The sequence below is a fragment of the Gelidibacter pelagius genome, assembly GCF_017581925.1.
GTDB classification, from domain to species: Bacteria; Bacteroidota; Bacteroidia; order Flavobacteriales; family Flavobacteriaceae; genus Gelidibacter; species Gelidibacter pelagius.
In genome coordinates this window covers 1-57671 of the sequence record NZ_JAGEVG010000013.1, presented here as the reverse complement: position 1 = coordinate 57671, position 57671 = coordinate 1, and the positions used below count along the sequence as shown (strand labels likewise).

Sequence of the window (57671 nt, the reverse complement as noted above, 5' to 3'; positions counted from 1 at the left end):
GTGAAGATAAAGACAACAACATTTCATTAATGAATATGGCAGCCATAAAAACCTTCTTAAAAGGTGGTAACGTTTATTTGTTGGAAAAGGATGAAATGCCCAATCCAAACTCAAGGGTAAATGCCTTGTATAGGTATTAATACCGAAAATCATCATTTATAGAAATCACGTTTTTTCGATTGAAGAAGGCAGATTGACGAAATCATTGGATCTGAAAATTCATAAAGCAAAAGGGCTAATTTTTAAAGTTAGCCCTTTTTTTTCGGTGATTCAGGATACTAAAACCTAATAGGAGCAACTAAGTTTTTAAGTAAACCAATCACACTATAAGCCGCCAGTGAACTCGATTTAGGATTATCCTCAGACGGCGTCGTCTCAATAATAACCTTAACGTTTACAGTCTCTCCTTTTAGTTTGATCTTATGCTTATTGCTTTTAAATCCAGGAATACTTCTAATGGATACTTTAGTGTTTTCAACTCCTGTTGTTGCCAAAGCAGTAGCTACAGCCACATTTACATTTTTAGGAAAATGCTCAATGGCTTCCATTGCAGAGCCACTGAAAATTTCTTCTGTTTTTTCTTCAGAAAGCTTTCTACCTTTTAAAAATGGTGCTCCATTTATTGATTGTGGTGATTTCTCTGTAGTAATATTGACTTTGACATCCTCCATCGCCATTGATGCTCGTAAAACATCAAAACCGCCTACAGCTCCTGATGGGATATGCACGCGACTTTTATTATTGCGTGCTGTTTCTTTAACCTTATTATAAAACTCGTTGTCAGCAAGAGCACCAACGGATAAAGGAATGAGATGAATACCATTTGCTAAGATTTTAACGCCAATTTCTTTAAACACATCAGGAGAAGCAGCCTCTATAATATAATCTGGTTGATCGTCAATTATTTCATCTAAGGTTTTATAGGCCTTCCCACCTATCTCATCTGCCAACTTTATTGCATTTTCCAACTTACCACTAAATACACCTAAGATTTCAAAGTCCTCACGTAATTCCTGTGAAACAACTTTTCCAATAATACTACCTAATGATCCACTGCCGATGATGGCCAATTTAAATTTTCTCACTTTATCATGTTTTCTTTAATTATAACGAAAATCTTAAACACTAAAATAATTGCATACCCTGCTAAAATTAATGTTCATTACAAAGGTTTTTTAGTTTCATAAACACGAATCAAAAACTCATATTACAGTGTTTTTTCATCTCAATTTTCAATCCCCATAGCCGCATAATAGGCAGCTCCCATCATTGGTGTCTTATCATTCAAAACAATTTTGACCGGAATGGATTTCAATAAAGTCTCCATACGACCGACCTCAATAAACGTTTCATAAAACGCTTTTTTATCGATCAGACTGAGAATTTTTGGAACGATTCCACCACCTATATAAATACCGCCAGTAGATTTGTTCTTTAGAGCGAGTTGTGCCGATTCAATACTAAGATATTTCACGAAAAGCTGAAGTGATTTAACACAAATAGGGTCGCTTTCTTCTTTGGCAGCAGTAGAAATCACAACAGCAGGATCCCCTTCAAGAAATTGTTTACTAAGCCAATCCGGTTCTTTTTTACCTTCAAATTTTCGCAAAAATTGATAGATATTATAAATGCCCTGTCCCGAAACAACCCTTTCCCAACTGACATGACCAAATTTTGCATTCAAAAATTTCCAAAGTTCGATATCGACAAGATCTCTGGGACTAAAACTACAATGCCCGCCTTCACTGGCATAAGGGTGATAATGTGAACCGTCCCAATACATTCCAGCTTCACCAAGCCCTGTGCCGGGTGAGATAATTGAAGCATTGCCTTTGTTTATCTTACCTTCGGTAACAATTTCAAAATCCGTCTCTTCAAGTCCCGCGAGTCCGTAAGCATTGGCATGAAGATCGTTTATAAGCATGATGCGCTTGATATTCAATTCGGATTCCAACTTTTTTGCATCAATCTCCCAAGCAAAGTTGACGCCTCTAACTCTATCGCCATCTACTACCCCGGCCACACCTAAACAGGCACAATCAATGATATAGGTTTCATCACCTCGAAATTTAAGAATAGACTCTACAAAAGAAGCATGATCTTTGGTTGCATAGCGCTCTTTTTTGATTGAAATCAATTTTCCTTTTTCAATTTTGAAAAGTGCAAGATCCGTTTTTGATCCACCGACGTCAGCCGCCAAGACAATCCCCGAGCTTGGTAAGCTTTTCTTCTTGGAAGGATACGCCATAGGTAGCAAGGCGTCTGAAATATCGGGTAAGGAAATTGATTTGAATTTTTCCATAGGAGATCAAAATTTGAAATGAGACTGTAAATTACTCTTATTATTAGAATCCACAAATTCACCCAGTAATTACTTGGGGTTTTTAGAGTTATTAAAATCAGAACATGCTCACTACCAAACAATTAATTTAACTATTCTATAAAAATTATTAACAAACTTCTAAAATATCATATAATAATTATTTATATTTATGATGTATTTTTTGAACCCCTATAATAAAACATATAGGTCTCTCCTATTTCGGACACTGATGAACACTCTACTGTTAGAATATACACTGTTCTGATTTCATCCCCATAAAGCGAGCCGAGGGAATTATAATAGCAATTTTTAATCTTTATTGAATTTTAAGACTGAGCATTGAACAATGCTACATTCTATTCCTATTTGTCCTTTTTAAGCATGGGAAATAGATGAGTTGAACCAAATATAAAAGTTATAATATTTTGTCTATGTAATTTAAAAGTAAGAGAAATGGAGTCTCCAAATAGTATATCCAAAATAGAAAGATGCAGTGGTCTTTCAGAAAAAGAATTTTATAATAAATTTGTGAAAAACTCAGTCCCAGTAGTGGTAACCGACAAGGCGAAATGGGCATCTTCAGAAAAATTCACACCAGAATTCTTTAAAGCAAATTATAATCACTTAAAAAGAACCATAAACGGAAAAACCTATACCTTATCAGAAATAATTGATTTATGTATGGCCTCAACTCCAGAAAACAAAGCGCCCTATCCCAATATATTCGACCTCAATAACGATTTCCCAGAATATGTAGATGTCATACCAAAAATAGTTTACGGAAAATCCAACCGCTTATTCAGTCCTTTGTTATTGAATGTTTTCGCTAAACGAACAAATCAACGACAACTCTTTTTTGGCGGAAAAGGATGTTCCTTCCCAACCTTGCATATTGATTATCTTGGGGTACATACCCAATTGACTCAAATAATAGGAGAAAAAGACTTTATCTTATACTCACCTGACCAGACGCCTTGCTTTTATCCTGATAAAGTACTCCGCAACCAAAGCCCCGTTAATATCTTGGATCCTGATTATAGCAAATACCCGTTATTTAAAAATGCTAAGGCTATAAAAACCACTCTGAAACCAGGAGAAACGCTTTTCATCCCCTCTGGTTGGTGGCATACAACCTATATCCATAATTTCAATCTCACCTATGCCATTGACCATGTCAACTCATATAATTGGAATACTTTTATGGACGAAATATATTTATCTGCACGACAAAATCATCCGAAGCTCGCTTGGATGATTAAAGGCTATAAGGTGGTTTTAGGAAAAACATTTGATGTCAAAGAGACTTTATTAAACTAAGAATAAAATTAACCTCATTCTTTCTTGAAATTTCAGAAACCATCCTATAAATCCCTTTCGCTTTAATAGCACTCTAATTCATCTCATTTCGATTGTTGTAAAATTTGTATAGTCAATTTCCTTAATTACTTGAAAAAATTATCATGGCTATCATTTTTTAGGAGCTGCGTTTATTGCGTCATAAAGAATCTGCTGGATCTGCGTACGTGTATTCAAGTTGTACAAACGATAATTATCACGCGAGGGCGTCACACGGTTGGAAAGGAAAATGTACAATAAATCCGCCTCCGGATCCATCCAAACCATTGTCCCTGTAAATCCAGTGTGGCCAAAACTCAGATCACTTGCATCTGGTGCGGTATTGTGCACAATTCCATTCTTATCGGGACGACGTTTGTCAAAACCTAAGGCCCGCTTATTGTCTGAATCTGGAAATTGGGTTTTGGAAAAGTTTCTCAGAGTTTCCTCTTCAATATATCTTTTCCCACCATAAGTCCCCATATTGAGGTACATCTGCATCAATTTTGCAAGATCATTGGCATTTGCAAATAATCCTGCATGGCCTGAAACCCCGCCAAGCATGATCGCCGTTTCATCATGAACAGTCCCATGAATTGGAATATGACGGAAATAATAATCATTTTCGGTCGGTACAATTTCTTTTAATGGAAACTTATTCAATGGCTTGTAAGTAATCGTATTCGCGCCCAAAGGCCGGTAAAAATTGTTTTGCAAATAGGTATCAAAATCCTCATCTACCATGCTTTCAACAACACGAGGTGCTAAAATGAAAAAGAAGTCGGAATAGACATAAGCCTTCTTTTCCAACAAAGGAGACTTTCTTATTGCCTTGGCGATTTTATCTGAATAGTTACGATGCAAATACATGTCATCAGTAACTTTTGTGGGATATCGCGCTGAAGAATCCTTTTTTACGGTCCACCATTTATAACTACCGTTTTTTCGGTACATGTCTTTATAAAATGGAATCCAAGCTCGGAAACGTGCCTGGTGGGTTAAAATATCACGAAAAGAAATGTCTGCCTTATTGCTGCTTTTGAATTTTGGCAGATAATCGGCCAATGTACCGTCCAAATCAAACTTTCCTTCATCATATAACTTCATTAAGGCCGCCATGGCAGAGGAAATTTTAGTCACCGACGCCAAATCATATAAGTCGTCCTTTTTCACTTTTATGGTGTCGTTATAACTTTGAAGTCCGTAAGCCTTATAAAATACCACCTTCTGATTTTTAGCCACCAAAACCTGGCCACCAGGGATGGCTTTCATTTGCATGGCCTGCTGCATCAGCGAATCAATGCCATTGACTAAAACTTTAGAATCCATCCCAACCGCTTCGGGAAGCGTGTAACTAAACCGTAGGCCACCCTCAATTTCCAAGCCATCACCGGAATGGAATTTTTCGCCAATGCTCACAGGTAACTTTCCGTTGGCGCCAATGCCGCCAAAAATAAGCTGTGCTGTCAGTTCCTGTGTGTTTTTATTATCTTGATAGGCAACTATCAGTCCGGCAGCCTGTTCAATATGTTCTATTTTATTCAGGACATAAGGATTTTTGAAAAAGGTAATAACAGTATTTTCCTTCTCGGATAATTCACTGATAAATTTTTGCACCGAAGTCGAAAGTTCCAAACTATTACGTGGAAACCTGCTTGTATCGTGGATTGCTGTAATGACATAATCAAAATCTTCGAGATTTTTCTTCAATTCCATAACTTGTGCTTGGGTGGCCTTTAACGGTAATTGAAAATCGTCCACCTTGGTGTATAGTTTCAGACTTTTCTGAAACGGGGTTTCATGTTCAGAGCCAATGGAAACGGATGCAAACTTCACCAAATCCAACTCCCGAAAAGGAAGGATATCTTTATCGTTTTTAAGTACTGTAAGAGAAGCCGCAGCCAATTTTCGATTGAGTAGGTTGGCTTCTGGCGTATTTAGCTCGGTCAAAATATGTTCCGGTGCCATCGGTTGATAATTATCCAATCCAACCCATTGCTTTACGGCAAGTACTTTTCTGACCCGACGGTCTATTTCTTCTTGGGTTATCAATCCGCGTTCAATAGCTTTTTTGATTTCTGAAATGGCCTTTGGAACATTTTCGGTAAATTCCAAAAGATCATTTCCAGCAAGAATGGCGTCCTTATCCACAATTCCTGGCGAATAGGTTTTCGTAAGGGCTTTCATATTCATGGCATCGGTCACTATCAAGCCTTCAAAACCCATTTTATTCTTGAGCAAATCGGTAATAATAGGTTTGGATAATGTGGAAGGAATACCGGTGGAATCGAGTGCGGGAATATTCAAATGTGCAACCATTATACCGCCAATGCCTGCTTCAATTACTTTTCTAAATGGAAATAATTCGAGGGTATCCAACCGTTTTAAGGAATGATTGATTTGTGGTAAGTCAAAATGCGAATCGGTATCCGTATCGCCGTGCCCTGGGAAATGTTTGGCCGTAGTCATGACATAATTATCCTGCATTCCCCTCATATAAGCCACTGATTTGTCAGCCACATTGTATTTATCTTCTCCAAAAGATCGGAAATTGATCACTGGATTATTCGGATTATTGTTGACATCCACCACGGGAGCAAAATTGACATGTAAACCGGTACGTTTTATCTGCCGAGCAACCTCTGCGCCCATATCATAAATAAGCGTATTGTCCGAAATGGCACCCAAAGCCATCTGGAACGGGTAATTTATGGTGCTGTCTAAGCGCATTCCTAAACCCCATTCGGCATCAATGGCACCCAACAACGGAACTTTTGAAGCAGCTTGATAATCATTCATCAGCTTGACCTGAGATTCCGGATCACCCTGGAAGAAAATAAGTCCGCCAATCTTCTGTTCATTTATCAGCTTTAAAATTTCCTGCTTATGCTCTTCGCCCCTATTGGAATAAGCGGCCACCATGATGAGTTGTGCAATGCGTTCATCGGGAGACAGACGCTTCATGATGGAATCTACCCATCGGCTGTTTTCATATTTTAAAAATGGCGGTTTTTCAATTGAATTTTGCTGGGCCATAAGTGCTTCTACAGAAAACAGAAGTACCAACATAAGGATTATGGAAGCTGTTCTTTTTGACATTTTGGATAATTTTTTTGATTCTTGGTTAGAATATCAAAGTTAAATGGTTATACGTAATATCCAGTCAATCTGAAATAAATTTCAATACAAACTTTTCTTTTGACAAGATCCAAGTACATCTCATCCACGAAATGCCCTGTCCAATTTCCATCAAAATTTTTGCAATATGATCAAGAATTAGAGGTATTGAGATTATCAGACTTGTATTTTTGATTTATTTTTAAAAAAAAATCCCGACCATGTATTACAGAAAAAAACGCGGTAAAGGTTTTACCTATCAGGATAAAAATGGTAAAACCATTAAAGATGATGATATCCGTAACTGGATAAAATCGCTCGTCATTCCACCTGCGTGGACCGATGTTGAAATTAACGAAAATAGAAAAGCAGACCTCTTGGTGACAGGGCGGGATGATAAGGATCGGAAACAATATATCTATCATCCCAAGTATATTGAAAAACAAAACTCAAAAAAATTTGATCGCATTATTGAATTTGCGGATCAGTTGGAACATATGCGACGCGTCACTGGTCAGCATTTACGAAAACGAAAACTGAATCGCGATAAAGTCATGGCCACCATGCTCAGGTTATTGGAATCTGCATTTTTCAGACCTGGGAGCGATACTTACTCTAAGGAAAATGCGACCTACGGACTCACGACATTACGACATAAACATCTTACGATCAATGGGGACGAAATCATTTTTGAATATACAGGGAAGTCGGGTCAAGAGCAAGAAAAACATATCGTTGATAAAAAATTGGCCAAAATAGTTCAAGAGATTGATGATATGCAAGGTTATGAAATTTTTAAATATCTCGATGAAGACGATAATATTATCGATGTTAAAAGCGACGATCTGAATGCCTATATCCACGAAGTCATGGGTGAAGAATTCTCAGCCAAGGATTTTAGAACTTGGGCAGGAACCATGATTGCTGCCATCGCTTTGGATGAACTGGGTGTGGTGGACAAAAAAGATCAAAAGTCATTGGATAAAAATATTAAAGAAGCGGTTAACCGTGTCTCAGAACGATTGGGCAACACGCCTTCGGTTGCCAGAACCTCTTATATAGACCCAAGAATTATTGACGACTACACTCAAGGACGCACCTTGAAATATTTTGAAAAAGAAATCAATACATTACTCAAAAAAGCCGAAAATTTATCCAAAGAGGAAATTGGGGTCTTGTGTATGCTTCGTAGTCGTTTAAAACAGAAATAAAAGCATATAATACAGCCTCTTTTGGTTTAACCCACCCGTATTTATAGATTGGACATTACTATTGACCATCAATAAGTACATCTTAATATAACGACCGACAAACCACTCGCATAACCAAATATGGAGGTTAATCAATTGAGAAAATTTCAATATGAATTTTCAAGAAAATCATCTTTATATTTCGTAATTTACACTCAGTATTAAAAGAATTATTAAAAATTCACCTAAGCGCTCTATAGATGCTTAAAATAGGGCGGTGAGACTAAAAAATTCTGTTATGCGCACCAACTTTTGTATCCTATCAAGTGCCTCGCTCTTGATCACTCTCGCCCTAGCCATTTTTTTAAGTCCAAACTGGTATGTGCTTTTTGCCATTGTTTTAGGCCTAACCATTTTGGGATATTATGATATGTTTCAAACCCGACATACCATTATGCGAAATTATCCCGTCGTAGGGAGGCTACGCTATTTGCTGGAAGATTTACGACCAAAAATGTATCAGTATTTTATTGAATCCGATATTGATGGCCGTCCTTTTAATCGCGTTGACCGCTCCACGGTTTATCAAAGGGCAAAAGGCGTTCGGGATACGATTCCGTTTGGCACCCAGCTGGATCTCTATGCAGAAGGCTATGAATGGATTTGCCACTCTATCGCGCCAAAACCTTTTGAGACCTTAGATCATGATCCCCGGTTTCTGATCGGAAACAAGGATTGTAAACACCCTTACTCCGCCAGTATTTTAAATATTTCAGCCATGAGTTTCGGTGCCATTAGTGGAAATGCCGTTGAGGCCTTGAATGCCGGTGCTAAAATTGGGAACTTTGCCCATAATACTGGCGAGGGTGGTTTGAGTGATTATCATTTAAAGCATGGCGGCGATTTGATTTGGCAAATCGGTACCGCTTATTTTGGATGTCGGGATGAAGAAGGAAAATTCAATCCGGAACTATTTGCTGAAAAAGCAAAACATCCCCACGTCAAAATGATTGAACTCAAAATTTCACAAGGTGCCAAACCTGGCCATGGCGGCATTTTACCGGCCGAGAAAAACTCAGAGGAAATTGCACGAATCCGACACATTAAACCACATACCAGAGTCAACTCCCCGCCCTACCATTCCGCTTTTAACTCACCAATTGAAATGGTGGAGTTCATTCAAAAACTAAGAGATTTATCTGGCGGAAAACCCGTTGGATTTAAGTTGTGTATTGGTTATAAAAGCGAATTTATATCCATTTGTCAAGCCATGTTGGACCTGGATATCTATCCTGACTATATTGCTGTAGATGGTGGCGAAGGAGGCACGGGCGCCGCACCACCGGAGTTCAGTAACTATGTCGGTGCCCCGTTGATTGACGGTCTTGATTTTGTCCATAATATTCTCAATGGATTGGATATACGGAAACACATCAAACTTATTGCCTCTGGTAAAATCACCTCTGCCTTTCATGTGGCACGTGCCATTGCCTTGGGAGCCGACGGATGTTATCAGGCTCGTGGTATGAAAATGGCCTTGGGCTGTATTCAAGCGCTGTTGTGCAACACCAATAAGTGTCCCACAGGAATCACCACACAGGACCCAAGGTTGACGATAGGTTTGGTTCCTGAAGACAAAAAGGTCCGTGTGGCAAATTATCATGAAAAGACAATAAAAAACTTTGTTGAACTCTTGGGCGCAACCGGTTTGGATGAAGCAAAAAACCTAACCCGATCCCATATTTATCGACGGGTCTCACTGAATGCCATGATTACTTATGAAGAACTTTTTCCATCCATAAAAGCAGGAACAATGCTCAATGAAGAAGCCATTCCGGCGAAATATAAATCCGATTTTGCCCAAGCAAATAAAAATCGTTGGGGCATCCATCCGATAGCCGTTTAAATTAGATTAGTGTGGGTCGATCCATAGGTCACAAGCTGATTATATCGAATTCAACCTCAGCAGATATCCTGAAATTTATTTGAAGTCGTTAATCGAGTTCTTCAGGGCATTAAAATCCATAAGCAAGAGGAAACCTACTCATTCTTCTTGGCTTCCTTCCGTTCTTGGCGTGCTTTTTTCTTAAAATAACCACGAAAAAAGAAGTTATGCTGCAAGGCCTCCATGTTTTCATTTAGTTTTTCTGATGCTTCCTTTATCTGAATCATTGTAGAATCTATTTCCTTTACGAAAGCTTCATCTTGCGTAAGATGATTGAGAGCGCCCTTTCCTGATTTTATTTCCGATATATAAGCATCCAAGTTTTTGGTGATAACATTGACATCTTCGCTAGAGGTTTCTAAGTTGGCAAACACCTTTCTGATTTGATTGGCGGCGGCGGTATCGCTTAAAATAACCGCAGCAGCACTGTCATCAAAATTGATTTTGGAGATGATCTGATTGATCTTAGCCATGGCCAAACCAGTGCCTTCGGAAGTTTTTCTGAGCTCCACAAGCGTTTGTTGTATGTTCTGTGCCATGATCGTGTCGTTAATCAACACCCCTAAGGCGCCTTCACCCAGTAGGATTTGATTGGTTATTCTTGATAGGTTCTCACTGGTAGCGCCCAAGGTTACCAGCATATCGTCCATGCCCACTTTACTGGATGCCTGAATATAATCTCCAGCCACCACATTTACTTCTTGCTGTTGATCTCCAGGAGTGATATTCACTACCATGCTCCCAACCAAACCATCTGAACTGATGGATGCAACAGCATCCTTTTTAATGAAATATGCCGCTTTTTCCTCCACCGTCATCTCGATAGTGATCTTACCGACTTCGGTCATCTCGATTTTGGTCACCGTCCCAACATTAATGCCAGAGTAGCGCACATTATTCCCTAATATGAGGCCGTTTACATTATCAAAAACGGAATATAATTGAATGTTCTTGGTAAATATATGCTGTCGCGATCCTATAAAATATAGGGCACCCACGAGAATTATTGTGCCCACGACCACAAAAATTCCGACTCTTATTTTTTGTGAATTTGATTTTGCCATAAAATTTAATTTTTAAAAAATGCTCTGGTCTGTGGATCGTTCGAATTTGAAAGCTCCTCAAAGGTGCCCTCGGCATAATTGATGCCATCGACCAATAAGATCATCCGGTTTGAAATAACACGTGCGCAATCCACATCGTGTGTAATGATTAATGATGAGGTGTTATATTCTTTTTGAATGCTTCGCATGAGCTGAATGATTTCATTTGCCGTAATTGGGTCCAATCCCGTTGTGGGTTCATCGTACATAATGATTTTAGGCTTCAGAATCAGTGCTCTTGCCAAGGCCACCCTGCGTTGCATTCCGCCCGACAATTCTGCAGGCATCCTGTCTATGGCGTCCAAAAGCCCGACACTTTTAAGCGCTTCGTGAACCGATGCTTCAGTCCCCTTAAAGTCTTTGATCTTATCCTTATGCCGCCGAAGTGGAAACTCCAGATTTTCTCGAACCGTCATTGAATCGTATAAGGCACTTCCTTGGAAAAGATAGCCGATTTCAGTCCGTAAAAAATCCAATTCCTTTTGACCCATGGTGATAATATCCTGATCCTTGATCCTAATACTGCCGCTATCAGGCTGGATCAAACCCACAATACATTTTACCATCACCGATTTTCCAGAACCCGATTTCCCCATGATGACGAGGTTTTCCCCTTCATGGAGTGTCAGACTGAATCCCTTGAGCACATGGTTGTCACCAAAGCTCTTTTTAATGTCTTTCAGTTCTAATACGGGTTTTTTATTTTCTTCGGAATTCATTTATAGTGTGTAAAATATATCGGTTACAAAAACGGCGATAAAGTCAATAATAAACAGCAACATGGAGGTGTAAACCACTGCTGAGTTTGATGCCTCTCCCACGCCAACGGTTCCTTTGGCGCAATTATAGCCTTTATAGGTACCCATAAGACCAATCGCAAATCCAAAGAAAAAAGTTTTGACCGTTGCGGGGAAAACATCACTAAATTTCAAGGCGTCAAAAACCTGATTGAAATAAAGCGTGTAGGACACCCCTCCCTTTAAGTTTTCCACAATGGCAGAACCTACAAGCGCGACGGCATCACCCAAAATCACTAATAAAGGCAACATGAGCGTGACGGCAAGAATCCGGGTGACTACCAAATATTTAAACGGATTGGTACCTGAAACTTCCATGGCATCAATCTGCTCGGTCACCCGCATCGATCCAATCTCTGCGCCTATCCCTGATCCGATCCTTCCGGCACAGATCAACGCAATAATCACCGGGCCAATCTCTCTAACAATGGACAAACTGATCATGGACGGCATCCAAGACTCCGCTCCAAATTGCATCAAAGTAGGTCGCGATTGAAGTGTAAAAACCAGACCTAAAATAAATCCGGTGACGATCACCAAAAACAAGGACCGGTTGCCCATATTGTAACATTGCCGGAGCAGTTCCCTAAACTCAAAAGGCTTACTGAACAATTCCCTAAAAAACCTACCGACAAAAAAAGTCATATCACCTATTTCAGCGAAAAACGATTTTGTGCGATCTAAAAAGGAGTTTGGCTTGGACATTTAATTATAGGTGATTGATTCAAATATAAGTAGGAGTTTTTTCTAAATACATGATATGGGTCAGTATTGACAAAACAACTCATAAGCTACAGGATTATAAGATCGACACTCCGAGTCTCAAAAGAGCTAATTAGTGCATGTTTCGACTTCTATTTCCTATATCAATAATAAAAAACCAACCTCTAAAAAGAGGTCGGTTTTAAAAAATTAAGTAAATTAAAATATTAACGATGATATTTACATCTTCTATTTAGATAGATTGATTATTATTCCGACGCCTATTCCGACTCCTTTCAAGTCATAATCATTAGATCGCTCCACTTGCCTGCCTCCGTTGACTTGTCCAAAAGTATAGGTGCCGTCATCACGTGCTGGATCCCCTGGATTTAACTGCGTCTGGTTCGCCTTGATTTTGCCCATGATATAATTTCCTTCTGCCCATATTCCGATTTTGGAAGATATCGCATAAGTCATTCTCAACCTTGGGATCCAGAAAAAACTGCTGCTCTTTGTTTCCTTTTGATTGAATAGTTGCACAGGAATTTTAGAATCTCCTTCCTGAAATTGTTGGATAAAGGAAAATTCATCTTGTTTGAATGAAGCCAATCCTCCTTGAAGAATTGCGCTTACTGCTGCCTTACTTCCAAAACCAAAGTTAATTTGGGGTCCAACACCAAACATCATTAAAGATTGTTTTATGGAACTTTCGTTATTGCGTTTTACTGAAGAAGGCATCCCAGCAACTTCATAGCCTTTGGGCTTTTCCCTGAATCCATCTTTATTTGACGCCATATAATCACCCGATATATAGACTCCATAAGAAATCGAGCGCTCCCTGGTTACTGGAATATAAGCGCCTAATTCCGCCCCATACATTTGGTTGACATAGCCATCATTCTTCACATCATCTCCCATTGGATTATAAACGCCGCCTGTAACCAAAGAAATATTTTCATAAAGTACAGCATTGTCAATCTTACCATTTGGATTGCCCACTCCGCCATCCTGACCTTCTTCGTCATCAAACCAATCATGTTCCACTCCAGAGGCATCTACCCATGTAGTAGGCGTCCCGTCTGGTTCACTTGGTCCAACCCCACCGCCACCTCCGTTATAGCAACCACTGAGGCATTTTTGTGGGACTCTTTCTGATCCAACAAAAAATCTTTTGTCATTATAGGTCTTTACCAATAACCAAATGCTTGCACTATCGAGATGGCTCCCGCTCGTAATAGTTACAGTCCCTGACCATTCAGAATGATTACTTCCCATAAAAACTCTATAGATAGTACCATTTGCCGGAATAAGTCGATTCCCATTTCTATCACAATAGTTTTTTAGTGGATCAATAGTTGCTACATTCTCCACAGATAAGTAACCGTTGGCACCATTATATGTCACAGCATCGCCAGAAGGGTGAGGAAGACCTGAGAAATTAGGAAGCACTGCTATTTGTGCTGCTGTTGCGTAAAATTGTTTTCTGACACCAACGACATCAATATAACGTTTTTCACTAACACCTGTATTCGTGGCCTTATCACTATAGAGGGTTAAATTATAGCCTTCTACTGGACACCTTTCTTGTCGAACAACATCTCTTGTGGGTTCTTGGGCCAATTTTTCTTTAATCTCTGTCTCTGTTGAACCTTGGTTTTTTGGGTTCATTTTTTGTTGTCCATAACTCTGAAAAGTAAATAGGCAAACTAAAATAAATAATGACTTTTTCATTTGTATTCGTGTTTAAGTTAAAAAATCACACCAATCACACATCTGATTGGTGCTTTCATGATGATATACACGAAAAGACAAATTTGTTACCCCATTATTTTGAATTAATTTAGCATTAAATTCCTGATTTATTATAAAAAACAGGTTGCTTCCTGATTGAAACTAATGTAACTATCAGATAATCAATAGATTTAAGTTCGTTGATTTATATGATATAATTATAGAAATTTTCGATGCGAATGATAAAATGCCTCTCCAGATACTATCTAAAGAGGCATTGATTGTAATAAAATTCAAAAAATCAACTTACCGTATCACCAATAGCGGCATTTTTCGATTTCTAATCAATAAATCGTTGGTGACACTTCCCACAAATAATGAGGTGATATTATTTCCACCTCGAGCCGAGACCACGACAATATCAAAATCGCCTTTTTCTGCGTGAAGTTCAATTGCTTCAACTACTGAAAGGCCTTCCCTATCCGTATATCGAAACGGAAGTTCTTCACGAAGTTTAAATTTCTTTCGGAAGTGTTTCACTTTCTCCTTAAGATGGAGCTTGGTTTTATCAATCGCCTTTTCTGTGTTGATATATGGGAAGAAAAAGGAAGGAATATTATAAACATGCAATCCTTCTATATTTCCACCAGAGCGTTCGACCAAACTGTCGGCAACTTTAAAGCATTTTGCCGAAGCAGAACTAAAATCGGTCGGAACCAATACATTTTCCATTCTATGCTTGGCCTCCTCGGGAACCAGTAGTACATGGGCATCGAGCATCCGCACCAATTTTTGACTCAAAGCGCCAGTGCCCTGCAGTTCATCTTTATTACCGGTGACCATAATATCAATCTTATACTCTTTGGCGAGATGGGTCAGAATGCTCTCCGTATAGTCATCAGAAGTAATTAATATCGTATGCGGGACAGAAGCTGTATAATGCCTTTGAATGGATCTTTCCAAGCCTCTATCTACAATGTCTTCTACCGTAATCCCTTCTTCGAGGAACTCATCGTAGAGATCGTATAATTTATATTGTTTGATATTATGGGTGAAATATAAATGCTCAATATTCCACACTTCACAAAGAAAACTAACGTAACCTAACAAAATGGGATCCATTTCAGTAAGGTCTAAAGCTACCATCAGTTTTAAATTGTTTTCTAATTTTATTTTCTTTGTCATTTGATTTTTTTAAGGATTACTTTAGTTTTTTAAATCGTATTCATAGAGTTGATCTCAAACGCTTAAATATCAGTTATATTTGGTTTCTTTTTAGGCTGGGTTTCAGGGTCAATTTTTTTCAAATTTTTCTCTTCCCGCTCCTTATTTACCAAATCAAGTATATTTTTTCTATAGGATTCCCTTTCCAGGAGTTTTTCCTGTCGTTCTGATTTATCATAATCTTCATTAATCCCACGATAGAGTGAAAAGCACATCATCACCAGCAGAATGGCAAAGGGCAAGCCGGAAATGGTCACTACGGTTTGTAATGCGTTCAATCCACCACCATACATCAACACTGCCGCAATCAATCCTGTTGCCACTGCCCATATCACTCTTTGGTATCTTGGAGTCTTTAATTTTCCACCCGAAGTAATACTATCGACAACCAAAGCTCCAGAATCTGCCGAGGTAATAATAAAACTACAAATCAGGATCACGCCCAATACTTTCAGCAACATTGCCAATGGGAACTTGTCAAAAAATACATAAAGTGCTGTAGAGATATTATCATTAACAGCAGCAATCATGGCGGTATCTCCAAGAAGAATATCGCGCATGGTCGTCCCACCAAAGGCACTAAACCATAAGAACGTCACCAATGCAGGTAAAATTAGAACACAAAGAACAAACTCTTTTATGGTTCGTCCCCGAGAAATCCGAGCGATGAAAGTTCCAACGAATGGCGACCAGGAAATCCACCATCCCCAATACATAATGGTCCGTGTCTTTTGCCAGTCGGTGCCTTGTAAGGATTCCGTCCAAGTGGACATATCTACAAAGTGCACCAAATAACTTCCTATATTTTGGATATAGGATTTAAAAATAAACGTGGTAGGGCCTAAAATAAGAACTAATAAAAAAATGGCAGACGCTACTCTAACGTTGAGCTTACTCAGCATTTGAACGCCTTTGTTAACCCCGCTAAAGGCGGAGATAGTAGCTGCTAAGGTGACGCCAAGGATAATAAGAACTTGATAAAACAAAGCATTCGGAATGCCAAATACATGGGTAAGTCCTGAATTGATCTGACCTACACCAAACCCAATGGTTGTAGCCAATCCGAAGAGCGTTGTAATGACCGCCATAATATCTATCAGGTCACCCATCCAGCCGTGGATCCTATTCCCCAATAATGGATAAAATGCGGAACGTAAAGTAAGTGGCATTTTTCTGTTAAAGGTAAAGTAAGCTAATGAAAGACCCACCACCGAGTAAATAGCCCAACCGTGGATGCCGTGATGCAGAAAAGAAAAGTTAATAGCCTCTTGCGCAATGAGCGCTGGTTCTTGTCCTGCCAATCGCGGCGGATTCAAAAAATCCCTAACAGGGTCAGCAATACTAAAAAGCACGAGTCCATTTCCGATTCCAGCACTAAATAGCATCGCAAACCAGGCCCACAGGCTAAACTCGGGTTTTGATTTTTCACCTCCAATACGAATGGCTCCAAATTTGCTGAAGGCCATGTACAAACAAAAAACGATAAATAAATTTACCGCTAAGGTGTAAATCCATCCGCCATGTGCAGATACAAAAGTTTGGGCAATTCCGAAATAATGTTCAGCTTCTTGCTCAAATATGAGAGTAAATCCAACGCTAAAGATAATGACCGAAATCGCGCTTAAAAAAACAGTTTTATTTACAACAAGTCCTAAAAATCTTGAGGCACTTTCTTTTCTGGTGACTTTAATCGACATATAATAAATGGTTTATTTCAAAATGAATAGTTAGAGGATTTCTTCTTTCGAGAAAAAATAGGATGTATTAATTTGGAGAGATTTCTAATCAGGACCTCCCAAAAAATATAAAAAACAATTAAAAGAATCAGTGGTAATTGCCTCTGGCAATAAGAGGCCTAAATAGTAGTATATGAAAAATGTTGTGGTTTTTTGTTGTTACAGAAAAACGAAGCGTAGTAATCATCATAAGTTTAGTAATAATTTGCAACGCTGAGTATAGTATAATATAATGTTCTTTACAAATTTTTTGCATTTAATCTTTTAAAAAACATCTATAGTGTGGAGAAAAGCGGTAATTAAGCGTCCCGGATTTTTTTATATGAGAGTGAAACATCAGATGGGCTAAAATTACGAGAAAAAATTACAGGGATAACACAGAGGCTGCACGGAAAATAACGATAAAAACTTGAAACAATCAACTTTGCGACTGCGAAAGCAGAACACTGAGACACGGATTTATGCGGAGATACTCGGTTTTTTTTGACACAACCTTGCCCGACCAGCTAAGGTGGGTTACACGGATTTCACGAATACTTCTATAGCTTATTTTTGCTTTAATCAATAAGCTTTCAACCAAGAATTATCGAAATTGCAGTGCATTTATGGAACCAAACCTCACAGGTTTTCAAAACCTGTGAGGTTTTTTAAAGGAACTATTTTAAAATTAAGCTATAAAATAAGCTTCATACTCCGTGACTCTATCTTCAAGCAAAATACTCCAAGTGCAGGGCGCCCGTCTGTGACACTCCATAACCCTGCGTGGTTCGGTGCATCTCCGAGAAACGCCGTGCAGTATCCCTATTTTACCTTCAACACCTCCACTAAAGTCGCTAAATCCACCGACTCCTGATCCCCAGTTTCCATATTTTTGAGCGTATAGGTTCCGGAGGCCAATTCTGATGCCCCTACCAAAACCACATTTGGAATGCTGCGCTTATTGGCATAATTGAACTGTCTGACCGTTTTTTTGTTATCGGGATACAATTCGGCATTGATACCATTTTTTCTCAGCTCTTTAATGGCTTTCATACTGGCCATAGCTTCTTCTTCTCCAAAATTTATGAATAAGGCTTTTACAGTATTGGTGATGGTTTCTGGAAATAAGTTCAAGGCTTCCAAAACCAAATAAATACGATCCAGGCCAAAACTAATACCCACACCACTCACGTCTTTCAATCCGAAAATTCCAGTAAGATCATCATAGCGTCCACCACCCCCGATAGACCCCATGTCAACGTCTTTTGGCGCCGATACTTCCAAAATAGCACCGGTGTAATAATTGAGTCCGCGAGCCAAAGTCACATCCAATTGCAAACTTGCGGTTTCCAATTTCAATTCCGAAATGGCTTTATCAATAAACTCCAGTTCTTCGATCCCTTTTTTACCTTCTTCAGACGTGGACAAGATCATTTTTAATTGGGCAATCTGCGATTCAAAAGTTCCGGACAAGCTGAATAAGGGTTGCAATTTATCAATTCCAGATTCGGGAATCCCTTTGCCCAACATTTCTTCCTTGACCTTCTCCTCTCCTATTTTATCCAATTTATCAAGTGCGACGGTGAAGTCGATCAACTTATCCTGCGCGCCAATCACTTCCGCAATCCCTGCTAAGATTTTACGATTGTTGATTTTAATGGTCACGCCTTCCAATTTCAAAGCAGTAAATACAGCATCATATAATTGGACGAATTCCACTTCTTGCCATAAGGACTGTGATCCCACCACATCAGCATCACATTGGAAAAACTCTCTAAAGCGACCTTTCTGCGGACGATCAGCCCTCCAAACAGGTTGGATTTGGTAGCGCTTAAAAGGGAATTCAATTTCGTTTTGGTGCTGTACCACATACCTTGCAAACGGCACGGTAAGATCGTAACGGAGTGCTTTTTCTGAAATGGAAGGGGTTATTTTAGTGGAATCCTTGGCATCATAAGCCTTTTGATCGGCTTTACTCAAAAAATCCCCTGAATTCAGGATCTTGAAAATCAATCGGTCGCCTTCTTCTCCGTATTTGCCCATTAGGGTTTCTGAATTTTCAAAACTTGGTGTTTCAATAGGTTGAAATCCAAAACGTTCAAAATTCTGACGGATGGTACTAACTATATAATTGCGTTTTGCAACTTCGTCGGGATTGAAATCGCGTGTGCCTTTTGGGATGCTTGGTTTTTTTGCCATGTTCACTTCCCGCGAAAGCGGGGATCTCTTGTTAATATTTCTACTTCTGCAAAAATATCATAATTATAGGAATTTGAAGCAAGAAATTGCTAGCTTATTCCTTCGTCATTACCGCGCAGGTGGATATCTCATAATGCCATATACGGATTTTTCATTTCTAAGACGATATACCATTAATTATCAATTCAAAATATCATTAAAAGCCTTGTGTTTTTTTCTCCCTGAGATTTTCCAGATTCCCGCAGTTAATAGATGTCGCCCCTATGGGGCTTTTAATATCTGAAATTCTTTTCTACAAAGATGATGCCCCTCTGGGGGCTCAGGTTTCATATAATGCCAGAATTCATTACATGCTATTCCAATTTAAAATATAGGTTATATCGATATAGAACAACTTGCGGATTTTTGCGAAAGTCATCTGAACCATCTGCGAGATCTACAAAAAAAAATAATATTTCTCCCACTGATTGCGCAGATTTCCGCAGAGAATTTTGGATTTTAAAACAATAAAATTAGTAAATCACAAGGTTTTATTGGTAAAACACAGACCGCTCAAAAATTGTTTAGTCATACAGATTTCTGACAAGCTCATCGAAACGATCTGCGTCCTCCGCGAGATCTGCGGGAAACAAAAATTATATTTCTCCCGCTGATTGCGCAGGTTTCCGCAGAGGGTTTTGGATTTTAAAATGAAACAGACAGTATATCCTAAAGTTTTATTGATACATCACAGACCACTCAAAAATTGTTCAGTCACACAGATTTCTGACAAGGTCATCGAAACGATCTGCGCCATCCGCGAGTTCTGCGGGAAAAAACAAGTATGCATTTCTCCAACGGATTACACATATTTCCAAGGAAGCCTCTTCGGGAAACAAAAAAATACGCCGCTTATTTCAAATTTATAGTAACTTTATTGATTGTTTGTAGTCTTATAGTCATTCAACCATAACCAGAACACCCAGCATTTATGTTTTCATTATTCAGAGAGAATATTAGAATTGCCCTCAATTCCATTCGTACCCAGCTGTTGCGCACCATTTTGACCATTCTGATCATTGCCATCGGTATTACGGCTTTGGTAGGAATTTTGAGTGCAGTGTCAGCTTTGGAGAATACCATTTCAAGCGATTTCTCTTCGATGGGCGCCAATACGTTTAATTTTCAGCGTTACGAATTTACCACACAGCGTCAAAGCGGAAAAGAGGTACAGAAGATCAATCCCGTTATCTCCTATAGGAACGTGAAGGATTTTGAAGACAAGTATAACTTTCCGTTCACCCAAGTATCCGTTTCTTTTGTGGGTACTCAAGCCGCCGAAGTAAAATACGAAAACAAAAAGTCAGATCCTGAAGTGATGGTTCTGGGCGTTAATGAGAATTATATCCAAAATTCTGGATTGGAAGTCAGTGAAGGTCGCGAATTCAATTATTTTGATATTGAAAACAGCACCAACTTTTGTGTGATTGGAAGCGATTTGGCAAAAGCGATTTTGAGTGACGTCAATCCGATTGGTCAAACCATCAGCGTTAGAGGTGCAAAGTTTAGAGTGATTGGGGTCTTAAAAGCCAAGGGATCCAGTTTTGGAAATAATCAGGATTTACGCATGATGATTCCCATCCAAAAAGCAAGAACCTTATTTACAGGCCCGAATATCAACTACAGTTTGAGTGTTAAGACCGATAAAAAGGATATGCTGGAAGGCGCTCAGGATGATGCTATTTTGACCTTTAGAAATATAAGAAACCTAAACCCCATAGAAGAGAACGATTTTGGCATAGAACGCAGTGACGATCTCATCAACCGGATTGGGTCGATCACAGGCTATCTTTATGTTGCCGCATGGGTAATTAGCATGATCACTATTTTAGGGTCTTCTATTGCACTTATGAACATCCTGTTTGTTTCGGTGACGGAACGGACTCGAGAAATTGGCGTACGGAAAGCTTTAGGCGCCAAAAAGAAAACCATTGCGACACAATTTTTTATGGAAGCCATCATCATTGGACAATTGGGCGGTATCCTTGGAATCATATTGGGCGTCCTTATTGGGTATGGTGTTTCTGCCGCTGCTGACTTCCAGTTCTCGACACCTTGGCTGGCCATGTTTAGCGCCTTTACCATAGCTTTTATCGTTGCTGTAGTCGCTGGGCTGCTCCCTGCTGTCAAAGCTGCTAAGCTGGATCCTGTTGAGTCGTTACGGTACGAGTAACCAAAATCAAATTGAAGTTGAAGTTGAAATTGAAACGTGTTAATAAGCAACTATTATCTCCCGCAGATTTTGCAGAACGCTACTTCGTTCAAATTTTAACTTACTTGAAACCTGCTTTCCCGTCCGTACCGAAACGAAGGCAGGAATATCCAATATCAAAGTAAGGGAAGGTTGGAGTTGAAGTTGAAGTTGAAATTCACATATTGCCAATCAACTAAAAACGGTCAATGTTATCTAAGCATTGAAAAACCTGAAACTTGCCAGCCTGTTCGCCTGCCCGTAACTTTTATAGAGACCCACAGCAAAGCAGAGACGGGAATATCCAATATCAAAGTAAGAGAACCCTGAAATTGAAATTGAAGATGAAGTTGAAATTGAAATGCACTACAATTTACATCTTGCCAATCAACTAAAAACCGTCAATGTTATCTAAGCATTTAAAAACCTGAAACTTGCCAGCCTGTTCTCCTGCCCGTAACTTTTATAGAGACCCACAGCAAAGCAGCGACGGGAATATCCAATATCAAAGTAAGGGGACCCTGAAGTTGAAATTGAAGATGAAGTTGAAGATGAAGTTGAATTTGAAATGCACTACAATTTACATCTTGCCAATCAACTAAAAACCGTCAATGTTATCTAGGCATTGTACTTCCCTAATCCCAAACACCTAATTCCTCACCTCTCACACTCTCACCTCTCACCTCTCACCTCTCACACCTCCCACCTCCCATAACTCTAAATTTTAAACCCCATCCCACCCAAAACCATCAAAATAGTAACTATCTTGCGCCCTTAATTTTCCATCAAAAAATGGGACACGTGGTTCGAAATTCTCCCACGTTAAAAAACTAAGAAACGCTTTATGTCCTCTATAAAAAATACGCGACTGGTGTTATTACTGGTCGGATTCCACATTCTAATTATTGCATCAAGCAATTACTTGGTACAGTTCCCCATCTCCATTTTCGGATTCAAGGCTACATGGGGTGCGTTTACCTTTCCGTTCATCTTTTTGGCTACAGACCTGACCGTACGTGTTTTTGGCGCACGAATGGGACGACGGATTGTTTTTTATGCCATGTTTCCGGCCTTGGCAGTTTCTTACTTCATCACCGTTGCCTTTCGTCAGGGGATTTGGCTGGGATTTGATACCTTCTTTAGCTTTGATCTTTTTGTAGCACGGATTGCCATCGCCAGTTTCGCGGCTTATGTGGTGGGACAGATTTTAGATATTTTCGTGTTCAATAAACTTCGGCAGCATAAACAGTGGTGGCATGCACCATTGGCTTCTGGTATTTTTGGGAATTTCATGGATACACTGACATTTTTCTTTATTGCCTTTTACAAAACTTCAGACGCGTACCTTGCAGAAAACCTGGTCGAAATTGCCACCGTCGATTATATTTTTAAAATAATAATCAGCGCGCTGTTTTTCCTTCCGCTTTATAAGGTCATTTTAGATCGGGTAACAAAAAGATTAAAAGAAAAGGACCTTAGAAATTGAACAATCCCATAGCATGCTGTTTTCTTAAAATCGAACATTTACAAAAGTCGAATCAAGAACTTCAGAATATTGAAGCCCAATGGTGGGAATAAAATGAGATCCTATTTCATTTTCTGTAAGACGTAGAATACCAAACCTCCCAATCCGTAACACACCACATCCCATATATCTCCAGTATAGCGATAATCTTGCTGTGGGAGATAGTACTCAAAAACAATGGAAAAAAGTGCAACCAGACTAAGAATTGTAAAGCCATTCAGCCGAATGGTCCTATCTTTTTTAATCCACCAAACGCCATGCAGACATACTGTGGCAATCATTGGAATGGCCAAATAATCATTGAGATGATTGAAGATCCAATTAGGACCGGCAACAGAAAAGAATTTCAAACCTTGTACGATCAAAAACACCGCAAATGACAGCAGTACATAACCATGCAACAGCTTTAACGGAAATCGATCTGTCATATAAAGAGCATCGCAATTAACCAAGCAATAAACATTCCAATGGCCATCACAATCGCCCAAATCGAATAAAAGATATAATAGATGCCACGAACAAGAAAAAACCGATGCGTTTTCATACGCTCAGTAAAGGACTCTTTCTTCACTACTTTGGCCTTTAAAACAGGCTCCGATTCAGTCGTGGTTAAATTGTTTTTTGAAGTCAATGTCGCATCCTGGTTCTTTGAAACCGATTGATTATGCGCATTATTAATGTTTTCTATCTCCTCTGACATCCATACAGAATTCAACTTGCAAGAATACAAATAATTATTTACGATGCATATCAATTAAACTATTGTTTAACATTTTATAACACCTGATTTTGATTGCTATTGCATATTTAACCCTTTAGCTAAGAGAAGGACTAAATTATTATGGACTTCCAAAAAACGTATAAATATCGTTATCCAACCTTATTGCAAAAATGGGGCGTACATTCAATTTAAGTAAAAAAAAACAGGCTCAGAAAATACTGAACCTGTTCTTTAACCACTCCTTATATAACACTATATGTCAATCATTTACAACTAACATCTAAGCTTCGCAACTCGCACAATCTTTCTTCTGTGCAAACTTTTGTGCGGCATTCATACTGTGTTGGTAATAAAGCGATTTCAATCCCAATTTCCACGCGGTAACATGAATTTTATTGATTTCCTTAACCGGCATTTCCGGATGTACGATGATATTCACCGATTGGCCCTGATCAATATGATTTTGACGGTTGGCCGCTTGATAAATCAAATCTAATTGATCAATTTCCGAATAGGTTTTAAACACATCTTTTTCGTTCTCGGTCAAGAAATCAAGATGCTGTACCGAGCCATCGTTGTTACGGATATCTCTCCATACATCAGCATTGTTCTGACCTTTTTCTTCCAATAATTCCTCTAAATAAGAATTTTTGATCGTTGTTTTGATCTTGGCAATATCTTTCACATACACATTGGACCAGATTGGCTCAATACCTTGTGATACTTGGCCCAAAATAAACGCCGATGATGTAGTTGGCGCAATAGCGTTAAGAGTGGCATTACGTCTGCCATAGCCTTTGAGGACTTCTGGTTCTCCAAATAACTCAGCCAATTCTTCAGAAGCTTTATATGATTTCTCTTGGATCACTTTAAAGATCTCACTGTTCATGTCGTAAGCTTTCTGGCTATTCAAAGGCAGCATTTTTGACTGCAACAAAGAATGCCAACCCAATACTCCAAGTCCCAAGGCACGATTGTCCTTGGCAAAGTTATAGGCACGTTCCATAAACAAGAAGGTTTGTCTGTCTTCTCTACTTTCAGAATCGCGATAGTCTTCCAATTTGTCAACAAACTCGGTGATAACGGCATCTAAGAAATAAACCATGGTTTCCACCGCGTCAGTATCTTTCCACTTGTCATAATGCAATAAATTCACTGAAGAAAGTACGCACACAAAAGACCAATCGTCATTGGAAGGCAACATGATTTCCGTACACAGGTTACTAGCATAAATAGGAAGGTCTTTATCTTTATAAACATCTGCAGCACCATTATTGGCATTGTCTTTAAAGAAAATGTATGGGTAACCCATTTCACCTCTTCGTTGAAGCACTTTTGCCCAGATAGAACGTTTTGCTTCATCACCAGCAACCATCTCCTCCATCCATTGGTTAGTAACAGTCACGCCGTGGGTCAACTCCTGAATAGGATTCCCTTCCGTACCGATCTCCAAAAACTCCATAATGTCTGGATGCTCAACTGGCAAATACGGTGAGAAACGACCACGTCTCACTGAACCTTGACTCACGACATCCACCATGGATTCAAACAACTGCATGATATGGACTGCACCAGAGGCTTGTCCGTTATTCTTTACTTCAGCGCCACGATGACGGATTTTACCAAAATAACCCGACGTTCCGCCTCCAAGCTTAGACATCATCCCTACTTCAGATTGTGTGTATAGAATATTGCCCATATCGTCTCCAATATGCGATCCGAAACAACTGATGGGAAGGCCTCTTTTCTTACCGAAATTGGACCAAACTGGTGATGCCAAAGAGAAAAATCCTTCAGACATATAACCGAAAAATTTATCTGAGTATCCAGGAATACCCAATATTTGTTCCGCTCTATCGGCTATTTCGCGAATACGTTCCTCTGCAGTGACGCCTGGCGTTAGATAGCCCGAAGCTAAAAAGTTACGGCTGTGTTCATTAAGCCATTCGAAACCTTGAGCTTTCTTTTCTCCCGTTTTTTGGAGCGCTTCTTTTCGAGCGTTTACAAGGTTGTCAGTTTCTAAATTTGTTTTTGATGTTTGTGTGTCGAGGGTTTGGTTTAGATTGTTCATTTAAAATAGGTCATCACTGGTTATACTTTGAGTTCTTTTACTGTAATTGATAGAGCGTTTCACGAAGAAATCGCCGTGTTTGGTTCCGATGATCTCGTCATCAAACCATTCTGTTTGTGCTATGAGGCTTTCGTCTATCTCAAATATTTTTGCTATCCCTATGCTTTCAAGGGAATTGTTAAATCGGTTTTTAATAAATTCGTTGACTACAGCCTTAGGAAGGAAGTCCAATTCGCCTTCTTCAAAAATCCAATCCACGATTCTGCTTTCTGAATCAAAGGCTTCCTTACATACTTCCTGGATCATGCTATTGTAGTTTTCATCAAACCACTCTGGATTTTCTTCTTTGATTATTTTGATGATATCAATTCCGAAATCGCCATGGATCTGCTCTTCCTTTGAAGTCGCTTCAACCACGTTAGAAATTCCTTTTAGCATATTCTTATGCTTATTGAAGGCCATAATGATCAAAAATTGGGAGAATAATGATACGTGCTCGATAAAGAGAGAGAACAACAAAATGGATTCTGCATATTCCTTATTATCTTCACTTTTTGCGTTTTTAAGAGCGGTTTCCAAATACTGAACCCGCATCATGATGGCTGGTTTTTTCTTGAGGTTCTTAAATTCTTCGTTAAGACCTAATATTTCAAGCAGATGTGAATAGGCATCATGATGGCGCACCTCGCTTTCGGCAAAAGTGGCACCTACAGAACCAATTTCAGGTTTTGGCATTCTGTGATAAATATCGCCCCAAAAACTCTTTACGGCAACCTCAATTTGTGAGATGGCAAGCATGGTGTTTTTGATGGCACTACGCTCAACTTCCGTCAATCGTGTTTTAAAATCCTGAATGTCACTTGTAAAGTTAAATTCGGTATGGATCCAATACGAATGTCGGATGGCCGGCACATATTCATAGAGTGCTGGATACTCATAAGGCTTCAAATTGATACGCTTTTCAAAAATGTTCAATTTACGTCTCTGGGTCTGCTGATTTCTGTAAAGAATGTATCCTTTTGCAACATCAAAAAAGCCACTTTCCATCAATTTGGTTTCGACAAAATCCTGAACCTCCTCCACGGTAGGGATATAATTCCCATCCAATCGTTTTCGGTCTAAAAGTGCTTCATAGACCGTCTCAGATATGCGTTGCGCATCTTCAGGCCCTCCATGGTTTGCAGCGGTCATCGCTTTCAATATTGCATCAGTAATCTTCTGTAAATGAAAGAGTTTTGTAGTGAAATCTCTTTTAATCACCTGGGTAATCTCCATACGAATAAGTGCTAAAAATTAGAAAAATTTCTTGAGGTGTAAAGATGTCGATTTTAAATATGACTTTTTGAGGGTGCCCAAAATTGTTGTCAAATGGTTATCAACAATTGTGAATAAAACGAGAGTTAATGATGGTTGGAGCGGTTAATAAAAATTAATGATGTGGATATAGATGAAACGAAAAATCTAAGCCTCATTTCAACCCAATAAGTTCGGATTTTTTGGATTTTTCATCTTTTAAAACTCTTATAGTGAATAGTTCTACCAAGCTCCTTTCGTTTAAAACTTCAAGATGGAATTTGTTATATTTGGATGCTGCTTTTGTGGAATTATAATAATAGCTTTTAGTCATAAGAATTAAAAACTGAAAATACAATGCCGATTTTTGGTTCGCCCCGCCCTAAAGGGAGCAAAATATCTCAAATGATTAATTAATTTGAGAATAAGCCACCTTTGGTTCCGATAACTACCGGGAGGGGCAAAGCTTATTCAGATTTTAAATGAGCAATCTCAATTTTTTAGGATTAATTGCGAATATGCAATATTCCTAATTACTTTTAATATAAAAAAAGTGTTTTGAGATTTAAGATTAAAACAAGTTGTTTGGTGGAATACACCTGCAATGGCAGACTAACAACTATGGCACAAATAATACTTAACTAAAAAGACATGGCTAAAACCTTATATACAATTTATGTAATAGAACTTTCCAAACGTGTGTATTCTGAAAACACCAAATTCAGGAATGCCAACCCACAATTTAATGGCGTCCTACAATGTTTGTACGTTGGTCAGACCAGCAAAACACCTAAAGAACGTTTCCTTCAGCATAAAACAGGCTATCGCAATAAAAAAGGACATAAGTTATCCGCTGCTCTGGTGGAAAAATACGGTTTGTACTTGAGACCAAGTTTATATACGCATATCGATCCATTCCTTACAAGAGCTGAAGCCTTGGAAGCTGAAAAACAAATTGCATTGGAACTGCGTCGGCAAGGGTATGCGGTTTGGTTTAACTGAATTTTTACGGGTGTTTTAAATCAAGAACTTCGGGGTATTAAAACCCACTGGTGGGAATGATACCTTACTTTTTAAAAACTATTTATAAGAGAATACTTGTGAAATCTCATTTTAATCAAGGGATGTTTGAAGATAGTTTTTGGAATTATAAGCCCAGCGCTTGCCTGCCGTCAGACAGGGTCTTGATTCTATATTGAACAACAAAGTTTCTCATATAATTTCAATTGTACTATACCCCGACCCCATTTTCTCCAAGCGTATTTGGGTGGTGATCCGATCTTTTAAAGCCTCCACATGCGAAATAACCCCAATGGATTTATCGCCTTCATTTTGCATTTTTTCCAAGATTGTGATGGCTTGGTTCAAGGTTTCAGGATCCAAAGTGCCAAAACCTTCATCAATAAAAATGGATTCTATTTTGACGTTTTTTGCGGCGAGATCGGAGAGCGCGAAGGCCATCGCCAAACTGACCATAAAGGTTTCTCCACCTGATAATGTGTTGATGGATCTTCGGGCATCGCCTTGATGGCTGTCAAATACTTTTAAGGAATCATTTTTGTCAGCCTCGTCAGCAGTGGGAATATCAAGCACATAACGGTCGTTCATATCTTTTAAACGCAGATTGGCATAACCAATCAATTGTTCGAGTGTTAAATCCTGAACGAAATTTGAAAACCGCTTACCGTTGGCATCACCAATCAAACCGTTCATGGTTTTCCATAAGGCTTCTTCTTTCTTTAAGCCTTTTAGTTTTTCCAAAAGCGCCTCCTGCTTTTCTTTGGCTTTGGTATCGGCTTCCAATTTCGTTTTAATAATCCCGATCTGTTCATTTAAACTGCTATAAGCTTCGTCCAATTTAATGTAATTTGCCTCAAGTACCGATAAAGGCTGATCGGAAGTGATTCGTTTTTTGAAACTTTCAATTTCCTTTTGGGCGTTTTCCTTTTCGGTTTTTAAACGCTCTTGCTTCAATTCTATATGTTTCTTTTTCTGACGGATTTGCTCTGCGTCTGCTTCAGTTAAAATAAATGTTTTGAGCTGAGCGAAATTTTCAATTGATTCCGTTTCTAAAATGGTATTTAATTGCTTTTCAAAACCTTCTTTTTCCTTAGCGATGTTTTCAAGTTTCGTTTTCAGAACGGTGATGGCTTGATCGGTATTGCTGATATTTTGAATAGTTGCTGCCCATTTTGAAATTAAGGCTTGTACTTTGCTATCCACAACTTCACCGTCATAAAGTGCCTTTCGTTTGGTTTCCTTTTCAGTGGTTAAAGCCGCACTTGTTTGCCATTGTTTTGCGGAATGGCTTAAATTGTCCAAAAGACTCAGTAATTGGAATGCCTTCTTCACCTGCTCAACCAATTGCATTTCTTTGAATAATTCGTTTTCTAAAATCTGAACCCTATCGTTATCCGGAATGTTGTCTAACTCTAGCGATTTACAAATCTTTTCGATTTCAACAAGCTGGGGCGCCATAGCTTCCGTAATGGCAAGTATATCTTTCTTTAAGATTTGAGTCTTTTTCTGCTCGTTTTCCAAATTGGTTTGTGTGGCTGTTTTTAGAGCGCGTTTGGTGGTCAGTAATTCCGTTTTTGATTTTAGAACGGCTTCTTTGGGATCGAAAATCGGATTGTCCAAAGCAAACGGATGCTCCAATGCTCCACAGAGGGGACACGCCTCGCCATCAACCAAAACATTTCTGTGCGCTTCGAGACTTTGATGCTTTTTGCGCGTTTCTTCCGCCTTGACCAAGGTCTCCACCTCTACTTCCAACAGCTTCAATTCGTCTTCTAAAGTTTTAAGTTGGATACTGTATTTTTCAGTCAGAGCTGCACTCGCCTTCAATTCGGTTGCTTTTGAGTTTTTGTTTTTCAATTCCGAATTGTACTGGGTCAAGGCAATTTTGATGGCATTGATCAACTGTGATTTTTCTTTGAGCTTCGCGTCCTTTTCTGCCAATTCTTCCTGATCATTGATCTGGGTTGTTTTTAAGAAAGTCTCAATTTTTTCTTCAATGGGCTGAATGCCCTCAATAAAAACATCCGGTTCTGAATTAAAAGGAATACGCTCGGCATCTTTATTAATCTCCAAAAGTGTTTTTTTGATAGTTTCCTCATGAAGCTTAGCCTCTGCCCGGGCCAGATCTTCATCTTTCTTGAGCGCCGTCACTGCTGTATTGAAGTCCGTTAGATGACTGACAAAGTCGTTAGCGTCAATTTTTCTCTTTAACAAGATGGAAGCTTCTTCCAACAATCCATCCTTTTCATTTAAGATGCTGGTCTGCTTTTTCTTCTCTTGTTCAAGTGCTTCTGAATGGTCTTTATACGCATTTTCCTGTTGTTCAAAATCAGAAATCAGCTTGGTATGCCCCACATATTTTGAATGGTTTTTTAAAGTGATTTCCTCTTTTTTGAAATTTTCAATTTTCTGAGCTAATTCTTTTTGCTGGGTTTCATTCGTAGTTAAAATGGTTTGGTTTTTAAGAATGCCCTTCTGATTTTCAATGGTCATTTTTAAAAGATCCAATTCTTTCTTCTGGATGACTTTTGATCTATTTAAATCGATTTCTTGGGCAACTAAATTCTTCTTTTCGGCTTCTGGCAGTAATTCAACTTCTCCGAGTCGAATTTCCTGTTCTTTACAGATTTCCGAAGCCGCTCTAAACTTTCTGAACACTGCAATTCCGATCGATCTGTAGTCTTTTGCACCGGTAATATCTTCCAGCAACTTATTTCGTTCGTCTCTTTTTGCCTGTAGTAATTTGCTGAATTGCCCTTGGGACAATACCATCGCCTTTACAAACTGATCATAACTCAGCCCAATCAGTTCCTCATTTTTAATAGGCACTGCAGACTTCCCACTCTCAAGAATAGCGCCGGTGGCCACATCGATAATTTCCTGCTTCCGGTCGTTGAGATTGTTGTTCCGATTTCTTTCAATCGACCAATGTGACCGGTAGGTTTTTTGGTTGACGATATATTCCACTTCCGCGTAACAATCTGTCGAGTTACGGGTCATAATACCGCCTTCATCCTCAATAACCGATTTGCTAATGGATCCTATTCGGGGTACTTTATTGTATAAAGCCAAGGTAATGACATCCAATAAGGTGGATTTCCCAGACCCCGTGGCGCCAGTAATCGCAAAAAGACCGCTTTCTGCCAAAGGCCCAGATGAAAAATCGATATGGTGTTCGCCGCGAAGCGAATGGATATTCTTAAAACTAATTTTACTGATTTTCATAAACTATAGGTTAAGCTCTTCTAAAATTTGACGAAATGCATTTTTTAATTCCTCGGTGTTTTCCTGATGGCCATCCAGCTCCAGTCGTTTTTCAAACATTTCCATAGGCGTCACATCGGCAACACTTATTCCAGGCTCAAAAGCTTCTGAGGCTCCTCGGATTTTATTGAGAAAATTCAATTTTGATTTTACAATTTTAAGATGTGCATTCTCATAGTTTTCCAATAGGTCGTCCAAATCACGACGGATCTGTATATTTTCATCGGGTTCATTTATAATGATTTCAGCAAGGGAAACCAGATTCGTAATGGGCGAATAGGCATATAATAGCGTTTTAACGTCTTCGAGTGTGCCTTGAAAAGTGATTAAGTTTCTGAACTTAGGGATGGGCACAATGTCAACCTCAACATGTTGTCCACTAACTGAAATAATATTGACCTGTTTGACCTCTTCTTTTTCACTAAAACTCAAACAAATTGGAGATCCAGAATAATGGACATTTTTTGAAACGGCGTAAGGTTTATGGATATGTCCCAGAGCTACATAATGAGGTGCATCGCCAAAAACAGTTCCGGATACCCCAGCCTGATTGCCGATTTGAATATCCCTCATACTTTCAGAAACCTGAGCGCCCTGCACGTATAAATGGCCCATTACTATGAAGCAAATTCCAGGGTGCTGCTGATGATAATGCGTATTGATATTAGAAAAATAGGATTTAATTCCCTCCCGAATCTGCTCAATCTTATCAGCATAAGATTCCCCAGCCGCGGCATTCCTGATATCCTTATCCCTTAAAAAAGGTACGGCTGCAATCACCACCTGCTCGTCTTTCTTAGTATATTTTATAAACAGATCGTTTATATCTTCAGGAGCGCCCCCAATCACATCAATATTCAAAAACCCAAGAATGTCTTTTGGCGCATTTAAAACAGAGGCAGAATCGTGATTCCCTCCGGTCAAGATAATTTTACAATCGGTACCGAGCATGCGTTTTAAAAATCCATAATACTGCTTTAACGAGGCTTGCGAGGGATTGGCTTGATCAAATACATCCCCTGAAACTAAAAGCAAATCGATGTCTTCTTTCGCAATCGTATCCAATAACCAATCAAAAAACAACTCCAAATCCTCGGACAAGTCCACCTTATGTAACTGTTTGCCTATATGCCAATCGGCAGTGTGTAATATTTTCATGTAAAATCAATTAGGGTCTGAATTCAAAAGCTATGGTTACGCTCTTTTCGTCAATGGCAACCAAGTTCAAAACAAGAAAACCTTTGGCATTAAAGATGGAAAACCCTTAAAAGCGCATTAGTATTTTATTGTTTTAATCAGCCCCTAAACTTAAGAATAAATGATAGATTTTAATACGGATTTCCGCAAAAGAGAACAATCCATCCGCTATTTGATAAGCCAAAAACCAAATTGCAAACATTCTTAAAAAATAATTGATAAATCATGCTGACATTTCAGAAGGTCTCCCGATGTGAATTAGAGAGAACAATAATTTCCAGAAATCTTAAACCAAAAACTATGCAAGAAAATTTTACCTTTTTTACGACACATTTCTTCCTATCCTTCATTTCCGCTGCTATACTCGAGCAATCGCTGCTTTCCAATGGCATTTATTTACTTGAATTAAAAGACAATCAAGGACCTAAAACCACTCTTAAACTCATCAAATCCTAAATTATGAAAATAAAAATCAAAATATTATTCTTATTCACAGTGCTACTGTCAATACCTACCTTATTATTTAGCCAAACTCCAGAATTGGACTGGTTGATCCCAATGGGAACTGTAGGTCGAGAATCAGGCAATTCAATTGTCACCGACGTGGAGGGCAATGTGTATACCGTTGGGTATTTTGAAAACACCATTGATTTCGATCCTGGTGAAGACACCTATAATCTAACCTCCGCCGGATTTTTCGACATCTTTATCCAAAAACTTAATTCCAAAGGCGAGTTTTTATGGGCAAAGCGCATTGGTAGTGCAACAGGTGATGAAGCGAACGACATTACCATCGATACCTCGGGAAATCTATATATTACCGGAATGTTTGCTGAAACCGTAGATTTTGATCCAGGCGAAGGCACTTTTAATTTGACCACCGGAACAGGGACTCCGTACACACAAAACATATTTGTACTCAAGCTTGATGCTGATGGCAACTTCATTTGGGCAAAGCATATGGTGGGAGATCGATTCTCAAGAGCAAATTCTATCACCACGGATACCAATGACAATATTTTAATGACTGGAGGATTTTCTGGCACTGTGGATTTTGATCCGGGAGAAAGCACCGTCAACTTGACGTCATTTGGAGGTGATGACATCTTCATTCTTAAACTTGACAGCAACGGCAATTTAATATGGGTAAAACAAATGGGCGGCGCATCTACTGCCATTGGCTATTCGATAGCCACAGATGCAAATGACAATGTCTTTACTACCGGTTACTTCTGGGAAACCGTAGATTTTGATCCCGGTGAAGGAACCGTCAATTTAACATCGAAAGGTGATAGTGATATTTTTGTACAGAAACTTAACGCCGATGGCAACCTTCTTTGGGTGAAGCAGATGGGATCAGAAACTGCAGATCGAGGAAATGCACTCACCGTCGATTTGGATGGCAATGTGTATATCACCGGTAGTTTTAGCGACACGGCAGATTTTGATCCCGGTGCAGGAACTACTAATCTGACATCGGCAGGAGCATCGGATATCTTCATTCAAAAGCTCGATACAAACGGTGACTTGCTCTGGGTAAAGCAAATTGGGGGACCAAGGCCGGATATGGGAAACTCCGTAAAAACAGATGACAGCGGCAATGTATATATACTCGGGAATTTTGGGGAAACCGTAGACTTTGATCCAGGAGAAGGTATCACCAATTTAACTGGAGATCTTAATGATATGTTTATATTAAAACTTCGGTCCGATGGTGATTTTATGTGGGCAAAGCACTCCTACGGAGGGCGCGCTTATTGGACGCGAGCAAAATCAATTGCCATTGATAACAGTGATATTATTTATTGTACTGGCGATTTTGAAGGAAGAGTTGATTTTAATCCATCAGGTAGTGAATATCTGCTTACCGCCGAAGGCTATTGGGACATCTTCATTCTGAAATTCAGTACTCCTTCACTTGATCTCGTTGAAAATTCACTTTTGGATAATTTTATAGTACATCCAAATCCCACCAAAGGCAAATTCTCCATTGAATTCAGCACTCTACAAACTTCTGTAAACGTCAAATTATATACGCTTTCAGGCCAACTGCTTATGGAAAAACGATTCCAACACCTTAAAAATCTACCGTTTGAGATTCAGCAAGCCGACGGTATTTACCTGCTTGAACTAAAAGATGGTCAAGGTCGAAAAGCCACGGTTAAATTGGTGAAAAATTAAAACAACTATTAACCAAAAAAATAAACTATTATGAAAAAATTACTTATCGCCATCCTGTGTGGCTCCCTATGGACTACTAGCAATGCCCAAGCCCCTACATTTGATTGGGCCTTTGCCACCGGAGGACTTAACGGAGCTACATATAATAGCTCGATGGCATTGGATGATTTGGGAAATATTTACAGTATAGGCCATTTCTATAGCGGCCCAGTAGATTTTGATCCAGGCTCGGATATTTTGAATTTGAGTTCCGTTGGAGGTCTTGACATCTATGTCAGTAAATATGATGCTTCTGGAGACCTCGTCTGGGCCAAAAGAATAGGGGGAACTGAAGATGATGAAGGAACAGCAATAGCAGTGGACGGCTCTGGGAACGTCTATTTCACCGGAAACTTTCAAGGTACGGCCGATTTCAATCCAGGATCTGAGGTTTATAACTTGACCTCCAATGGCGTTAAAGACATCTTTGTCTGTAAACTTAACTCAGAGGGCAACTTTCTCTGGGCGAAACAGATGGGCGGCGCTACGAATGATACTGGTCATGCGATTGTAGTGGATCATTCGGGAGATGTATTTGTTACCGGTGAATTTGAAAAAACGGTCGATTTTGATCCAGGCACTAGTAACAGCATGCTTACTTCCAAAGGTCAAACAGATATCTTCATCTTAAAATTGAGTACTACGGGCGATTTTCAATGGGTCAAACACATTGGTTCTGAGAGTTTTGATCGCGGAGAGGCCTTGACCATTGACAGCGGATCCAATCTTTTTTTGACCGGATACTTTACGGGCACCGTGGACTTTGACCCAGGTGATGGTATCGCTGAGCTGACCTCGTCAGGAGCTACAGGTGCTTCTGGTTTTGTATTGAAACTCGATGCTGGCGGAAACTTTGAATGGGTCACAGCACTGCCAAATAACATCGCTGGAAGAGCAGTAACAACAGATACGACTGGAAACATCTACATTGGTGGCGGTGGCCCAGGCATTGGAATCGTTAAACTTAATCCTACAGGCGTAGTCACTTGGGAAAAGTTTTTACCAGGACCTAATTCTAACGCAACATCCATTGCTGTGGATGTTTTGGGCCATGTCTATACCACGGGTTCATTCCGTGGTAATATCGACTTTGATCCCGGTGATGACCAAGTTATTTTTAATTCTGGTTCTTGGCATGATGCTTATATCAATAAATTTGATGCGGCAGGAAATTATGTTTTGGCCTATCAATTGGGCGGACCTACACTACGTAATTATGGCGAAGCCATAGCGCTGGATGCTTCAGGCAGCATTTACGCCTCGGGTCATTTTAGATCGGAAATTGATTTTGATCCCGGCCCAAATACGTTCAATCTCAAATCAGAATACAGTTATAACAGGTATCAACTGAAGTGGAACCAAGAAACGGCTGGATTGGATGATCAATTACAGGGTATCCAAGTGTCTATGCACCCTAATCCAACTCAGGGGCCAATCCATATCAAATTTAATACGCTTCAAGACATTATTGAACTCCGTTTGTTTTCCATAACGGGACAGTTGGTGATGGAGAAACAATTTAAAAACACCACAAACATTGCCTTGGATCTTCAGCAACCTGCAGGGATGTATGTGGCAGAATTGAAAAACAGTAAAGGTCAAAAAACCACTATGAAAATAGTAAAACAGTAACTTATCAACAGTAAATAAGCCATCATGGATTTCAAATCCATAGTTTTATATTGGCAGACTGAAAGTCTGCTTCGTGAAATAGCTGGTGAAAAAACATGAGAAGACACTACCTCTACTTAAAGTCTTGTTTCTTTGTTCTTTGTTCTTCGCTCTCTGTTCTTTGTTCTTAATTCTTTGTTCTTAATACTGAATTCTATCAACTCAATTCTTCAGATCATGCATCACCAAAATCGGTACTTTAGAACTATAGGCAATGCCTTTTACAAGAGGCTGGTTGAGGATACTCGCAAAAAATGAATGCTTGCTATTTATGAAGGCAACCATATCACTTTCTCTGCTTTCCACAAAACAATTAATGGCAGCAGGAACAGACAGTTGACTCAACAAATGGAAAGAGTGGCTGACCTCTTCAAAATATTCGTCCAGTAGTTTTTTGTTGTTCGTCTGTTGCTCGTTCAATTTGCCATCTTCAGAAACATGCAATATTTTTATTGAGGCATTGCTGCTTTTAGCAATATTGATCAAATGTTTTAATTCCTGTTTCTTGAAATTGGTTTTATAATTTGTTGGAAAAACAATCTCCTTTGGAATTTCACGCTTAGCCAGTTGTGGCACCACAATCACTGGGCAATTTCTGTTTTTTTCCATAACATCGATAGCTGTACTGCCATAAATCTTACTTCTGGCATTGGTCTGGCCACGGGTTCCCATCACAATCAACTCAATGTCCTTTTCTTCTACAATGTTTTTAATGGCCTGTAATGGTTCGTTAAAAGTCGAAATTGTTTGAAAGCTATGTTTCGAATTTCCATTGTCATTAAAGGCCACTTCACTTAACAATTTGGCCAGCTGACGGTCAGAGTTGCTTTTTGTGGCTTCATACAGATCGCTGCCCGGTTCCATCCCAATCAGACTTTCAAGATTGGTGGGGTTTATAAAAAAAACGTTTAAGAGATAGAAAATACACTCTTGATCTTTATAAAGTTCCAAGGCATATTTGATGGCCTGTAGCGCATTCTCTGAAAAATCCGTAGGCAATAATATTTTTCTTTTCATGGATGTTTATTTATTTTCAATATGATTTGTGAAATTTGAAATTTGGAATTCGCCCCCTTTATTCTGGAATTACCAAAAACGGCACTATCGGCTGGAATCCAATCTTTTTAATTACCGGTTCTTTGATGACTCTTTCAACAAAACTGTGTCTGTAATTTACCATAGCAAGCACATCTATATTAAAGTCTGCGACAAACTCGTTGATCTCATCAGATTTTGTCCCAGATTTCTCCATCCAATGAAACGTATATTGATGATTTACCAAATGCGCTTGGAGGTCTCTCATATTGGCTTCTTGTCGTTCATTTAATTCACTTTGCAAATTGATGTGCAAAACATAGATATGGGCACGATGCAAATCGGCAAAATTGAGCAACGCCTGTAACTCTTTGGCTTCGTAAACACGGGTAAAATCCGTTGGAAATGCAATATGCTTCGGAACTTTGAATTCATAGGCATTCGGGATGGCAATCATTGGACAACTCTTCAAACTCTGAATAATCTTGACCGTATTACTTCCTAAAAAGTACCTATTAACCCCAGTTACGCCTTTGGTCCCCGTAACGACTAAGTCTATATTATTAATCTTTACCGCTCTTTTTATCGCCAACGTGATCTCTTCAGAAGTGCTTATGACCTCAAATTTATGCTTGGCATTACTATTCAACTGCGCTGCTCGATCCTTCAATGCATTTAACTCATTTTTTGAAGTTTCGGTTAAAGTTTCCAAATACTTAGCAGTAATATAGGATCTTGAGTCGGCATGGGCCAGTGATATGGAATTTAAAAAATAGAAGGTACAATCCTGTTCGGCATATAGATTTAATGCATATACCACAGCACTCCATGCATTGGCCGAAAAATCTGTTGGGATTAAAATATTATTTTTTTCTGGTGTCATGATATTTTAATTTTTATTGCTGTTTTGAAGGAATAACGAGAAACGGAATGTTCAAATAAAAACCAATTTGATTGATGGTGTCCTTAAAAAATAGATTCTCAAAAAACGAATGTTTATTATTAACCATTACCAACATGTCGATGTCGTGTTCTTCCTGAAATTTGTTAATAGCTGCAGGAATCTCCATATCTTCAACATCGTGAAACTCATAGGCCATTCTTTCGAAAAAAGTTGGCAGCATGGTCTTATTGCGATCTTGCTCATCACTCAAGCCATATCCGGTACTTACGTGCAAAGCATTAATTCTTGAGCTGTGTAACTTCGCTATTGCTTTAAGTACTTGAAGTTGTGCGGTACTGAATTGCACTTCTAAATCGGTTGGAAATAAGATCTCCTTCGGTACCACATAATCAAAATTTGAAGGAATTGCCAATACGGGAAACTTAATCTCTCTAAATACTTGAACCGTATTCGAACCAAACAATATTTTCTTTGCGCCTGTTGCACCCTTGGTCCCCATAACAACAAGATCAATATTTCGCTCAACGATCAATTCTTTGATCCCTGCAATAAGCGTTTCAAACCTGGCAATGGTCTCAAATTTATGGTTTGGATTGGTGCCAAACTCTTCTTTAAGTTCTGTAGTAAGTTTATCTAAACCCTCTTGAGAGGCAGCTCTTATGGGATCGCGAAGACCAAATTGCGCAGGACTAAGCAAAACATAGGTCAGATCATAAACAACAGGGGTATAAGCATTGAACAAATGAAATGTACACTGATCATTTTCAAAAAGCTGGATGGCATACCTGATGGCGTTCAAAGAATTATCAGAAAAATCAGTTGGTAAGAGTATGTTTTTCATAATCACTTGTTAAGATGCTGGTGTTGAACGTGTCGAATTTTGCATTGCTAATAGCGGAATCTTAAGATCAAGACTTACTTTATCGATATTGGAAGGAAACAACATGTTTTCTAAGAAAGAATGCTGTGTATTGACCATGACCAACATATCAACATCGTTCTTTTTGATATACTCCTGAATGGTTTCAGCCACTTTTCTACTATTTGCAGTGATAAAGTTTATTTCAGTTTTACAGATCGTTCCTTTCATAAAGGTTTGATTGTCTTCTTGCCTCATCGATAATTTTTCAATTTTTGAGACATATAAGACATCAATAATGCTTCTGTAAGGCGCTGCCAAATCACATAACAACTTTAATTCCCTTCGTTTGTATGGAATGAGATAATCGGTTGGAAACAAAATACGCTTTGGCTGTGTGTTGGTATAGTTTTTTGGAATGGCCAATACCGGACATTGTACATATTTCAAGACTTGGAAGGTCTGACTTCCAAAAACAATTTTACGATCATCGGACTTTCCTTTCGTTCCCATAACGATCAAGTCGATATTTTTGGTGTCGGCAATGTTGTTGGCCTCCTCTACCAGTGTGCCGAAAGCCGAAATACTGTGGTAGGTATATCGCGGATTTGGAGCTATTTCGTTGACTCTCTTTAGCAGTTCTTTCAAACTGGCTTCTGATTCCGTCTTCACTCGCTCCAAAATAGCATCAAAATTGTCACGAGACACCAAATCCTCATGATCATACACATCCTTTTGATAGGCGTGCATAAAATAAAACTCAACCTTTTCATATTTAAAAAACTCCAATGCATAGGTGATGGCATTCATTGAGTTTTTAGAAAAATCCGTCGGAAAAAGTATAGAAATCATAGTGTTTAATTTTATTTGATATGGGATAAAGTTAACAGATTAAAACCACAAAAACTATGATATATGTCATTTGAAAGACTGCCTAATTCCTGCGCCTGCCTCGTCGGCAGACAGGAAGACAGGAAGTCTTGAGGTTCAGCGAAGCTAATCTCAGGTTAAAACAGACCTAAAAAACTGAATTGCAAAATCACTCCACAAGCGACTAAGTTCATGTTATCTCAAAAAGTCTTCGTGTAACTCTGTGCAACTCTGCTTAATCCTGGATTCAAACCACCTCGCCAGCCTGAACGGACGGGCAGGTCTTCTGCTTCTCTTCTGAAGCAGAAACCACTCCTCCTTTAAAAGGAGGAGAGTTTTGGATTGGGACTACTGGTTAATTCGTTAATTTAATTGCCATTTTTGGAAAACATTAAATTCTCTCCATGCTTGGATAGAGTTTATGGTTTTTAAAAAAGTCTCTGTGCAACTCCGTGTGACCTCTGTAATACTCTGTGTAACCACGTATAAGTCCGCGGAAATCTGTGGGAGGAAAAAAACCTAAAGATCCGCTTCGGTCCTCGCAGAAATACAAAATTTGGATGGATAATAACGAGATTAGCTTCGCTGAACCTGAAGGTTTCCCGCCTGCGCGGGAATGCGGCTATTTGTCGTGCATCACTAAAAACGGAATATGCGTATGATACGTCATTTCTTCAATTTTATTATGGAATAAAATCCGCTGAAAGTAATTTAGGTTCTTGGCTACCATGGCCACCATTTTGATATCCCTACTCTGTACAAAACATTCGATGGCATCTTCAACATTTCTATTGGTAAGTTTATGGAATTTGGTATCGAATTTATGAAAATATTCATTAAGCAAATCCTTATTGTCCTGCTGTGCGATGGTTAGCGTGTCATCCTTGTTGGTCACATGCAAGACCTGCAAACTCGAATTATGGGCTTCCAGAATATTATAGAGTGGCTGTAAGAGATCGACCGCGTAGGTTAAAAGATAATCTGTTGGAAATGCAACTTCTCGTAAATCGGTAAATTTTGCTTCCTCCGGAACCACCAATGCAGGACATTGTACTTTTTTAATAACATCTGCTGCATTACTTCCAATAATCACCTTTCTCAAGCCACTGGCACCTTTTGTTCCCATGACAATCATATCTATCTTTTTTTCCTCCACATGGTTACGAACGGAATCCACAAAAAAGTTATAATCGGTTAGTGTGAAAAAATGATGGTGGGACTTCGTCGGGAATTCTGTTGAAATTCGTTTCAATAGGGTATTTAATTGCTTTTTGGCAGGTTTTGTAAACGTATTTTCAACAAAATCCTTAGTTTGAATATATGGCGAATCAGTCGCTGCCAAATAACTTAAGGAATTGACATGTAACAAATAGAAGGTACATGGTGTTTTTTCGAAAAATTCAAGCGCGAAAACAATGGCATTCCATGAGTTTTCAGAAAAGTCAGTTGGTAGAAGTATATTTTTCATGTTAATCAATCATTAGAGTAAGCAAAACAAATATATAGGGATGCACGCTCCTAAGAAATGATATCGGTCATGTCTGTCCGATTTTAGAATACAATAAACTACCTCGGGGATATTTAAACGGTATGTATTCAAGTTCCATATGTGAAATTCCAAATTCCAAAAAACAGAACAAACCGAGACAGAGACTCGAGAAATTAAACCCGAAAAAGGATTCATGATTCACTAATGTTCTAATAAAACAAGATGCTTCCACAGGCTCAGCAACCAACACTTTACAATTCAATCTCAGATTCCATCAGAATTGAATCGACAACAATTTGAATTCTATGATCCTGTTTCACAATGCGGAATGCGTTAACTGCAAAAAACACACTGTTCCGTTTCCGAAGCCTCGCTAACCAAAACCAGACTAATAAATCTCCTGAAGTTTTTTTATATCTAAGATTTTTATATTTCTGCCTTCAATCTCTATCAGACCTTCTTTCCTAAAATTAGAAATAGTTCTAATAAGGGTTTCGGTAGCAATACCAGCTACACTTGCCAAATCACTACGGGAAATTTTTATGGCATCGCCCTGTTTGGGATCCAGCTTTTCTGCGAATTTCAAGATGGTGCTTGCTGTTTTCTTTTGCACGGAGCTATAGGCCATTTGTAACAACTGATCTTTAACTCCCTTAAGGTCATCGGTGAGCAATTCGATAAGTTCATAAGTAATATGGGGATTCTTATCTAAAATCTTTTTAAGCTGCTCCTTTGAAATACCAACCATTGTCGCATCATTAAGAGCGGTTGAAGTCTCCTGATACGGAATATTTTGAAGAAATGACGTGTAGCCAAATATATCTGAAGCTTTATACAAAGCGGTAGTCAGCTCCTTCCCCTGTTCATCAAGCTTATGGGATTTTACAATGCCTTCTTTCATCAAAAATATAGCATTGGAATTTTGACCTTCTTCGTAAATGACTTCCCCTTTCTGAAAATCATAAATAGTACCATTCGCATCAAAAAAACTCTTTAAGTCGTTGAGCGTATTAATCTCTTCAGCGTTATCTTCTGACTCAAATTGCGCCCGATTGCCTCTAATCTCCTGTAAGATAGCGGCTTTCGCCAATCGACTTTCAATGGCACTCACCAATTCATCCTCACTAAAAGGCTTGGTGATATAATCGTCGGCCCCCAAGTTCATTCCTTTTCTTACATCTTGCCGTTCAGTCTTTGCAGATAAAAAAATAAATGGAATGTATTTGGTATGATCATCCTGTGCCAGCTGTTCCAACACGCCATAGCCATCCAATTCTGGCATCATAATGTCACAAACAATAAGATCGGGGTGTTGACTTTTTGCTTTTTCCACACCTATTTTGCCATTAGATGCCACATTAACTTGATAGCTTAACAGTTCCAACAGTTCTGCCGTATTATCTCTTAAGACAGCATCGTCTTCTATTAATAGTATCTTTTTTATCATTGTGATTTATTTGGGATGGTTAATATAAACGTTGATCCAACATGTTCTTTACTTTTAAAACTTATGGACCCACCTAAATTCTCAATATGCGATTTTACGATATTCAATCCAATGCCTGTACCTTGTGTGGTCAATACATTTTCTGATCTAAAATAGCGGTTAAATATATTTTTTTGATCCTTTTCAGGAATTCCAATACCCGTATCTGATATTTCAAAAATGGTGTCCTGACTGTTTTGAGTGATTTTTATCGTTATATCTGAATGTTCCGGACTGTATTTAATGGCATTATGCACCAAATTTGACAAAGCCAATTCGATGGTTTTCTCGTCTTGAATCAGCGTAATATCATCAATATTGTCTGGATATTTTATCTGCTGTCCTTCCTTTAACAACATGTTGGCATTATAGACCACTTCGTTGAGGACCTTACTTAATCTAAACGTACTGAATTTATAATTTACTTTTCCGGTCTCCAGTCGTTCAATGGACAAGAAATCGTTCAAAATAGTATTCAGGTAATTGACTTTGTCTTCAATGATTTTTATATGCTTATCACGATTGGCCTGCTGTTCTTCCAAAGTGTATTTACTCAAGAGCATGGACGAGGTCAAAATTCCGCTCAAAGGAGTTTTGAACTCATGGGAAACCAAGGATAGAAACTTGGTTTTCAACTCATTGAGCTCCTTTTCTTTTTCAAGCGCCATTTCAAGTTGCTTGGTCCTCAATTCTACCGTTTCCTCCAATTTTCTGGTGTAATTTTTTTGCTCTGTGATGTCCAGGACAATAGAAATAAACACCTCCCGATCTCCCAATATGGATAATTCTAAAGTGACATGAACAGGATACAAAGTGCCATCTTTACGTTCATGGACGGTTTCAAACTCCATTTTATCACCACTGTCGTTTATTAAAGAGATCAGCAATGCCTTAAATTCGTCTTCCGAAAAGTTCGGTTTGATATCTACAGGCGTCATCGTTTTGAGCGTTTCTAGACTATAGCCCAGATTCTTTTGAGCCCCATAATTGACATTCAAAAACTTTAAGCTATCAGCGTCAAAAACAAAGATTTCATTGAGTGAATCGTCAAATATTTTGGTGAGGTAATTGCGTTCTTCTTCGGCCTTCTTGCGCTGGGTAATATCATTCTGAATACCAATAAAATGCGTAACCAAGCCACTCTTATCTCTGATCGGGTTGATATACAATTCATTCCAGAACAGGGTGCCATCCTTTTTATAATTCCTTAAGATCACTTGGCAACTATTACCATTTTTTATTGCGGCACGAACGGTAGCCAAGCCCTCTTGATCTTGATCATCAACTTGCAAGAAGCGACAATTACTTCCCACAATTTCCTCAGATGTATAACCCGTTAAGGCCTGAAAAGCAGGATTAAAATAGATAATTGGATAGTCTTTTTTTAAAGCGTCACAAATGACGATGCCATTTCCGGCAGATTGCAGCGCCTCACTCCTTAAATTAAGGTTTTCTTCAATGGCTCGTCGTTCGGTAATGTCCACAACCAATGCCATTACTAAAGGTTTACCGTAAAGGGTGAAAGGATTCAAACCCACCTCAACCGGAAAACGAAGATTGCTTTTGGTGAGGCCATATAAATTGCGCCCGTGACCCATGCTCCGTTTTTCACTATGCTTATAGAACTCTTTAAAATGTCCTTCATGTCTATGATGATACTCGGAGGGAATTAACGTACTTAATGTCATACCCACGAGTTCATTGCCATCATATCCAAACATGGCATTTGCCGACGTATTGGCAGATACAATGTTTTGGTGTTCATCCACAACGATTATTCCTTCAGAAACGGCATCTGAAAGTATTTGTAAAATATCCTCTCGGTTTCGGAGCATAATGCAAAAATAGATTGATTTAAAAGAAATGTGAAGATAGTAACAAATTATAAAATTGTTTTAATTTTTGTGATTTCTGTTTTTTTAAAACGCGGAGTTGAAAGCTTCAAATATAAAGAGACCAATTAGGAAATTCCAAATTCCAATATGTTTCCCGCAGATTCACTTCGCCAGTTCGCTATCGCTCGGGTCGCGGATTTCGCAGAACGATAATCGGTCCAATGTAAATATAGGTGGGAACTCTGAATATCGAAGTTTAAAAAATGGGAAAACTATGTGCGTTAAAACTTAGTTCCGAAATTGACCGCTAAGAACGCAAAGCTGGTCCCGAAGGACGCAATGAATATTGAATGATGAAATTGAAATCGAAGCTGAAGTTGAAGTTGAAGTTGAAATGCTTGAACTTAAAATTTTGAATTTTGAACCTTGACGAAGCAAAATCATGAACTAAACAAGAAACGAGAAAATTTAAATATTGAAGTTGAAAGACCTGAACTTTGAATTTAAAATTTGGAACTATAATTCCCCCCATTTAAAAAAAAGTTAATAAAAAATTGATATTTCCAGACAAGAATAGTACTCTTGACGGATTTTTTGGTATTTTTATCGGAATTATTGTGATCTTAACCTAACCATTTAAACATTAGCGAATAAAAATGAAGCGACTTTTTCAATGTTTTACGCTATTATTCTTATGTTTCAACACGAGTATTGCCCAGGAAAGCCTTAAAAAGCATACAGTGAGCAGTGGCGAAACGTTGTTTTCCATTGCGAAGAAATATAACGTGACCCCATACGATCTTCAGAAAGTCAATCCAGATGTCATCAATGGCGTTAAAGTGGATGAAGTACTTCTGATTCCCGAAAGCAAGATTAAAACTCCAGTTCTTGAAAGCGCTGCCGATTCCATTAAAGCTTCAGTAACCACGTCTTCAATAAGTTATACGGTCAAAACAGGTGAAACCAAATATAGTTTATCAAAACGCTTTGGCTTGACCATTACCCAACTCGAATCACAAAATCCACAAATTATTCAAGGTCTTAACGTTGGCGATGTTTTAGAGATATACCCTGCAACGTCTTATGTTGCGCCGAAACGATCAAGTAACACTGCCACGCCATCAGTCTCTTCGACTACTTCATCACAAACATCTGGACCTTCACATAATGGAAAACGTCATTTGGTTACAAGAGGTGAAACGTTGGTTCGTATTGCAAATGCCAATGGCCTGACGGTCGATCAATTGACCAACGCCAATTCGAGAATCCTGGCCAACGGCTTGATGGTCGGCCAAAACCTATGGATTCCTGGAAGAGAGCAATTAAATTCTGGCGACGCTTACAGCCATGTTGTAAAAACCGGCGATACAAAGTTCGGATTATCATTACGTTTCAATACGACAATCGCTGCATTGGAGCGAAAAAATCCACATATTAAAACGACACTCCAAATTGGACAGACCGTTTCTATGGCCTCTGAAGAAAGTATATCCGAGCCAACGACGGAGATTTCTCAAAAAGAAACCAAAACCGCCCCTTCAACCACAAAACCATCAGTGGAAGTAAGTGAAGTGGAAAAAACGAAAACCGTTCCTACGATCACAGAAACAGTAGCCACCAACCAAGACCAAGTCGATAAAACGGAAACCGTTTCAACAGTTAAAAAATCAGTGGAAGTTATTGAAGAAAAAACTCATCAGACGGAAACTGTTCCAAAAGTAGAAAAAGTAAACGTGGTAACTACTAAGGAAAAACAACCAAAACCAACTAAAAATGCTCCCACAACCAAAGAGGTAGCAGCCACGACTAAAGAAAAAGTTGAAAAAACTAAAACCGTTCCGCCAGTTAAGAAAAGTATTGTCAGTAACGAAGAAAAAGTTAAAGCTACCAAAACTGTTCCTACAACCACAAAAGAAAAAGTTGAGCAAATAGAAGAAAACGTTGCTCCAGTTAAGGAAGCCGTCGTTAGTACAGAAGAAAAAGCTAAAGCAACCGAAACTGTTCCTCCAATTAAAGAAACAGTCGCTGTGGAACAGCCCAAAGTAGTTGAAACGTCTCCTACAATTGCAGAGCCTATCGCTACCATTGAGAAAAAAGCTGAAAAAACTGTCGCAACAACGACTCAGCCTAAAGAAAAAATCAAAACAATAACCGAAACGAACATTTCAACGTCTTCAGAGACTGGATATCTCCCTTATGAAATCCAACCCAATGATACCCTTTACGCATTGGCTCAAAAGGCGGGCATGACAATTCCAGATTTCCTTGTCTTAAATCCGCAGTTAAAAGAAGCCGTACAAGCAGGCACTTTCATTAAAATGCCTGATGCTGCTACTCCGCTTCATGCCCCATCAGAAACTATAGAAACACCTGAGTTGGTAAGGGACTTTTCACTTCCTGTCAATTTAATAACGACCGCAAACACATCCCAACTTAAACAATTGTTATTTTTCCTTCCGTTTTCAAAGGAGGAATATCAAAATCATGAAGCCACCAATGACAACTTCACGAGTGTTTCTGACGATTTCAAACGTGTTCATTTGGAGTTTTATAAGGGCGCCAATATCGCTATTGATTCCATCAGAAAAATGTATCTTTCCCTGAATGTTGACGTTATAGAAGCGCAAAGCAGCATACGGAGTTCCAAAATAAAGCCTCTGCTCGAAGAGCACAAGATTAATGACTATGACGCTATTATCTTGCCTTTTTATGACACCGTGGAAGAAGAAGTGGCCGCATTTACCGCAGACAACAAGATCCCGGTCATCACAGCATCTACAATGACTTTCCAAAACACAACTGACAATTTATATAGCGCAGTACCATCCGCGAACCTTCAACGGAAAAAGATGCTCGATTATATAATGACAAAAGATGCGCATATTATTGTGCTAAATGATGCCCACCGTAGCGAGAGTAAAGCCTTTATTTCAGAATACGCACCAAACGCAGAATTTGTCAACATCAAAAAAAATGGATCATTTAGTGAAGCTGAATTGATAGGGAAGTTTAAAAAAGACCAACTCAATTTCGTGGTTATTGATAGTGAGAGAACGAGTGTGTTCTTAAATACCACCAATGTCCTTCTGAGTGAACTATCCAGCCATGCCCTACAATTGGCAGTTTTAGAATCGGCGTTAATTCCTGATGATGGGCATGTATCCGAAAAAAGATACCGCATCTTAAATATGGTTTTTCCATCTCTAATTCCTGAAAAATCAACTGCAAGTTCTAAGCAATTTTTAAGTTCTTATCAAAAAAAATATAATTTACTGCCTTCGGCAAATGTTATGTTAGGATTTGATATTACATTTGACAGCTTGTTACGGCTTATCCAAAAGCAAAGCTTTGAAAATTCTGCTGTAAATGACATTACGGAATATACGCAGCTGAAATTCAATTATGAAAAGAATATATTAGGAGGATTTAGCAATGAAGGTATTTATATCTTACAATATGATTCAGATGCCAACATACGGGAAGCCAACTAATTTAAAGAAACGGTTTTGATCGATTGAATCGCCTTTTATATTTATGAAAAAAATTACAAAAGCTAAACTCTATACTAAATTTTTTGCTGCTATCATACTTTTCATGGGGGTTAGCATAAATTCCTTTGGCCAATGTCCTACGGTTACCGATCCGGTCCAAAGCTTTTGTGATATTGATGTTCCGAAGATAGCAGACCTCGTGGCCACCGATAATGGTGGCGGTATCAAGTGGTATTCTACTGCAACCTCTACCACCCCACTTTCAAGTACGGTGGGCCTTGCCAATGGAAATGTATATTTTGCAGATGACAATTCGGGTACCTGTGGCACACGCCAAAGTGTAACTGTCGAAATTTTCGGCGTACCTTTTGGATTAGGCTTTCAGGGTGTTTGTGTTGACCATCCTGAAGAAGCTACTATAGCCGATTTATATGCGGTTGGAAATGATTTACAATGGTATAATGTGGAGTCTGGAGGCAGCCCTTTGGATCCTACAACGATTTTAGTGGATAGTACCATTTATTATGTCGATCAGTCCAATCCCAATACCGGTTGTCGTACCTCGCGCCTCTCTGTTTTTGTTAATGTTGGTCTTGTACCCGTTCCTACGGGTGATGCCCTTCAGATTTTTTGTGCGGACAGTCAACCAACAGTTGCCGACTTAGTAGCGAGCGGCACCAATAATTGGTACAGTACACTTTCATCTCGGTCTCCTTTAGCGTTGTCAACACCTTTAGTAAATGGTCAAAGCTATTTCGCAACCACCTTTGACCCGCCATGTGAAAGTACGGAGCGCTTGGAAGTGACGGTTGAAATCGTTCAACCCAACAATCCTGGTGGGAACGGCGAAATAGAAATCTGCGAATCAGGCTTGGTCAGTACCGGATCGATTAATTTATTTGACGGGCTTTTAGGTGGCCCAGATACAAATGGTACCTGGTCAGGACCACTGCCAACCTCCAACGGAAATACAGGCACGGTCAATGTGACATCGATGACGCCGGCTGGAAGTCCATACATCTTTACTTACGAAGTCAGTTCTGAGCATTGCCCTACCAACACCGCAACAGTGAGTATCATAATTGTTGCAAGTCCCGATCCTGGTACCAATGGTTCATTGACCTTATGTAGCAATAGTACTGCACAAGATCTTTTCCAAAGCTTGGGAGGCACTCCAGAACCCGGAGGCATGTGGTCGCCTGCTTTGACAAGTGGCACTGGCGTTTTTGATCCAACCTTAGATGCCGCGGGAATTTATACCTATACAGTTCAGGGTGTTCCACCATGTGGTGATGTTTCTGCAACGGTGGAAGTGATCGTCAACCCTGAAGCTGATCCTGGAACCAACGGAAATTTAACGCTTTGCTTTGACAGCGGTCCAACAAATTTATTTAACAGCCTCGGTGGCTCCCCACAATCTGGAGGGACTTGGTCGCCAGCATTGGCTAGCGGTACGGGCGTTTTTAATCCGTCAGTAGACACCGACGGTACTTATACCTATAGTGTTTCTGGAATTTCACCTTGTGGAATTGCCACGGCAACGGTTACTGTGACCACCATTCCAGCACCTGATCCTGGCACCAATGGAAGTTTGATTTTATGTAGCAATGATGCGTCAGCAGATCTTTTTGAAAGCTTGGGTGGCACTCCCGAAACTGGAGGCGTTTGGACGCCTGCCCTGACAAGTGGCACGGGCGTCTTTGATCCGTCGGTAGATACTGCAGGAATTTACACCTATACCCTTCAAGGCCCTGCCCCATGTGGTGCGGGTTCGGCCACGGTCAATGTGACCGTCAATCCTGAGGCAGAACCTGGAACCGACGGCAACTTAGAGCTTTGTTTTGATAGTACGCCAACAAATTTATTTGACAGCTTAGGTGGCTCCCCACAATCTGGTGGCACCTGGTCGCCGGCATTGGCTAGCGGCACGGGCATTTTTGATCCTTCCGTAGATGTTGAGGGCGTTTATACTTATAGTGTTTCTGGAAATTCTCCATGTGGGATTGCCACAGCAAACGTCACCGTAACTGTCAATCCGATAGCAGATGCTGGCTCCAGCACCAGTTTGATCTTATGTAGCCATGATGCTACACAGGATCTTTTCGAAAGCTTGGGTGGCACTCCTGAAACAGGAGGCACTTGGTCGCCTGCATTGGCAAGTGGCACGGGTGTTTTTGATCCGTCCATAGATGCTTCTGGCATTTATACCTATACCGTTCAGGGCATAGCGCCTTGTGGCGATGCTTCTGCGACCGTTAATGTGACCGTCAATCCGGGGTCAGAACCTGGAATCAATGGCAACTTAACCGTTTGTGTGGATAGTGCTCCTGAAGATTTATTTAACAGTTTGGGTGGCACGCCACAAACTGGCGGAACCTGGTCGCCTGCATTGGCAAGCGGTACGGGTGTTTTTGATCCGTCCGTAGATGCTGCTGGAGTCTATACCTATACCATTGCCGGGATTTCACCTTGTGGAGATGCCACCGCAACAGTTACCGTAACAGTCAATCCATTGGCCAACCCTGGCACCAGTAGCAGTCTGATTTTATGCAGCCATGATGCCGCACAGGATCTTTTTAATAGTTTGGGCGGTACGCCTGATACTGGAGGCGTTTGGTCGCCGGCTTTAGCTAGTGGAACAGGTGTTTTTGATCCATCGCAAGATGCTCCTGGCATTTATACCTATACCGTTCAGGGCCTAGCGCCTTGTGGCCAAGCTTCTGCAACGGTTGAAGTGACTGTCAATCCGGGAGTCGAACCTGGAACCGACGGCAACGCCACGTTTTGTATTGATAGCACTCCAGAAGATTTATTTAACAGTTTGGGCGGCAATCCGCAATCGGGTGGCACTTGGTCGCCTGCATTGGCAAGTGGCACGGGTGTTTTTGATCCGTCCGTAGATGCCGAAGGCGTTTATACCTATACCATTGTTGGAATTTCGCCTTGTGGCGATGCGACAGCAACGGTCACCGTCACTATCAGCGAACTATCGGATGCTGGTACCAGCAGCAGTCTGACATTATGTAGCACTGACGCTCCACAAGATCTTTTTGATAGCTTAGGTGGCACGCCAAAAACTGGAGGTGTTTGGTCACCCGCATTGGCAAGTGGCACTGGTATTTTTGATCCATCGCAAGATACTGCTGGAATTTACACCTATACCGTTCAAGGCATAGCACCTTGTGGAGAAGCTTCTGCAACAGTGGAAGTGAGCATCAATCCTGAGGCAGATCCTGGAACTGATGGTGCTTTATTAGTATGTGTTGAAAGTGCTCCTGAAGATTTATTTACGAGTTTAGGTGGCACTCCAGAATCGGGTGGTACTTGGACACCTGCATTAACAAGTGGGACGGGGGTATTCGATCCATCAATCGATGCAGCGGGAGTTTATACCTATACGGTTTCTGGACTATCACCTTGTGGTGCTGCCTCTTCCACCGTTACCGTTTCCATCGATCCATTACCTGAAGCAGGGTCCGGAGGCAGATTGGCTATCTGTACCAACGATGCCCCACAAGATCTTTTTGATCGTCTTGGTGGCACCCCAGACCTTGGAGGCACATGGTCTCCTACCTTGGCAAGTGGCAACGGACTCTTTGACCCTACGCAAGATAATGCCGGAACCTATACCTATTCCGTAACTACCGCTTGTGGTACGGATTCAGCAACCGTAGTTGTTGCCATCATACCGGAACCAGATATTAGTGGACTCACATTAAGTGCAGATACCATTTGCTTGGATGACGCCATAGATATCAACCTATCTGGAGCAAGTCAATTGGCGGATGGAAATTATAGTCTTAACTATTCGCTTTCAGGGGCCAATATTACTGAGCAAACCATCAACGTGACCATCTCCAGCGGCAGCACAGTAATTAATATACCTGCATCGCAACTGACGAACATCGGAACGACAACATTCACCATTTTAAATCTGTTGGATCCTGTCACCAATTGCGGTACCGCATCCGGCACACTTCCAACGGTAGATTTTAATGTAGAACAAGCGCCAACCCCAGAGTTGATTACTGATGGCGATGCTTTTTGTATCGACGATGCGCCAACGATTGCCGACTTAACGAGCAATCTGACCAACCCAGATCATATCACCTGGTTTGATGCTTTGGAAAATGGCACGCCATACCCTGAGGACACACCATTAGTAGATGGCAACACCTATTATGCTGCCAATAGCAGCACGAATGGCTGTACCACTGGCATTCGATTGGCAGTAACTATCAGCATTGATACTTGCGAACCCTTAGAAATCATCATCCCCGATGGCTTTAGTCCAAATGGCGATAACATTAATGACGATTTCCTGATTAAAAATCTGAGGGAACTCTATCCTAATTTTCAATTGCAGATTTATAACCGTTACGGCAACATCCTTTATAAAGGTGATATCAACACCCCAAATTGGGACGGCAGATCCAACCAAGGTCGCGAAGTTGGCAGTGGGTTATTACCGGTAGGGGTCTATTTTTATATCTTGGAACTCAAAGACACTAACAATAAAACGATACAAGGTAGAGTCTACCTTAGCAGGTAATCTGAATAAAGGTATCTATGATAATTAAACATTTAAAATATACGCTTCTCGGTTTCCTCCTTATGGCAGGACTGTTCAGTATGGCGCAACAAGATCCTCAGTATACACAATACATGTATAATATGAGTGTCATCAATCCCGCCTATGCCACCGAAGGAAACGACATTAATCTGGGTGCTCTATACCGTGCACAATGGGTGGGCTCGGTGGGCGGACCAACTACGGGTTCCTTTTTTGTCCACGTCCCCTTACAGGAAAAAATTCAGGTAGGACTTTCGGTCATCAACGATCAAATTGGCGATGTGGTCAATGAAACCAATGTCTATGCCGATTTCGCCTATATCTTATCGCTGGGCAACTCCACCAAACTATCTTTGGGAGTCAAAGCCGGCGCCACTTTTTTCAATACCAATTTTGATGGATTTATTTATTCTGATGTGTTGCCGGATCCAGCATTTGCCAATAATCTGAGCAAGACATTCCCGAATATTGGCGCAGGGGCCTATTTATTTGGAGACAATTATTACGTCGGATTTTCAGCACCCAACTTATTGAACTCAAAACATCTTGAAAACAATAGTGGCATTGTAGCCAACGGCGTTGAGGAGATGCACTTTTTTCTGACCGGCGGTTATGTGTTTGAAATGAATGAGAACTTAAAGTTAAAACCTGCATTTATGACCAAGGCGGTTTCCGGAGCGCCATTATCTGTTGATCTCACCGCAAACGTACTGTTCAACAATGTGTTTGAAGTTGGTGCAGGGTATCGACTTGATGATGCGATAACCGGACTGGTGAATTTCAGGGTGACGCCCTCACTTCGGATTGGCTATGCCTATGATTATACCCTATCCAATTTGGGGAAATTCAATTCAGGATCGCACGAAATTATGATTTTATTTGATATCAATAGATTAGGAACCCCGAAAGGATATGATAAATCGCCAAGATTTTTCTAAAACAATAGCTATGAAAAACGTTTGCCTACTTCTCTGTTTCCTTGCTGCCTCATGGACTGTCCATGCGCAACGACCGAGCATCAAAAGGGCCAACCAACTTTTTGCGCAAAAATCGTATGCAGATGCAGCAAAAATGTACCAAACCCTTGGCCAGAGTCAGGAAGTGCTTCAAAACCTGGCCGATTCCTATTACTATAATTCCGAAATGAAATTGGCACGAACACCCTATACCGGACTGTTCACGCATTTTAAGGACAGCTTAAAACCAGAGGTCTATTTCAGATACGCCCAAGCGTTAAAGGGTGTTAAAGATTATGCGAAAGCCGATGAAATTATGGGTGAATACCTCGGATTTGCCGTTGACACCGAAAAATTCATCACCAACCTCAACCGATTGGTGCCGTATAATTACGAGATCCAAATCATGACCCAAAGTTCGCGGACTGGCGATTTCGGCATTGCTTATTTTGGTGATAAGATCGTCTTTTCATCATATAGGAATCGTGAAAACCCTATCTTCAGCTGGAACAACCAACCCTATTTAGATTTGTACCAGGCCGAAGTGACCAAGGAAAAGAAACTGGTCAATATCCAGCCATTTTCCGAAGATATCAACACTAAAACCCACGAAAGCAACGCCACGTTTACCAAAGACGGCAAAACCATGTACTTTTCAAGAACCAATGAAAACCGTGTGCTTATTGGCGAAGAACTGGTTGCCACGGTCAAATTGTATAAAGCAGAATTGTTAAATGGAAAATGGACCCATATTACCGAACTCCCGTTTAGCAGTGACCTCTACTCTACCCTACATCCGGTACTCAACCCCGAAAACACACGCCTCTATTTTTCAAGTGATATGCCAGGGACCTTGGGCTCTTTCGATATTTTTTATGTGGATATTACCGATACTTATGAAGGTTATGTGGACGAAAGCTACAGTGAACCCGTCAATTTAGGTAAAACCATCAACACTGCCCAAAGAGAACAGTTTCCGTTTGTGGGTGAAGAAGGTACACTTTACTTTGCGTCGGATGGCCATCAGGGCATGGGCGGATTGGATCTTTTTGTGAGTAGAGTTTACGATAATATGTATTCCAAACCACTGAATCTTGGCGAAACGATCAATTCAGAAATGGACGATTTTGGCTATATCGTCAATGAAAAAGACGATACGGGCTATTTCTCCTCCAACCGAATAGGTTATGACAATTTATATGCCTTTACACGGAAGGTAAACGAGCGTCAATTTACAGTGGAAGGTAATGTGCAAGATAAAATTTCGCAGAATCTGCTTCCGGGCACCACCGTTACTTTATATGATGAAAACGACATTCTGATCGACCAAATGGTAGTGGGTGAAGATGCCCAATATGTGTTCAACACCGAACCAAATAAAGACTACTCCATTGAGGCACATCGCGATTTTTACATCCCGACCACCGAGCGGTTTACTACCAATGACGATGGCAACATCACCTTTAACATTGAGCTCTCCATTGAATCTTATGACGATGCCGAAGACATTGTAGTGACCAAGGATGACGGCTATATTTATATTGAATTGGAAAATATCTATTTTGATTTCGGCAAATACGAGATCAAACCAGAGGCAGAACGTATTTTGGATGTATTGGTTCATCTCCTGAATAAATACCCGCGTATGGAAATCCAATTGGGAGCGCATACCGATAATCGATCGTCTGATTTGTTCAACCTTCACCTATCACATAATAGAGCCGCGGCCACACTTGAATATTTGGTGGATAACGGCATTGATAGAAAACGCTTGCGCTCAAAAGGTTACGGTGAACATTTCCCTCTTGTGGACTGCGGCGATAACTGTACTGAAGAAGAGCATTCGATCAATAGACGTTGTGAGTTTTTGATATTAAAATAGAGAGGTTGACCGAGGACGGAAGGACTGAAGACTGAAGACTGAAGACTGAAGACTGAAGACTGAAGACTGAAGACTGTTCCACAGAGTTTCACAGAGAAGGCACGGAGATTCACGGAGATGATGGGAAGTTGAAGTTGCCCTCCTAAATGACGGAGTCGGGCAGGAAATTGAACTTGCCCGCCTGAATGACGGTCTCATGCAAGAAATGGAAAGGCCTGAATTTTAAGTTTTGAACATTGAATCTTGAACTCGGAACTTGCCTGCCCGTCCGCAGCGAAGCGAAGGCGGGAAACTCGGACTGCCGACTGAAGACTGCGGACTGCTGACTGAAAACTGTTTCACAGAGAAAGCGCGGAGATTCACGGAGATGATGGGAAGTTGAAAAACTTGAATTTTAAAAGTTGAACATTCCATCTTGAACCTTGAATCTTGAACTCGGAACTTGCCTGCCCGCTCGCCTGCCCGATCAAAGCAAAGCGAAGACGGAAGCAAAGGCGGGACACCAAAGTTCGGACCTGAACTTTACCTTAGCACAGCGCATACACTATCCATACACTATCCATACACTATCCATGGAGTATCTATGGAGTATCTATGGAGCATCCTTAAATATCGAATATCGAAAGCTGAACACCCAATATTGAAATATAATCTAGCTTTACAGTCCGTATCTGAGCAAGGGCGATGCTGTCCAACCACAACGAAACAAAAACGGACCTGCCCGATCAGAACAAAGCGAAGGCGGGAAATAGACTCTGAACTCTGAATGACATTTTGAACTTTGGACCATCATTCCTGAGGTTAACCGTAAAGGACGCAAGAATGCACGCTAAGAACCCAATGAAATTGATCGACCAACAACCGTACATGATACAAACCGCCAACCGACATCTCCTTTAATTCCAAAATTCAGCCGTCTAACTCTCAATTGATTACATCTATATTAACAACTGTTTAACAGGTATCTATTCACTTGTAGTTTATAATAGCATTTCAACGATTTTTTTTCTTTCGATACTAGCATCGACTTATGTTTGTACATCCCTCGCTGAGCGGTGAACTTGGTTTTTCCGTTTCTCTATTCCTCTGATAAAACACTTGGAATGGATTTTTGTGTTAACATTATTTGATGATTATGAAAAAAAATTACCGCTATGTTCTGCAATTGGTTTTGCTAACACTTATCACCGGGGCTTCATTCCATACTAAGGCCGAGAACACTTCAATATTAGATACCCATAACGCTTTATATCAATTTGAGCGGTCTTTTATTAAGACGTTGATTGATGAGGATTTGGAGCGGAGTTTTGAGAGAAAGAATGAGGGATTTCGTTCACATAAATTAACACCTGAAGCTTTATGTAATGACATCACCATCTATTTAGATTCTTCAGGTAACACCACTATTTCGCCAGAAGATTTAGACTCTAATAATACTGGTACTAATTTTTCATTGGACATTGATACTTTTGATTGCTCCAACATTGGTACACCTGTAAACGTTACGGTTACTGATAGTAGTGATAGTTCTACTTGTAGTGCTATTGTGACAGTTGAGGATAATTTGCCTCCTGTTACTCCAACTCTTGACGATGTCACCGGAGAATGTACCGCCACCGCAACAGCTCCTACAACCACGGACAATTGTGGCGCTACCATTACGGGCACATCCTCTGATCCGTTGACCTACTCAACCCA

General features: G+C 39.8%; 38 protein-coding genes and 1 riboswitch (1 of these 39 running past the window's edge). Of the genes, 15 read left to right on the top strand and 23 right to left on the bottom strand.

Annotation, left to right across the window (positions count from 1 at the left end):
• Positions 1-140: the 3' portion of a baeRF7 domain-containing protein gene (locus J4051_RS11885; protein WP_208234095.1), read on the top strand. 1018 nt of this gene lie to the left of the window's left edge; the window shows 140 of its 1158 coding nt (coding positions 1019-1158); its start codon lies off the left edge, out of view; the stop codon is at positions 138-140.
• 138 nt (positions 141-278) lie between these two features.
• Here the strand turns inward: J4051_RS11885 and J4051_RS11880 are convergent, their stop codons facing one another.
• Both J4051_RS11880 and glk read right to left on the bottom strand, forming a co-directional pair.
• Positions 279-1085, bottom strand: coding sequence for an aspartate dehydrogenase (locus tag J4051_RS11880; protein WP_208234094.1), 807 nt, complete (start codon positions 1083-1085; stop codon positions 279-281).
• A 140-nt stretch (positions 1086-1225) separates the two neighbouring features.
• Entirely contained in the window at positions 1226-2302 is a 1077-nt protein-coding gene (glk, locus tag J4051_RS11875; RefSeq protein WP_208234093.1) for a glucokinase, read from the bottom strand.
• 549 nt (positions 2303-2851) lie between these two features.
• On the opposite strand from glk, the gene J4051_RS11870 reads away from it, so the two are divergent.
• Complete coding sequence (locus J4051_RS11870) at positions 2852-3640, top strand: cupin-like domain-containing protein (RefSeq protein ID WP_208234092.1); 789 nt, start codon at positions 2852-2854, stop codon at positions 3638-3640.
• 150 nt (positions 3641-3790) lie between these two features.
• Here the strand turns inward: J4051_RS11870 and J4051_RS11865 are convergent, their stop codons facing one another.
• The gene (locus J4051_RS11865) at positions 3791-6757 is read right to left on the bottom strand and encodes a glycoside hydrolase family 3 N-terminal domain-containing protein (protein WP_236027399.1); all 2967 of its coding nucleotides are present in this window, start codon (positions 6755-6757) and stop codon (positions 3791-3793) included.
• Between the two features lie 239 nt (positions 6758-6996).
• On the opposite strand from J4051_RS11865, the gene J4051_RS11860 reads away from it, so the two are divergent.
• Positions 6997-7986 (top strand): DNA topoisomerase IB, encoded by a 990-nt coding sequence (locus J4051_RS11860; RefSeq protein ID WP_208234091.1) that lies wholly within the window; start codon positions 6997-6999, stop codon positions 7984-7986.
• Positions 7987-8263: 277 nt separating this feature from the next.
• Positions 8264-9871: an FMN-binding glutamate synthase family protein gene (locus tag J4051_RS11855; RefSeq protein ID WP_208234090.1), complete on the top strand. Its 1608-nt coding sequence runs from the start codon at positions 8264-8266 to the stop codon at positions 9869-9871.
• Positions 9872-10005: 134 nt separating this feature from the next.
• Here the strand turns inward: J4051_RS11855 and J4051_RS11850 are convergent, their stop codons facing one another.
• The 7 genes from J4051_RS11850 to hisS all read right to left on the bottom strand — a co-directional run bounded on the left by J4051_RS11850 (position 10006) and on the right by hisS (position 19381).
• The gene (locus tag J4051_RS11850) at positions 10006-10974 is read right to left on the bottom strand and encodes an MlaD family protein (protein ID WP_208234089.1); all 969 of its coding nucleotides are present in this window, start codon (positions 10972-10974) and stop codon (positions 10006-10008) included.
• Between the two features lie 5 nt (positions 10975-10979).
• A complete protein-coding gene (locus tag J4051_RS11845) occupies positions 10980-11732 on the bottom strand; it encodes an ABC transporter ATP-binding protein (protein WP_208234088.1) in 753 nt (250 codons plus the stop codon).
• Positions 11733-12515, bottom strand: coding sequence for an MlaE family ABC transporter permease (locus J4051_RS11840; protein ID WP_208234087.1), 783 nt, complete (start codon positions 12513-12515; stop codon positions 11733-11735).
• Positions 12516-12761: 246 nt separating this feature from the next.
• The gene (locus J4051_RS11835; RefSeq protein WP_208234086.1) at positions 12762-14243 is read right to left on the bottom strand and encodes a hypothetical protein; all 1482 of its coding nucleotides are present in this window, start codon (positions 14241-14243) and stop codon (positions 12762-12764) included.
• A gap of 306 nt (positions 14244-14549) precedes the next feature.
• A complete protein-coding gene (locus J4051_RS11830) occupies positions 14550-15428 on the bottom strand; it encodes a universal stress protein (RefSeq protein ID WP_208234085.1) in 879 nt (292 codons plus the stop codon).
• Positions 15429-15490: 62 nt separating this feature from the next.
• Positions 15491-17164 carry a BCCT family transporter gene (locus tag J4051_RS11825; protein WP_208234084.1) on the bottom strand — a complete coding sequence of 558 codons (1674 nt, stop codon included), beginning with the start codon at positions 17162-17164 and terminating at the stop codon, positions 15491-15493.
• An 840-nt stretch (positions 17165-18004) separates the two neighbouring features.
• Positions 18005-19381, bottom strand: a complete 1377-nt coding sequence (gene hisS, locus J4051_RS11820) for a histidine--tRNA ligase (RefSeq protein WP_208234083.1) — start codon at positions 19379-19381, stop codon at positions 18005-18007.
• A gap of 970 nt (positions 19382-20351) precedes the next feature.
• On the opposite strand from hisS, the gene J4051_RS11815 reads away from it, so the two are divergent.
• Positions 20352-21593: an ABC transporter permease gene (locus J4051_RS11815; protein ID WP_208234082.1), complete on the top strand. Its 1242-nt coding sequence runs from the start codon at positions 20352-20354 to the stop codon at positions 21591-21593.
• Between the two features lie 813 nt (positions 21594-22406).
• A riboswitch (PreQ1 riboswitch) is annotated at positions 22407-22451 on the top strand.
• A 4-nt stretch (positions 22452-22455) separates the two neighbouring features.
• Positions 22456-23097, top strand: a complete 642-nt coding sequence (locus J4051_RS11810; RefSeq protein WP_208234081.1) for a 7-cyano-7-deazaguanine/7-aminomethyl-7-deazaguanine transporter — start codon at positions 22456-22458, stop codon at positions 23095-23097.
• Positions 23098-23198: 101 nt separating this feature from the next.
• Here J4051_RS11810 and J4051_RS11805 read toward each other — a convergent pair whose 3' ends face one another.
• The 4 genes from J4051_RS11805 to J4051_RS11790 form a co-directional block, all read right to left on the bottom strand.
• Positions 23199-23564: a hypothetical protein gene (locus J4051_RS11805; protein ID WP_208234080.1), complete on the bottom strand. Its 366-nt coding sequence runs from the start codon at positions 23562-23564 to the stop codon at positions 23199-23201.
• Positions 23561-23836, bottom strand: a complete 276-nt coding sequence (locus J4051_RS11800) for a hypothetical protein (protein ID WP_208234079.1) — start codon at positions 23834-23836, stop codon at positions 23561-23563. Before J4051_RS11800 ends, J4051_RS11805 begins: the two co-directional genes overlap by 4 nt.
• Before the next feature lie 301 nt (positions 23837-24137).
• The gene (locus tag J4051_RS11795; protein ID WP_208234078.1) at positions 24138-25928 is read right to left on the bottom strand and encodes a ribonucleoside-diphosphate reductase subunit alpha; all 1791 of its coding nucleotides are present in this window, start codon (positions 25926-25928) and stop codon (positions 24138-24140) included.
• Entirely contained in the window at positions 25929-27203 is a 1275-nt protein-coding gene (locus J4051_RS11790) for a ribonucleotide-diphosphate reductase subunit beta (protein ID WP_208234077.1), read from the bottom strand.
• 669 nt (positions 27204-27872) lie between these two features.
• Between J4051_RS11790 and J4051_RS11785 the strand changes: the two genes are divergently transcribed.
• Complete coding sequence (locus tag J4051_RS11785) at positions 27873-28223, top strand: GIY-YIG nuclease family protein (protein WP_208234076.1); 351 nt, start codon at positions 27873-27875, stop codon at positions 28221-28223.
• Positions 28224-28433: 210 nt separating this feature from the next.
• Here the strand turns inward: J4051_RS11785 and J4051_RS11780 are convergent, their stop codons facing one another.
• Positions 28434-31466, bottom strand: coding sequence for an AAA family ATPase (locus tag J4051_RS11780; protein ID WP_208234075.1), 3033 nt, complete (start codon positions 31464-31466; stop codon positions 28434-28436).
• A 3-nt stretch (positions 31467-31469) separates the two neighbouring features.
• On the bottom strand, positions 31470-32663 hold the full coding sequence (sbcD, locus tag J4051_RS11775) for an exonuclease subunit SbcD (RefSeq protein ID WP_208234074.1): 1194 nt from the start codon (positions 32661-32663) through the stop codon (positions 31470-31472).
• 339 nt (positions 32664-33002) lie between these two features.
• Between sbcD and J4051_RS11770 the strand changes: the two genes are divergently transcribed.
• From J4051_RS11770 to J4051_RS11760, 3 genes are read left to right on the top strand one after another with little or no spacing between them, the layout of a single operon-like run.
• Positions 33003-33158: a hypothetical protein gene (locus J4051_RS11770; RefSeq protein ID WP_208234073.1), complete on the top strand. Its 156-nt coding sequence runs from the start codon at positions 33003-33005 to the stop codon at positions 33156-33158.
• Positions 33159-33161: 3 nt separating this feature from the next.
• Positions 33162-34883, top strand: a complete 1722-nt coding sequence (locus J4051_RS11765; protein WP_208234072.1) for an SBBP repeat-containing protein — start codon at positions 33162-33164, stop codon at positions 34881-34883.
• Positions 34884-34913: 30 nt separating this feature from the next.
• Positions 34914-36554, top strand: a complete 1641-nt coding sequence (locus J4051_RS11760; RefSeq protein ID WP_208234071.1) for an SBBP repeat-containing protein — start codon at positions 34914-34916, stop codon at positions 36552-36554.
• Positions 36555-36755: 201 nt separating this feature from the next.
• Here the strand turns inward: J4051_RS11760 and J4051_RS11755 are convergent, their stop codons facing one another.
• From J4051_RS11755 to J4051_RS19050, 7 genes are all read right to left on the bottom strand, one after another.
• Positions 36756-37610 (bottom strand): universal stress protein, encoded by an 855-nt coding sequence (locus tag J4051_RS11755; protein WP_208234070.1) that lies wholly within the window; start codon positions 37608-37610, stop codon positions 36756-36758.
• Between the two features lie 58 nt (positions 37611-37668).
• A complete protein-coding gene (locus J4051_RS11750) occupies positions 37669-38511 on the bottom strand; it encodes a universal stress protein (protein ID WP_208234069.1) in 843 nt (280 codons plus the stop codon).
• A 13-nt stretch (positions 38512-38524) separates the two neighbouring features.
• Entirely contained in the window at positions 38525-39373 is an 849-nt protein-coding gene (locus J4051_RS11745) for a universal stress protein (RefSeq protein ID WP_208234068.1), read from the bottom strand.
• A gap of 9 nt (positions 39374-39382) precedes the next feature.
• Positions 39383-40243 carry a universal stress protein gene (locus J4051_RS11740; protein WP_208234067.1) on the bottom strand — a complete coding sequence of 287 codons (861 nt, stop codon included), beginning with the start codon at positions 40241-40243 and terminating at the stop codon, positions 39383-39385.
• A 640-nt stretch (positions 40244-40883) separates the two neighbouring features.
• Positions 40884-41729 carry a universal stress protein gene (locus J4051_RS11735; RefSeq protein ID WP_208234066.1) on the bottom strand — a complete coding sequence of 282 codons (846 nt, stop codon included), beginning with the start codon at positions 41727-41729 and terminating at the stop codon, positions 40884-40886.
• A 409-nt stretch (positions 41730-42138) separates the two neighbouring features.
• A complete protein-coding gene (locus J4051_RS11730; RefSeq protein WP_208234178.1) occupies positions 42139-43194 on the bottom strand; it encodes a response regulator in 1056 nt (351 codons plus the stop codon).
• Positions 43194-45071 (bottom strand): PAS domain-containing sensor histidine kinase, encoded by a 1878-nt coding sequence (locus tag J4051_RS19050; protein ID WP_208234065.1) that lies wholly within the window; start codon positions 45069-45071, stop codon positions 43194-43196. The genes J4051_RS11730 and J4051_RS19050 overlap by 1 nt, the downstream gene beginning before the upstream one ends.
• Positions 45072-45727: 656 nt before the next feature.
• Here J4051_RS19050 and J4051_RS11720 point away from each other — a divergent pair.
• The 5 genes from J4051_RS11720 to J4051_RS11700 form a co-directional block, all read left to right on the top strand.
• Entirely contained in the window at positions 45728-48562 is a 2835-nt protein-coding gene (locus J4051_RS11720) for a muramidase family protein (RefSeq protein WP_208234064.1), read from the top strand.
• 43 nt (positions 48563-48605) lie between these two features.
• Positions 48606-53114: a gliding motility-associated C-terminal domain-containing protein gene (locus tag J4051_RS11715; RefSeq protein WP_208234063.1), complete on the top strand. Its 4509-nt coding sequence runs from the start codon at positions 48606-48608 to the stop codon at positions 53112-53114.
• A gap of 17 nt (positions 53115-53131) precedes the next feature.
• Positions 53132-54073 (top strand): PorP/SprF family type IX secretion system membrane protein, encoded by a 942-nt coding sequence (locus tag J4051_RS11710; RefSeq protein WP_208234062.1) that lies wholly within the window; start codon positions 53132-53134, stop codon positions 54071-54073.
• Positions 54074-54083: 10 nt separating this feature from the next.
• Positions 54084-55973 (top strand): OmpA family protein, encoded by a 1890-nt coding sequence (locus J4051_RS11705; RefSeq protein ID WP_208234061.1) that lies wholly within the window; start codon positions 54084-54086, stop codon positions 55971-55973.
• A gap of 1135 nt (positions 55974-57108) precedes the next feature.
• On the top strand, positions 57109-57671 hold a 563-nt coding region (locus J4051_RS11700), incomplete at its 3' end, for a hypothetical protein (protein ID WP_208234060.1).

Excerpts from the sequence above, each read along its gene's own strand:
- glk (WP_208234093.1), bottom strand. The coding sequence starts at position 2,302 with ATGGAAAAATTCAAATCAATTTCCTTACCCGATATTTCAGACGCCTTG.
- J4051_RS11865 (WP_236027399.1), bottom strand. The coding sequence starts at position 6,757 with ATGTCAAAAAGAACAGCTTCCATAATCCTTATGTTGGTACTTCTGTTT.
- J4051_RS11860 (WP_208234091.1), top strand. The coding sequence starts at position 6,997 with ATGTATTACAGAAAAAAACGCGGTAAAGGTTTTACCTATCAGGATAAA.
- J4051_RS11855 (WP_208234090.1), top strand. The coding sequence starts at position 8,264 with ATGCGCACCAACTTTTGTATCCTATCAAGTGCCTCGCTCTTGATCACT.
- J4051_RS11850 (WP_208234089.1), bottom strand. The coding sequence starts at position 10,974 with ATGGCAAAATCAAATTCACAAAAAATAAGAGTCGGAATTTTTGTGGTC.
- J4051_RS11845 (WP_208234088.1), bottom strand. The coding sequence starts at position 11,732 with ATGAATTCCGAAGAAAATAAAAAACCCGTATTAGAACTGAAAGACATT.
- J4051_RS11840 (WP_208234087.1), bottom strand. The coding sequence starts at position 12,515 with ATGTCCAAGCCAAACTCCTTTTTAGATCGCACAAAATCGTTTTTCGCT.
- J4051_RS11835 (WP_208234086.1), bottom strand. The coding sequence starts at position 14,243 with ATGAAAAAGTCATTATTTATTTTAGTTTGCCTATTTACTTTTCAGAGT.
- J4051_RS11830 (WP_208234085.1), bottom strand. The coding sequence starts at position 15,428 with ATGACAAAGAAAATAAAATTAGAAAACAATTTAAAACTGATGGTAGCT.
- J4051_RS11825 (WP_208234084.1), bottom strand. The coding sequence starts at position 17,164 with ATGTCGATTAAAGTCACCAGAAAAGAAAGTGCCTCAAGATTTTTAGGA.
- hisS (WP_208234083.1), bottom strand. The coding sequence starts at position 19,381 with ATGGCAAAAAAACCAAGCATCCCAAAAGGCACACGCGATTTCAATCCC.
- J4051_RS11815 (WP_208234082.1), top strand. The coding sequence starts at position 20,352 with ATGTTTTCATTATTCAGAGAGAATATTAGAATTGCCCTCAATTCCATT.
- J4051_RS11810 (WP_208234081.1), top strand. The coding sequence starts at position 22,456 with ATGTCCTCTATAAAAAATACGCGACTGGTGTTATTACTGGTCGGATTC.
- J4051_RS11805 (WP_208234080.1), bottom strand. The coding sequence starts at position 23,564 with ATGACAGATCGATTTCCGTTAAAGCTGTTGCATGGTTATGTACTGCTG.
- J4051_RS11800 (WP_208234079.1), bottom strand. The coding sequence starts at position 23,836 with ATGTCAGAGGAGATAGAAAACATTAATAATGCGCATAATCAATCGGTT.
- J4051_RS11795 (WP_208234078.1), bottom strand. The coding sequence starts at position 25,928 with ATGAACAATCTAAACCAAACCCTCGACACACAAACATCAAAAACAAAT.
- J4051_RS11790 (WP_208234077.1), bottom strand. The coding sequence starts at position 27,203 with ATGGAGATTACCCAGGTGATTAAAAGAGATTTCACTACAAAACTCTTT.
- J4051_RS11785 (WP_208234076.1), top strand. The coding sequence starts at position 27,873 with ATGGCTAAAACCTTATATACAATTTATGTAATAGAACTTTCCAAACGT.
- J4051_RS11780 (WP_208234075.1), bottom strand. The coding sequence starts at position 31,466 with ATGAAAATCAGTAAAATTAGTTTTAAGAATATCCATTCGCTTCGCGGC.
- sbcD (WP_208234074.1), bottom strand. The coding sequence starts at position 32,663 with ATGAAAATATTACACACTGCCGATTGGCATATAGGCAAACAGTTACAT.
- J4051_RS11770 (WP_208234073.1), top strand. The coding sequence starts at position 33,003 with ATGCAAGAAAATTTTACCTTTTTTACGACACATTTCTTCCTATCCTTC.
- J4051_RS11765 (WP_208234072.1), top strand. The coding sequence starts at position 33,162 with ATGAAAATAAAAATCAAAATATTATTCTTATTCACAGTGCTACTGTCA.
- J4051_RS11760 (WP_208234071.1), top strand. The coding sequence starts at position 34,914 with ATGAAAAAATTACTTATCGCCATCCTGTGTGGCTCCCTATGGACTACT.
- J4051_RS11755 (WP_208234070.1), bottom strand. The coding sequence starts at position 37,610 with ATGAAAAGAAAAATATTATTGCCTACGGATTTTTCAGAGAATGCGCTA.
- J4051_RS11750 (WP_208234069.1), bottom strand. The coding sequence starts at position 38,511 with ATGACACCAGAAAAAAATAATATTTTAATCCCAACAGATTTTTCGGCC.
- J4051_RS11745 (WP_208234068.1), bottom strand. The coding sequence starts at position 39,373 with ATGAAAAACATACTCTTACCAACTGATTTTTCTGATAATTCTTTGAAC.
- J4051_RS11740 (WP_208234067.1), bottom strand. The coding sequence starts at position 40,243 with ATGATTTCTATACTTTTTCCGACGGATTTTTCTAAAAACTCAATGAAT.
- J4051_RS11735 (WP_208234066.1), bottom strand. The coding sequence starts at position 41,729 with ATGAAAAATATACTTCTACCAACTGACTTTTCTGAAAACTCATGGAAT.
- J4051_RS19050 (WP_208234065.1), bottom strand. The coding sequence starts at position 45,071 with ATGCTCCGAAACCGAGAGGATATTTTACAAATACTTTCAGATGCCGTT.
- J4051_RS11720 (WP_208234064.1), top strand. The coding sequence starts at position 45,728 with ATGAAGCGACTTTTTCAATGTTTTACGCTATTATTCTTATGTTTCAAC.
- J4051_RS11715 (WP_208234063.1), top strand. The coding sequence starts at position 48,606 with ATGAAAAAAATTACAAAAGCTAAACTCTATACTAAATTTTTTGCTGCT.
- J4051_RS11710 (WP_208234062.1), top strand. The coding sequence starts at position 53,132 with ATGATAATTAAACATTTAAAATATACGCTTCTCGGTTTCCTCCTTATG.
- J4051_RS11705 (WP_208234061.1), top strand. The coding sequence starts at position 54,084 with ATGAAAAACGTTTGCCTACTTCTCTGTTTCCTTGCTGCCTCATGGACT.